The organism is Pseudomonas vranovensis, assembly GCF_040438935.1.
Classification (GTDB): domain Bacteria; phylum Pseudomonadota; class Gammaproteobacteria; order Pseudomonadales; family Pseudomonadaceae; genus Aquipseudomonas; species Aquipseudomonas vranovensis.
The window spans coordinates 1,771,214-1,828,884 of the sequence record NZ_CP159259.1 but is presented as its reverse complement, the minus strand read 5'-3'; the positions used below and the strand labels follow the sequence as shown (position 1 = coordinate 1,828,884).

Below are 57,671 nucleotides of genomic sequence, written 5' to 3'. Positions count from 1 at the left end.
GTCACCAGCGCCGATGGCAACGCGGTGGTGTTCGATTTCGGCAGTTTCGTCACCGCCGATACCGCCGGTAGCCGTATCGTGGTGCGCTTTACCCTGCGCGTGGGCGACCAGCCGTTTGCCGACCAGCGCTCTCTGGACGTACTGGCCCAGTCCAGCCAGCAGACCACCCTCACCGACCGCACGCTGATCTCCTCGGACATCGCGGTGATCGTCTCGGTTGCCGAACCTGTGCTCAATATCAAGCACGGCGTGGTCTCCGGCTCCAACGGTACGGTCACCAACACCACCGGCAGCTGGAACCCGCCGGGCAGCACCGGCGTGCCCTTCAACGGCACCATCACCGACCTTGCCGCCGTGGATGGCAATATCAGTGGCATCGACGGTGCCGACCGCCTGCGCCTGGTCACGGCCATCGAAAACAGCGGCGGTGGCGGCGCCTTCGATGTCACCACCAGCATCACGCTGCCCACGGGCCTGAGCTTTGTCGGCGGTAGCCTGGCCACTGCCAACCTGCAGATTTATCGCGGCGACGGCAGCCAGATGGTTGCCGGCACCGACTACATCGTCAGCGGCAACCAGATCATTTTCCAGGACGCCGGTGGCGTCGCCAGCCTGCAGGCCGGGCGCAGCGGCACGGCCGCCGACACCAGCGGCGCCAACATTGTGGTCATCAGCTACGATGTCGAAGTCAGCGCCAGCATCGAAGCCAGTCGCAGCCTGCAAAGCACTGCCACCCTGAGCAACTATGCCAGTGTCGATGGCGGCAGCGACTTCACCCCCACCGACCTGCAAGACCTCGCCAACCAGCAGGTCGCCGCCCCCGAGATACGCAAGAACTTTGCCGACGGCAGCCTCGACGACGGCGATTCCAGCGCCAGCCACACCACCGGCAGTGACTTGGTGGTGGGTGAATCCATGCGCTACGACATCATTGTCACGCTGCCCGAAGGCGGCACCCAGAACCTGCGCATCGACGACCTGATTCCACCGGGCATGCGCCTGGATACCAGCTTCAACGGCGGCCTGGGCTACCAGATCATTACCACCACTGCCGGTAGCGGCGCCCTGGGCGCTGACTTTGTCGGCAGTGTGGTGGTCAGCGGCATTGGCGGCCAGGGCGGCACCCTGGGCGACGACGGCGTGGATGCCCGCCTGACCTTCAGCGTGTCCGGCGCCAGCGCCGACAACCAGACGGGCAACAACAGCTTTGTGATCCGCTTGCAACTGGTGGCCAACAACGTCATCGGCAACCAGGCCAACAAGTCGCTGCAGAACAGTGCCCAGGTGCTCTACAGCGACCCGGACGCCGACACCCCCAACGGCACGACCCCGGTCGACCGCCCGGTTGCGCTCACCGGCGGCCAGCCCACCATCACCGTGCGCGAGCCGACCTTGCAGGTGACCCAGGAGCTGACCTCCACCACCGGCGCTGCCGGCTATGACGAAGGCGACCCCGTCGAGTTCACCATCACCATCAGCAATGGCACCAGCAGCAGCGACTTCAACGCCTTCGACATTAGCCTGCTGGACAACCTGCCCACCGAAATCGACAACCTGACCCTGGTCGGCGTGCTGTACCAGAATGGCGCCACCAACAATGGCGGCGTCGACTTCGAGCTGGTCGACGGCCAGTTGCGCACGGTCAGCGGCGCCAATATCGACATCGCCAAGGGCGGCAGCATCGTCTTGCGCATCAGTGGAGTGATCAACGCCACCGCCGCTGCCGAGGCCTCGTTCGACAACCAGGCCATGGTGCAGTGGACCAGCCTGGACGGCACCCAGGCCGGGGAACGTACCGGGGTCGACGGCACCCTCAACAGCGGCGTGCTCAACGACTACCAGCTCATTTCCAGCTTGATCGTGCCAGTGGCCCAGGCCATCAGCATTTCGCGGGTCGGTGGCTTGCCGGACACCCCGCCTTCCTCGCCCACCGATGGTCCGGTGGAGCAGGTCACGGTCGGCGAAGTGATTCGCTACCGCGTGGTGGTGCTGGTGCCCGAAGGCGACAACCCCAACTACCAGATCCAGATCACCCTGGCCAACGGCCTGGAATTCATCGCCCCGGATGAGCTGGCCAATGCCCTGCGCATTGCCTTTATCTCCAATGGCGGCCTGACCAGCGACGCCAACCTGATCATTGGCGGCACCCTGGATATCGATGGCAACGAGAACAGCGCCGAGGCCCTGCCCATCACCCCGGACCTCTCCGGCGCGGCACCCACGGGGATATTCGACCCTTCCCGTCTGGTCATCGTCACCAACCCCGACGGCAGCCAGACCATCACCTTCAACCTGGGCAATGTGACCAACGGCAACGGCAACGACGACGACCTCGAAGGGATCTCCCTGGAGTTCAACGTGCGCGTCAGCAACGAGGCTAGCAACATTGCCGGCGCCCAGCTCGGCGTAAGCGCGCAGGAAATCGTCAACGGCAACGCCCGGGCCAGCAGCGATACCTTGTTCGAGCAGGTGGTGGAGCCCAGTTTCACCGGCCTGGACAAACACATCAGCAGCTTCGACCCCAACCCCGGCGGCAGCACCGGCACCGCCACGGTGCAGATCAACTTCACCCAGAACGGCGGCCTGCCCGCCTTCGATACCCAGCTCACCGACAGCTTTGCCGGCGGCAGCGGCTATACCCTGCTCAGCGTGCAGATCAACGGCATCACCTACGGCCCGGGCAACCTGCCGGCCGGCGTGAGCGTCAGCACCAGCGGCGGCTTGAGCGTGAACTTCGACCAGCTGGATGTCGGCGCCCAGGTCAGCGTGGTGTACCAGGTAACCCTGCCCAACGCGCAGATCATCGCCAGCAGCGATGCGACCCTGACCTGGAGCAGCCTGCCTGAAGATTTCAGCAGCTTCGCCGGCTCCAGCGTCGGTGTCGATGGCCAGGTCGATGGCGAGCGTACCGGCAGCGGCACCGGCCCCAACCAGTACATCCTGCGCGACAACGCAGGGCTTGGCGTGATCAGCGGCACCCTGTGGGACGACACCAGCTCCGCCGACACCAGCATTGCTCCCGACGGCCCTGGCCTTGCCGGGCAAACCGTGATCCTGACCTGGGCCGGCGTGGACGGCCTGCTCGACACCACCGCCGACAACCTGCAGTTCAGCACCGTGACCGATGCCACCGGCCAGTACCGCTTCGGCGTACTGCCGGCGGGCGTGTTCCGCATCGATGTACCCACCGGCCTGATCAACTACCCGCAGCCTGTGGGTGATTTGCGCGTACGCATCGACAGTGACGCCGATACCGCGGTAGGTCAGATCAACGTCACCCTGGCCGATGCCGGCACCGGCATCGCCGACGCAGGCTTCGTGGAGCAGAACGATGCGCCGGTCAACAACCTGCCGGGCACCCAGAACGGCCAGGAAGACATCCCCCTGGCGATCACCGGCATCAGCGTCAGCGATGCCGACGCCGACCGCGATCCCGCTATCAACGACCGCACCCTGACCATCACCTTGAACGTGCTGCACGGCACCCTGTCGCTGAGCACCACGCCGTCGGGTGTGACGGTCACCGGCAGCAACAGTGCCAGCATGACCCTGACCGGCAACCTCGCCGACCTCAACCTGGCCCTGGCCAACCTGATGTACCTGGGCAATGCCAACTTCAACGGCACCGACACGCTGACCGTGCTCAGCAACGACCAGGGCAACTTTGGCGACGCCGATGGCGACGGCATCCCTGGCACCGCTGGCGATGCGCTCACTGACCAGGACAGCCTGCAGATCATCCTTGCTGCCGTGAACGACACACCGGTGGCGGTACCCGACACCATCACCGCCGTGGAGGCCGGCGGTACCAACAACGCGGTGGCCGGTATCGACCCGCGGGGCAACGTGCTGACCAATGACACCGATGTCGATATCGCCACCAACGCCGACCAGCTGCGGGTGCTTTCGGCTGGCCGCACGCCATTGACCCAACAGACACTGCCGGTCAACGGCACCGTCGTGGTGATCGGCCAGTACGGCCAATTGCTGATCGGGACCAACGGCTCCTACCAGTACTTTGTCGACAACAACAATGCCGACGTCCAGGCCCTGCGCCTGGCCGGCCAGACCCTGACGGAAAACTTCACCTATGTGATCTCCGACATCATCGGCGCTACCAGCACCACGACCCTGGTCGTCACCATCAATGGCGCCAACGACACGCCGGTGGGCGTGGATGATGAAGGTATCGCCATCGAGGCCGGCGGAGTCGGCAACACGCTCGGTGGCCAGAATGCCGAAGGCAATGTGCTCGACAACGACACCGACGTCGACAGCGACGCCAACGGCGAGACCCGGACCGTTATCGGCATACGCCATTTGCGTGAGTCTGCCGCCGGGGACTTCGATCTCGTGGCAGCGGGTGCAGAAACCGAAATCAACGGCACCTACGGCACCCTTTTCATCAACGCCGACGGCAGCTACCGCTACGAAGTCAACAACGACAACACCGCCGTGCAGCGCCTGGTGGCGGGTGATCAGTTGATCGAATTCTTCAGCTACCGGCTCGACGACACGGCCGGGCTGGACGATGTCGCCCAACTGCGCATCGTGATCCAGGGCGCCAACGACAACCCCGTGGCCAGCGACGACCAGGCTGCGGCCCAGGCGGCCTCCACCAACGGCAACGCCCAGGAGAGCAACCCCAGCGGCAATGTCATCCTGTTTCCCAGCCTGCCAGGCACCATCGATCAGCCGGGCGGCAACGGCGTTGACCTGGACGTCGACCGCACCGACCGGCCCAGCAGCGAGCTGGTAGTCACCGGCGTGATCGCCAAAACCGAGAACGACTACGATCCGCTGGTCGACATCCTCACGGATGTCGATGCCGACACCACCCAGGCCAATGGCACGGTGATCAACGGGCTCTACGGTACCTTGCGCATTGGCGCCGACGGCTCGTTTTTCTATGACGTGGACAGCGATAACCTCACCGTACAGGGCCTGCCCCCAGGCGATACGCTGACCGAAGTGTTCACCTACCAGATCACCGACAACGCCGGCCTCACCGACGTGGCGCAGTTGGTCATTACCGTGCGCGGGGTCAACGACCCGCCCGTGGCGCAGAACGTCGTCGCGCTGGCGACCGAAGCCGGTGGTGTCGATAACCAAACGCTTGGGGTCAACCCGTCAGGCGATGCCACCGCCAATGCCTTCGACCCGGACGGCGACCCACTGACCGTGACCGAGATCCGTGCCGGCGCTGAGGACCAGACCGGCACGACAGTGGCGGTGCTGCCGGGCGGCACCCAGGTGGTCGGCCTGTACGGCACCCTGACCATCAACCCGGATGGCACCTACACCTATGTGCTGGACAACTCCAATGCTGCGGTCCAGGCACTGCGCTTGAACAGCGACCTGTTGCTCGAGCGCTTTACCTACACCATCAGCGACGGCGTCGGGGCTACCCCCGAGACCGACAGCGCCGAAATCATCGTGCTCATCCGTGGCCAGAACGACAACCCGGTGGCCAACGACGATACGGCGACCGCTGTCGAAGCCGGAGGCCTGAACAACAATCTGCCGGGCCAGGACCCCAGCGGCAATGTCCTGCACCAGAATCCGCCGGCCAGCGAGCTGGGCAACGACACCGATGTCGACGGCGGAGAGGATCCCACCGACCCGATCGACTATGGCGAAACCCAGGCCGTCAGCTCGGTGCGCACCGGCAGCGAAGGCCAGGGCGGTACCGCTGGAACGTTGGGTACCGAACTGCGTGGCGCCTATGGCTGGCTGACCCTCAACGCCGACGGCAGCTACAGCTACCGCCTCGACAATGCCATGACCGAGGTGCAACAGCTGCGTGCCGGCAACAGCCTGCAAGACCTGTTCAGCTACACCGTGATCGACGCCAGCGGCGCCGAAGACCGCGCCACCCTGACCATCAACATCAATGGCGCCAACGACACCCCGGTCGCGCGCAACGACATCGCCACGGCCATCGAGGCCGGTGGCCAGGGCAACGACATCCCGGGCACCAACCCCAGTGGCAACGTGCTGGGCAACGACACCGACGTCGACGCTTTCGGCGAAGCCTTGAGCGTCACCGGGGTCACCCAGGGAAGCAACGTCGGTACCCTCGGCAGAGCTTTCGTCGGCACTTACGGCACCCTCACCCTGGGCGCCGATGGCAGCTACACCTATGTGCTGGACAACAACAATCCGCAGGTCCAGGCCCTGCGCGGCGCCACCAATACCCTGACCGAAGCGTTCACCTATAGCATTCGCGACCTGGCCGGTGCTACCAGCTCGGCACAGCTGATCATCATCATCCAGGGCCGTGACGACACGCCGGTGGCGGTCAACGATATCGCCCTTGCAGTGGAAGCCGGAGGCACCTTCAACGCCACCCCCGGGGTCAACCCCAGCGGCAACGTGCTGGCCAACGACACTGACGTCGATGTCAACGACACCAAGACTGTCAACGGCATCCGCACCGGCAACGAGGCAGCGGGCGGCATTCTCAACGTCGTCACTGGCAGTCAAGTGATCAATGGCCTGTATGGCACCCTGACCATCGCCACCGATGGCAGCTTCACCTATGTCGTGAACAACAGCCTCGCAGCGGTCCAGGGCCTGAAACAGGGCGAATCGCTGATCGAGCAGTTCACCTACAGCATGGGCGACACGGCCGGGCGTCTCGACACCGCGCAGTTGACCATCACCGTCCAGGGTGCCTGGGATGCCCCGGTGGCCAGCAATGACCTGGCCCTGGCGGTGGCCGACAATGGTAACGGCAACAGCGTCAACCCCACGGGTAACGTGCTGCCCAACGACACCGATGTCGACCAGGGCGACCAGAAGCACGTCAGCGGTGTCCGTTTCGGCAACGAAGCCGCGGCCGGCACCCTCGACCTGGTCAACAGCGGCACCAACAACACCAATGGCACCGTGATCACCGGGCTCTACGGCGAGCTGATCATCGGCGCCGATGGCAGCTTCATCTACAACATCGACAGCACCAACCCTACGGTGCTCGCCCTCGGGCCGCTGCAGTTCCTGCGGGATACCTTCACCTATCAGGTCACCGACCAGGGTGGCCTGAACGACCTGGCCGAGATCAATATCATCATCCGCGGGCGCAACGATGCGCCAGTGGCCAACGATGACACCGCCACCGCCGTCGAGGCCGGCGGCCTGGACAACAGCGAGGCCGGCATCAACCCCAGCGGCAATGTCATCACCGACAACGACACCGACGCGGAAGGCGACGCCCTGCACGTCATCGGCATCAGCACCGGTGCAGGTACCGTGGGCACCGTGGGCAGCACCTTGCGCGGCCTCTACGGTGACCTGACGCTCAATGCCGACGGCACGTGGCAGTATGTGCTCGACAACAACCTGGCCGAGGTCCAGGCCCTGCGCACCAGCGGCCAGACCCTCACTGACGTGTTCAACTACACCCTGGTCGACTTCTGGGGTGCGTTCGACACCGCCCAATTGACCATCACCGTCGATGGCCGCAACGACACCCCCCATGCCCAGGACGATGGCAGCATCGCCGTGGAAGCCGGTGGTGTGGCCAACGGTAGCCCGGGCAGCGACGGCCAGGGCAATGTGCTGGCCAACGATACCGATGTCGACGGCGTCGCCAATGGTGAGAGCAAACAGGTACAAAGCGTCAGCAACGAAGCGGGCCAATCGGTCGGCGCAGGCCAGGTACTGGTCGGTCGCTATGGTCAGCTGACACTCAATGCCGATGGCAGCTACACCTACCTGATCGACAACAGCAACCCCACCGTCCAGGCCTTGCGCACTGCGGGCGAGACACTTTCCGAGACCTTCACCTACCGCATGCGCGATACCGCCGGTGCCACGGCCGATGCACGCCTGACCGTGGTGATCCAGGGCGCCAACGACGCACCCGTGGCGCAGAACGACAGCGCCCTGGCCAGCGACCAGGTGCCGGCACCGCAAACCAGCGGCAATGTGCTGCCCAACGACAGTGATGTGGACGGCAACGACAGCCTGCAGGTGGTGGGTGTGCGCACCGGTGCAGAAAATGCCAGCGGTGCTTCGGGCAGTGTTGGCCAGCCGCTGCAAGGCCTGTACGGCACGCTGGTCCTCAATGCCGACGGCAGCTACACCTACAGCATCGACCTGACCAACCCACAGGTGCTGGCAGCGGCAGGCCTGGGCCAGGTGCTGCAGGATGTGTTCACCTACACCATTGGCGATCTTGCCGGCGGCCAGGACCAGGCCGAACTGGTGATAACCCTGGATATCGCCGCGCCGTTCATTCCAGCGCCGGCAGGTACATTTTTCGACCGACCGGCGGGCGACCCCTTCAACCGCCTGCCGATCCCGGACGTGGTGCCGGCGATCTTCATCTCGCCGGTGGTGGAGCGGGACGCACGCCTCAATGAACTCTCCAGCTGGGAAACCGGCGGCAGCCGCTTGCGCCTTGCAAGCGTGGCCCAGCAGCAAAGTGAATCCATCGGTGCCGGCCTGGGGCTGGTACAAGGCCAGTTTGTCAGCAACAGCGTGCAGCGCAGCCAACGCGAGAGTGAGCTGGACCTTGCCTGGCTGTTGGGCCGCCAGGGCCGTACCAGCCTCAGTGCCGATGGCTTGCTCAGCGACCCCTCGGTATTCACCCTGGACCCCGCACACCTGACCCAGGGCCCGGCGCAAAGCGACCCCCCTGCCGAGCCCCGCAACGCGCGCGGCTTTACCGCGCAACTGCACGCCGCCGCACAGCGTTTGTACCCGCACGGGCGCAACACGCCAGAATAAATTGCCATTGACAAAGGACTGAATATGCCTAGACATGCGACCCGGTTTACGATTACGGCCCTCACTTCAGCCTTGTTGCTCAGTGCCTGTGCGTCGCTGGAACCCCAGGCCATCACCGAAGAGCAGAACCGCCAGCGCATCGTCGACGACCAGGCCCGCATGTACCGTGACCAGGAGCCGGTCACCACGCCTATCACCTTTTACGAAGCGGCGGCCCGGGCGCTGAAATACAACCTGGACTACCGCCTCAAGTTGATGGAAAGCGCCCTGGCCTCGGACCTGCGCGACGTCTCCAGCCACGAGATGTTGCCGCGCCTGGTGGCCTCTGCGGGCTATGCCGGCCGTAACAACGACTCGGGCGGTACCTCCATCGGTATCGAGGACCGCGAAGAGAGTTTGCGCCCTTCGACCTCCGAAGACCGCTACCGCACGCTCTACGGCCTGGGCCTGAGCTGGAGCCTGTTGGACTTTGGCGTGGCCTACTACCGCACCCAGCAGAAGGCCGACCAGATGCTGATGGCCGACGAGCGCCGACGCAAGGTGGCGCAGAACGTCCTGCAGGATGTGCGCAACGCGTATTGGCGCGCACTGGCCGCGCAACGCCTGATGCCTGAAGTGGACCAGTTGCTGGCCCGCACCCACCGCGCCCTGACCCAGGCCCGCGAAGCCGAGAACAAGGGCTTGCTGCCCCGCCAGGAGATCCTCGCCTACCAGCGCGCCCTGCTCGACTCGGTGTACCTGCTCACCGTCCGCCGCCAGGACCTGGAGTTCGCCCAGGCCGAGCTGTCGGCATTGATGTCGCTGCCGCCCAAGACCCGCATGGTCCTGGCCGACATGCCCGAGCCGCAATTGCCGCAGATCGGTGCCGGTATCGACCAGCTGGAGCTGCTGTCGCTGCAGAACCGCCCGGAGATCATGGAAGAGTGGTACCGCAAGCGGGTCAACGAGAAGGACCTGAAAATTGCCAAGGCGCAACTGTGGCCCAACGTCACGTTCGACTACGGCTACCGCTATGACTCCAACTCCCTGGCCTACAACAGCCACTGGAATGCCACCGGCCTGCAGGTGTCGATGAACCTGCTCAAGCTGCTGCAACTGCCCTCGCTCAACGCTGCCCAGGCGTCACAAGGCAACACCGACGACATGCGTCGGATCGCCCTGTCGATGGCCATTCTCACCCAGGTTCGGGTAGGCGCCCTGCGCTATCAGCTGGCACGCCAGGAGGTGACGTTCTCCGATGAAAGCCTGCGCGTCGACCAGAGTCTGCTCAACTACGCCCAGGCCGCGCAGCGCAACAACCTGGGATCGGAGCTCGAGCTGATCCGCGCCGAAGGTCGCTACCTGCTCTCGCGCTACCAGCGCGAGGCGGCGTTCTCCAGTGCCCAGGCGGCCTGGGGCCGGTTGTACAACTCCATCGGCCTGGACATCCTGCCGGCCGAGATCGACAAGCACGACGTAAAGACCCTGGCCAACGAGATTCACCGCACCCTCAATGAACAGGAACAAAAACGCCTGCTCGTCACCCAGCAAGGAACGCCTTATGCCCAACCGAGCTTGTGAATCTGCCGTGATGATTCTGTTGTCGCTCGCCACTGCCCTGCCCGCCTGGGCCGAAGACGCCCCCCAGGCCACCCATGTGCCGCCGCCCCTGGACGAGGCCGCGACCATTCGCGTGTTGCTGGCCCCGGAGCTGGAAACCACCCTGTCGAGCCAGATGGCCGGGACCCTGACCGAGCTCCGCGGCAGCTTTGGCCAGCGCGTGGCCAAGTCTGCCCCGCTGGCGCGGTTCAATTGCAGCGAAGCCCAGGCCCGGGCCAAGGTGGCCGCCGCCGAACTGGCCATGGCCCGGCAGAACCTGGACGCCAAGAAAAGCCTGCGCAAACTCGATGCGGTGGGCGATCTTGAAGTGTCGATGGCCAATACCGAAGTACAGAAGGCCGACGGCGCCCAGGCCATGGCCGCCGCGCAAAGCAGCTATTGTCAGGTGTTGGCGCCGTTTGCCGGGCGAGTCGCCAAGGTCCATGTAAAGCCCTACCAGACCGTGAGTGCCGGCACGCCGTTGTTCGACCTGGTCAGCGATGGCGACCTCAAGGTGCGCCTGAACGTGCCCTCCACCCGTTTGAAGCACCTCAAGCCCGGCATGCCCCTGGAGGTGAACATCGTTGAAACCGGCAAGCAGTACCCGGCACATATCAGCGTCATCAACGCCCGGGTCGATGCCGTGGCGCAGACCGTCGAGCTCGAAGCCCAGCTCGATAACAAGTACCCCGAATTGATTGCCGGCATGAGCGGCACGGCGCGGTTCCCCGATGACCATGAGTGAATCGCCCCCGCCGCTGAACCTGCTGCTGCAGCTGGGGGCCTTGCGAGACCGTGCCTTGCAGGCCGACTCGCTCAATGCCCTGAGCTTCTCCATGGCCAACGACCTGTACCCGCTGTTGGCGTTCCACCAGGCCCTGGTGTTCGCCCAGCGCGGCAAGCGCCTTGAGCTGCTGCAGGTCTCGGGCCTGACTCGCCCCAGCGAAGATTCGCCCTACCTGGTCTGGTTGCAGCGGGCCAGTCGCTGGGTTGCAAGCCAGGTGCCCGATGCCGCGCCTGTGTGGCTGACTCGCAACAGCGTGCCACCGCCCGCAGACATCGCCGACGGCTGGGATGAATGGTGGCCCGAAGGGTTGTGGTGCCTGCCGGTACACGCTCGCGACGGTGAGCGCCTGGGTATCTTGCTGCTGTTGCTGGAGCAGGCGCCGCCTGCACCAATGCAACAGGCCCTGCCTACACTGCTCGACACCTGGGGTTACTGCTGGACGGCGCTGAGCCGTCAACGCCGGCTGTTTCGCTGGGGCCTGAGCCGGCGCCAGGGCCTGCTGCTAGTGGCGGCGCTGGGGCTGTTGTTGCTGTTGCCGGTGCGCCAGAGCGCATTGGCACCGGCCGAAATCGTCTCGCGCCAGGCACAGATCATCAGTTCCCCCATTGATGGCGTGATCGACCAGATCCAGGTACGACCCAACCAGGTGGTCGAAGTGGGGACACCCTTGTTCTCCCTCGATGAGACCACCCTGCGCAGCCGCGCCGAAGTACTTGGCAAGGAGGTCGCGGTGGCCGATGCCGAACTTTCGGCAGCCAGCCAGCGCGCCTTCGACAACCCGCAAAGCAAAGGCGAGCTGACCCTGCTCGAAGGCCGCGCTCGCCAGCGCCGGGCCGAACTGGCAGCGGTCCAGGCCCAGCTCAAGCGCACCCGGGTGCTGGCGCCACGCAATGGCGTCGCGGTGTTCAGCGACCCCAACGACTGGCTGGGCAAACCGGTAGTCACCGGCGAGCGCATCATGCAGGTGGCCGACCCTGCGCAACCGGCGATGCTCATCCAACTGCCGGTGGCCGACGCCATCGCCCTGGAACCCGGGGCCGAGGTGACGTTGTTTCTGACCGCCTACCCCCTGACACCGCTCAAGGGCAAGATCCTCGAGACCAGCTACCAGGCCCGTAGTACCGACGACAATGTGGTCGCCTATCGGCTGCTGGCGAGCATCGACGACGCTTCGGAGCATGCTCGCCTGGGCCTGCATGGCACCGCCAAGCTGTATGGCGGCCGGGTCATGCTCGGCTACTACCTGCTGCGCCGCCCGATCGCAGCGGTACGTGCCTGGAGTGGCCTGTAATGCGCGAGCCCGCCGACCTGCCGTTGCCGCCCCTGCGTGAAGACCTGCGCCTGAGCGAGGCGTCCGAGGGCAGCAACGGCGAGCCGGCCTGGGTGATCCAGGACACGGTGATCAACCGCTTTTACCGGATTGGCTGGCTGGAGTTCGAGTGCCTGCTGCGCTGGGGCCAGACACCACGCCAGGTCAGCACCCAGATTGCCGAGCAGACGGCCCTCAAACCCGACGTCGATCAGGTGCTGGGGTTCCAGGCCTTCCTTGAACAGCACCAACTGCTGCGCGCGGGCCCCGAGGCGCTGGAACGGCTCAAGGCACGCGGCGAAGAGCGTACCTGGCTGAGCTGGCGCTGGTGGCTGCATCACTATTTGTTCTTCCGTATCCCGCTGGTGCGCCCGCAACACCACCTGCAGCACCTGGCCCAGTCACTGGGCTGGCTGTTCAGCCCGCTCACGGCACTGGTGGTCATTGCCTTGAGCGTGCTGGGGATCATTTTGGTGCTGCACCAGTGGGACACCTTCGTCCACGACGTGGTCGAGTCATTCTCGGTCGAAGGGCTGCTCAGCTTTGCCCTGGCCCTGATGGTCGCCAAGACCTTGCACGAGCTTGGTCATGCCCTGGTGGCAACCCGCCTTGGGCTGAAAGTGGGTCACATGGGCATTGCCTTCGTGGTGCTCTGGCCCATGCTCTACACCGACACCGGTGAAAGCTGGAAATTGCGCAAGTCGCAGCAACGCCTGGCCATCGCCGCCGCGGGGATCATCACCGAGCTGTCACTGGCAGGCCTGAGCACCTTGGGCTGGGCCCTGTGCGACCCAGGCCCGCTGCGCAATGCCCTGCTGTACCTGGCGACCACCAGTTGGGTGCTGTCTCTGGCCCTCAATGCCAGCCCATTCATGCGTTTTGACGGCTACTTCATCCTCTCCGACCTGCTGGATTTTCCCAACCTGCACGAACGCGCCTCGGCACTGGCCCGGGTCAGCCTGCGCCGCAACCTGCTGGGCCTGGACGAACCCTGGCCGGAACACTTTCCGGCCAGCAAGCGCCGCCTGCTGGTGACCTTTGCCTTTCTCACCTGGGCCTACCGGCTGGTGCTGTTCCTGGGGATTGCCCTGGCGGTGTACCTGTTCTTTTTCAAATTGCTGGGGATCGTACTGTTGGTAGTGGAACTGTCCTGGTTTATCGCCATGCCGATCTGGCGTGAACTCAAGCATTGGTACGCCCAGCGCAGCGCCGTGCCGCAGCGCCGGCGGTGGGTATTCTATGGCCTGCTGGCAGCGCTGTTGCTGCTGCTGGCAGTGCCTTGGCGCAGCCAGATCGACGCCGTGGGCGTGGCCCGTGCAGAACATCAGCTGCGGGTATATGCGCCCTATCCTGCCCGCCTGCAGTCGGTGCGTGGCGAGGGTACAGTCAAGGCCGGGGAAACCCTGGTGGTACTGGACGAGCCCGACATCGCCTCGCGCCTGCAGAGCAGCGAAGCCAATGCGCGCAGCTACCAGGCGCGCCTGGGCGGCCTGCTGGCCGAGCCGGGCGGGCTTGCCGAACAGGCAGCGACCCGTGAGCGTTTGCGCGTGCAATACGAAGAAGCGCGTTCGGCGCGTTCGGAAATCGCCCGCCTCAACCTGCAGGCACCGTTTGAAGGGCAATGGCTGGACGTCAACCCTGATTGGCGGCCAGGGCAGTGGGTGGGTCGCCAGGAAGCCCTGGGGGTATTGATCGACCCGCGCCACTGGCAGGTCGATGCCTATGTCGACCAGGACAAAGTGCATCGCCTGGTGCAGGGTGGCCGGGTGCGTTTTTATGCCGATGGGCAGCCCGCGCCGGTAAGCGGACAGGTGCTGGCCATCGCCAGCACCCGTACCAGCCAGCTCAGCCATCGGCTGTTGGCGTCACGCTATGGCGGGCCGTTGGCGGTGGCGGCGCATGAAAGCGCGCTGATACCGACGACTGCGGTGTTCCAGGTCTTGGTTCAGCTGGATGCGCCCTTGCCCTCGTTGCGCGAAACCCGGGGGCATCTGAAAATCGAGGGCGAGCGCCGCAGCTTGCTGGCCGATGGGGTGACGCACCTGATGGCCGTGTTCCTGCGCGAGAGCGGGTTTTGAACCCGACCAGTGGGGGAAACTGTGTTGAACCACGACCGCTGTGCGGTCGATCGCAGGCTGTCGCCAGCGGCAACACCGGTACTCTGTAGCCGCTGCCGAGGAACGAGACTGCGATCGGCCGCGTAGCGGCCGTTTTCCAGGCAACTCCAGATGTGCTGGCTATAGCGCCTACAGTTGTCAGCCCAGTAAGGCGCTGAGGTCCAGGCCGGCTTCGCACATCGGCGGGCACCAGTAGTAGCCGCCGGTGAGTGGTCGGCTGAAGCGGTACAACGCATCGACCACGCCATCTTCCAGACCGCTCATGCGCCGCAACTGCACTTCAAACGCATCGAACGAATGACCAAAAGCCAGAAAGGCCAGCCCGGCCCCGCGCTCGTCCGCCCAAGGCATCGACCGACGCACGATGAACGCCTCAGGCTCGAAGCTTTCCTGGGCAGTGCGTTTGACATGCGCCGACACCGGCGCATCATCCAGCTCCTCATTGTCGGACTTGCGTCGGCCAATGATGTCGTCCTGCTCAGCCTGCGGCAGTGCCTTGAAGCAGTCCAGGTCATGACGCCACAGCTGGAACGCAGCAAAGCTCGAACCACTCACCCCACGCACATCGCCAGCAACGATTGCAGCATCAATCGCGGCGTCTTCCACCGGGTTCTCGGTGCCATCTTCATAGCCGGTCAGGTCATGGCCACTCTTGTGGCGAAAGGCGTCGGTGGCCTCGACCAGCACAAACGCCGGCGCCAGCAGCTTTTCCAGGGCCTGGCTGAGCAACCACAGTTCACCGCGGTCATCGCCGCGCACCCACAACCACAGGTCGTGCTGGGTGCAAGGATTGTCGACGGCGGCGGTCAACTGCGGGAAGGCACGCAGGCCATCAATGCTACGCCCCAGCGCCTGTACCAGCGGCGCGCCGAAACCGGCCACCACACGGCTGCCATCTACCGCTTGCAGCAGTGCATCGAGCACGCCAGCGAGCACAGCCGGTGTGTGCAGGGCGAAAAACAGGTGACGGGCTTGAGCAGGAACGGGAGCGTCGAGAATGCCTGGCTGGAACTGCATCGGGTATCGGATCCTTGAGTAAAGCCGCGAATGCTACTGCCTGGGGCCAGGGTCTACAAGCGCGGCGCCTTGACGCAGGCGTGGCCAACAATGGCCAACAAAGATAACAACCTGGCGCCCGGAGCGATTGGGCACACGGCACGCGGCTTCTTATGCTCGGCCCAGCCACAACGGCATTGAACCTGGAGCCCAGCATGAACGCACGCGCGCGCTTTACCCACATGGACGACGGTACCGCCGAGGACTGGGCAATCATCGCTCGTCACTTTCCCGACTTCGCCGCCGGTTTGCCCGAGCGCATTCTCGCTCACCTGAAATTGCTCGAAGGCGATTTCGGCGGCTTTCCGGTAGACCGACTGACCCATTCCCTGCAGACCGCCACCCTGGCCTATCGCGCCGGTGAAGACGAAGAGTACGTGGTCTGCGCCCTGCTCCACGATATCGGCGACACCCTGGGCAGCTACAATCACGCCGATATCGGCGCAGCGATGCTCAAGCCCTTTGTCAGCGCCGAAAACCACTGGATGATCGAACACCACGGCATCTTCCAGGGCTACTACTTTTTCCATCACCTGGGCATGGATCGCTTTTTGCGCGAGCAATTCAAGCAGCACCCGCAGTACCTGCGCACCATCGAGTTCTGCGCCCGCTACGACGCGGCCGCCTTCGACCCGGCGGGCGAGACCCTGCCCCTGGCGTTCTTCGAGCCGATGCTGCACCGGGTATTTGCCCGTCCCCGGCAATCGCTGTACCTGGCCGCCTGCTAAGGCGCGCGGCTGGCACGGTAGTCGTTGGGGGTGGTGGCAAACCAGCGCCGGAAGGCGCGAAAGAAATTGCTCGGCGCAGAGAACCCCAGCAAATAGGAGATCTCCTGAAGGCTCAGCCCCGGCTGGGCCAGGTACTGTTCGGCCAAGGTACGGCGCGTGTCGTCGAGCAATTGGTGAAAACTGCTGCCCTCCTCCTGCAAGCGCCGCTGCAAGGTGCGCTCGGACAACAACAGGGCCTGGGCCATGGCTTCTCGACGAGGCTCACCCTGAGGCAGCAGGCGACACAGCAGCAAGCGCACCTGGTGCGTCACCTGGCCATCGGCGAAACGTGTCAGGTAGTCATCGGCAAAACGCTGGTGCAACTTGGCCAGGCCAGCATTGGCCGTAGGCAGCGGCGCCTGCAGGTCGGCGCGCTCAAAGCACAGGGCGTAGCGCTCGGCCTCGAACTGCAAGGGTGCCTGGAATACCTCGGCGTAGGGCCCGGGGTCCTGGGGCGCTTCACTGCGAAAACACACCCGCCGAAGCTGCAATGGCCGATTGGCCAACCAGCGACAGAACGCAAGAAAGTACGCCAGCGACCCTTCGGCACTTTGCCGGGTCGAGGGCAGACGGTCGCCATGAATGGCCAGCGTCAAGTCATAGCCTTCGTCCGTGGCCTGCAGGGCCAGGTCTGCCCCCTCGCCGATGATTCGCTGGTAGCGCACCAGGCTCTCGATACCCTCCAGCAATGTATGGCTGGACATCACCGCATAGCCCACCACATGAAAGGCCGATGGCCGGACGGCGCGGGCCATGCCAAGGCCAATGGCCGGGTTGCCGGTGCTCAGTGTCGCCTCCTGCCACAAGCGGGTCATGCCATCCTGGGGAAAGCGTGCATCGGCGTCGTTCAGGGCGGCGTAGTTCATGCCCAGGATCTGGAACAGTCGGCGGCAGTCCACTCCCTGGTGCTCAAGGGACTGGACGATAGTGCTGGCCCAATGGGAAGAGGTGGTGCGCTCGGTCATCAACGGACTCTTGTTCAAAACGTGCGCAGCATTTCTACACCACTGCCCGCACGCGAACAACCTCACCTGCCGGTTGACCCGCAAGGCTATCAGCTTGGCTGCCAAGGCGAGTTCCGCCCGGGTGCCGTGTGGCTAGACTCAGGGCCATACCCACAAGAACAAGGAAAGCACCGATGCACAGCCTGAAAACACCGGGTGATGTCCAGCAGCTAGTCTCGGCCCAGGAGTGGCAGACCCGCGTGGACCTGGCCGCCTGCTACCGCCTGATCGCCCTGCATGGCTGGGATGACCTGGTGTTCACCCATATCTCGGCCAAGGTACCGGGCACCGAAGATTTCCTGATCAACCCCTATGGGTTGATGTTCCATGAGATCACCGCCTCCAGCCTGGTGAAGGTCGATCTTGAGGGTACCAAGCAGATGGACAGCCCCTTTGAGATCAACCCCGCCGGCTACACCATTCACAGCGCCGTGCATGAGGTGCGCCACGACGTCAATTGCGTGCTGCATACCCACACCGCCGCGGGCGTTGCCGTGTCGGCGCAGCAGGTGGGGATCCTGCCGCTGTCCCAGCAGTCGATGTTCGTGCTCGCAAGCCTGAGCTACCACGACTACGAAGGCGTTGCCCTGCACGCCGATGAGAAGGCCCGGCTGCAGGCCGACCTGGGCCTGAGCCACTACATGATGCTGCGCAACCACGGTCTGATGACCTGCGCCGCCAGCGTGGCCGACGCTTTCCTGATGATGTTCATTTTCCAGCGTACCTGCGAGATCCAACTGATGGCCCAAGGCAGCGGCACGGCGCTGAGCGAAATCCCCAAGAGCATCCTCGCCGGTACCCAGGCCATGCTCGCTGGCGTGCTGCGCAGCAGCACCGGCATGGGCGGCGCCCTGCCCTGGCCGGCGTTGCTGCGCAAGCTCGATGAGCAGATGCCGGGCTACGCGAGCTGAGATCCTCGCCTACACTGGCGCACATCCCTTTGCGTGAGACCCGGACATGACTGCATCGCCTTTGCTAAGCGCCTTTCTGCCCATTGCCCTGGGCTTCATCATGTTGGGGTTGGGCCTGACCCTGACCCTGGCCGACTTTGCCCGGGTAGTGAAATTCCCCCGGCCAGTGCTCATCGGCCTGGCCTGCCAGATCCTGCTGCTGCCGTTCATTTGCTTCCTGATTGCCAAGGGCTTCGGCCTGGCCCCGGCACTCGCGGTGGGCCTGATGCTGCTGGCCGCCTCCCCTGGCGGCACCACGGCCAACCTGTTCAGCCACCTGGCCCACGGCGATGTGGCCTTGAACGTGACCCTGACCGCCGTCAACTCGCTGATCGCGATCCTGACCATGCCGTTGCTGGTCAACCTGTCGCTGGCCTACTTCATGACCGCTGACCAGGCCATCCCGCTGCAGTTCACCAAAGTGCTGCAAGTGTTCGCCATTGTGCTGGTGCCGGTGGCATTGGGCATGTTGATCCGCCGCCTGGCACCAGGCTTTGCGCAGCGCTCGGAACGGCCGATGAAACTGGTGGCGGCGCTGTTTCTGGTGTTCACCGTGGTGCTGGCCCTGGTCAAGGACTGGCAGACCGTCGTGGAGTACGCCCCGGTGGTCGGCGGAGCGGCGTTGCTGTTCAACCTGCTGAGCCTGGGCATCGGCTACTGGCTGCCGCGCCTGCTGAAGATCCCAAAACGCCAGGCGATTGCCATCGGCATGGAGATCGGCATCCACAACGGCACCCTGGCCATTGCCCTGGCATTGGCCCCGAGCCTGCTCAACAACTCGACCATGGCGATCCCGGCGGCGATCTACAGCCTGATCATGTTCTTCACCGCCGCAGCGTTCGGCTGGTGGGTTAGCCGCGAACCGATCCCGGTAGGAGCGGGCGTGCCCCGTGATGCGGACTGACTGTGTAAGTTGGCCTAGTGGCAAGCAAGTCAGCTCCCTGAGGCTTTGTGTATACCTGCGCCTCCGAGGGCACGAGGAGGCGCACCGTAGGTGCGGCGAAACAATCGGCTGAAATGCGCCTGGTCGTAAAAGCCCAGGTCCAGGGCAATTGCACTCAACGGCTGGCCGGCCAGCACCCGCGGCAAAGCGCGTTCAAGGCGCAGTTGGGTCAGCCATTGTTGCGGCGGCAGCCCGCAGTGATTACGAAAGCGGCGCAGCAATTGCCAGGGGCTCAGGTCAACGAACGCGGCCATTGCTTCCAGGCTCGGCGGCTGGTCCAGGCGAGACTCCAGCCACTCGCGCAACTGCTGCCAGCGCCTGGCATCGAAGCCATTGCCGTGGTCACTGACCGTAAGGGTGGAGCCCATCCCCAGCAACAGGGCCAGGGTTTCGTAAAGTTGGCTCTGGAACGCCAGCGGATCGTGTTGCTGGTGCAGGCCATTGAGCAACTGCTGCAAACGCGGGTGGCGCAGTTGCCTGGCATTGAGGGTGGGCAAGCCTTGGCGGCCATTGCTCAGGTCACGGCTGGCCTCGGCCAGCCAGATCGGGTCCAGGGTCAGGATGCGAATGCCATAGCCCTGGTCACTGGCACTGGCACCGTCGTGTACATGCTCCGGGGCCATCAGCAGGATGTCCCCGGCCCCGGCCAGCAGGCGTTCGCCACCGGCAGCGTAGCGTTGCTGGCCGGCGACGATCAGGCCGATGTGGTACTCCAGGTGGAAATGCCGGGGGAAGGCGAATTGCTGGTAACGGGCATCGATCAGGCGAACGCCTGGATGGCCCGGAGCCTGATGAACGACGCTTTCCAAATCAGCAGGTCGCCCGCCACTGGCGGATCTGGTCAACGGTCGCGGTCACCCCACCACAGACGATCACCAGCACCTTGGCATGGCGCTTGAGCGCCTCGCTGGGTGAATAGGCCAGCGCCAGCGCAGCGCCGCAGGCTGGCTCGACCAGCACGCGCTGGTCCGAGAGGAAGCGCTCGCACGCCTCCAGTGCAGCCTGATCGCTGACCACATGGCTGAACACAGGACGTTCCTGGCTCCACTCGAAGGCACGCTGGCACACCTGCCTGGTAGCCAGCGACGTGGCCACGGTGTTGACGCTGTCCAGTGCAACCCATTGCTTTTGCGCCATGGCCGCGGCCAGCGAGGCGGCGCCGGTGGTTTCTGCGGCAAATACGGGTACCTGCCCCAGGCCATTGCGCGCCAGGCCTTCGCACACACCACTGAACAGACCGCCCCCACCCACCGAAAGCACCACCGCATCGGGGGTGAAACCGCTGGCGGCGACTTCATCGATCATCGTTGCGTGGCCTTGCCACAGCAACGGGTCATCGAAGGGGTGGATATAGGCGTCATCATCGCCCAGCAGCGACAACGCCAGGGCGTTGGCTTCGTGCCAGGCCTTGCCATGAACGATCACCTCGGCCTGTTCCTGACGGATCAACTGCTTGGCCCGTTCGGTGGTGGTCTCGGGCACCACCACGGTGACGGCCAGGCCCAGGCTGCGGCCGGCATAGGCCACGGCGATACCGGCGTTGCCACCTGAAGAGGAAATGAAACGACGCTTGCCCTGCCTGGCATAGGTTTCACAGGCAGCGCCAATGCCGCGCAACTTGAACGAGCCCGACGGCTGCAGGGCGTCGAGCTTCAGCCAGATGTCCAGGCCGCTGGCCAGGCTCAGCGGGCGGGATGCCAGCAACGGGGTTTCGATATGCAGGCTCATGCGCTTACTCCATGTAGGGACCAGCTCCAGCGTACGCTTAACGAAGCGGGCAATCTTGTACGAAATTGCGCTCCTACTGGTGCTTGCGGCGCTCGCGCAGTTGGCGCTTCAAACGGTGCAAGGGCGGGGCATACAAAAAGCCGAACGATACACTGTTGTCCCGCCCCTTCAAGGCATGATGCAGCAAGTGCGCCTGGTACAAGCGCTTGAGGTAGCGATTGCGCGGCCGCGGCTTGAAGGGCCAGTGCCGGTGCACGATGCCGTCGTGCACGATCACATAGATGACCCCGAATGCTGCCACCCCTGCCCCCACCCATTGCAACGGCGCATGACCGGCGCGGCCCAACGCCACCAGGGCAAAGGCGATCAGGGCCAGGGCTGCCAGGTAGACATCATTGGTTTCCAGCGCGCCCAGGTGCGGCTCATGGTGCGAGCGGTGCAGGAACCAGCCCCAGCCGTGCATGATGTAGCGATGCGCCAGGTAGCCGACGCCCTCCATGGCCGTCAGGGTGCAGAGAAATACCGCGAGGTTGAAGATCATCGAAGGGTGTGCGGGTCGACAGAGACAGAAAGGGCGAAAAGCCTACCACCAAGGTGCCATCGGGCACACCCTGCTGTCGGTTAAAAACGACTGAACGTCGCGTGTTCAGTGACCTTGGGCAGGTAGAGACTGGTGATGGACAGCTGTTGCGGGGCCGGGGCGGGCGCGGTGGAAGCGGTGGCGGCACCCACCAGCACAATGACAACCAGGGAAAAGACATAGTGGCGCATAACGGAGCTCCTGCACCCGGGCGCAGCCTGGGTGGTGAGTTTTATTGTTGTTACGCACCACCTTGAACCCTTGTGCGGGCAGCGTCTTGTCTTTGTGCGCCAACGCTTTATCTTTTCAGACCAAGCCGATGAACTGCCGCGGCCTATCAATCGCGCACGGTAACGGTCGCGGTGGTACCGGCGCGCAAGCTGGCTTTGCCGGCATAGGCCGGGTCGATCTCGATCCGCACCGGCACCCGCTGGGCCAGCTTGACCCAGGTGTAGCTGGGGTTGACGTTGGCCAGCAGGCGGTTGCCCAACTCGTTCTCGCGGTCGGTGATGGCATAGGCAATGCTCTGCACCTTGCCCTCGAAGCGCTCTCCGCTCATCAGCGCGATGTCCACCCGGCTACCGGGGTGAATGCGAGGCAACTTGGTTTCCTCAAAATAGCCACTGACATAGAACGAGGCGCTATCGACCAGCGCCAGCAAGGCAACACCACTGCTGGCATAGTCGCCCTGGCGGGTCTGCAGGTTGGTGACGAAGCCTGTGACCGGCGAAACGATGCGCGTGCGTTCAAGGTCCAGTTCGGCCTGGGTCAGCGCCGCGCTGGCCAGGCGGCTGTTGGCCAGGGCCAGGCTCAGGTCCGACTGCCCACGCATCAGTTCGGCCTGGGCCACGGCGACATCGGTGCTGGATTTTTCCCATTCTTCCCCTGAGATCGCAAAGCCTTGCTTCAAGGTGCGCCGACGCTGCTCCTCGCTTTGCCGTTGTTTGAGCAAGGCCTGGCTCGAGACGATCTGCGCCCGCGCCTGGCCTTCGCTGGCCTGGGCCACTTCGACGGCGCGCCGGGCATGTTCCACGGCCAGGGTGTAGCGCGCCGGGTCGATTTCCAGCAGTAGATCGCCCTGGTTCACATGCTGGTTGTCTTGCACGTGCAGCGCAGTGATGCGCCCGGACACATCGGCCGACAACGTCACCACATCTGCCCGCACCCGCGCATCGCGGGTCCAGGGTGCGCGGGTGTAGTGCTCCCAGGCGAACCAGCCAAGCACCAATGCCAGTGCCACGATTGCCAGGGTCGAGGCCTGGGCCAAAAACGTCTTCAAGGTTCAACTCCCCATGAACAGGATGATCAAGGCACAAAGGCAGGTGTAGAGCGCGCCTTCGAACAACGCCGGGTGCCACACCCGTTGCATCACACCCAGGCGCTGCAACAACCACAGCAGCACAAACAACAAGGGCACGGCCAGCAACAAGGCCTGGGCAATCGGTGGCAGGTAGACGCCACCGATCTCGAAATCAATGGGCAAGGGCCGGCTCTCCTTCGGCAGCGGGATCGAGGTAGGTGCTGTAGTGACGCAGGAACCCGGCAATCACCAGCAGCGCAACGCGAATCCTGAACAGCGAGCGCAGTTGTTCAGCAGGCGCGTCAAACTGTTCGCTGTGCAGCGTATCGAGGTCCTCACCCAACACCTGCAGGGTTTCGAGCAATGCGGGTAATTGGCCCCGAGTGCGCCCGGCCACATAGCGACCGGTGTTGCGTAGCACCTGTTCAAGACGTTCGCGGGTCGCCTCGGCCAACAGCAGGTTGCTGCGGCCCTGCTCCTGCAACTGGCGCAGGGCCACGCCAAGGGCCATGCATGCCAGGTTGACCTCGAACAGCGCCTTGGAGCGCGCATCCTGGGTGGCCGGCAGCAAACCCAGGATCAGGGTCAGGCGGTCGACCATGCGGCTTTCGAAGGCAAACTGCCGCTCATCGCTGGCGGGCCCCTTGAGCAAGGCGTAGACCTGCTCGCGGGTCTCGCGGAACAACCGCTCAATGCGCAATTGCGGGTTGAACGGAAACAGCCAGGCGTACACCAGCAGCGACAGTACCCCACCACAGATATAGGCGCCGGCGAACTCGAACCACTGGATCGCGGTGTTCTGCCAGGCACCGATGTTCTGCGGCCCGAACAGCAGGAAGCTGGACAGGCCCAGGCCCATGCCGATGCCGGCGGTCATCGGGGTAGAAAGCCCCACGGCGACCACATACAGCAACGGCAGCAGCAACAATGCGAGCATCTCGAAGTCCACCACTTGGGGAATCAGCCAGAACTGGTACAACGCCGACACCAGCAAGGCCATGCCCAACCCGCGCATGTAGTTTTGAGCCGCCATCAAGGGGCGTGGGAAGGTCGCCATCAGCGAACACAGGATGCCGACCAGGATCACGCCGGCGCGGGCGCCGTCCCAAGCCGTTTCGATCCAGATCAAGCCGGCGACCAGCAAGGCGATGAAGGCACGGCTGGCGTTCATCGCCGCCAGGCGAAAATCCAGGTGCAGCGGGTTGGTCAGCGGCTGGCGGTAGACACAGTCGCCTGCACGCCCTTCCTGGATGGCGTCGCTCAGCTCGAGCATTTCGCCCAGTTGCTCCAGCAAGCGCGCCTGTTCCCAGCGCAGGGCCCAGGCGAGCGAGCGCAGGGTCGGCGGCAGGTCGTGCTGCAGTTGTTCTGCCTGCAGGGCGGCCTGGTCGAAACGACGTTGCAAGGCGCTGAAGTGTTCGCGGGCGCTGGCCGGCATGGCCCTGCCCTGTTGCGCCAATTGATCGAGAAAGGCCAGTTCGTCAGTGAGCAGGCGACTGATGAAATCGGGGTACGCGCCCTGCCAGCGCTCGGCAATCATCAGCTTTTGATTGCGCAGTACAGTCAGGCGCGAACTGAGCAGCACCAACTGGTTGCCCAGCAACTGCACCAGCCCGTTGGCACCACGCAAGTGCGGAGCGTCGAAGTACAGGTGGCGGCGCAATCCTTCCAGGGCGCTGATCTCACCGAGAATCTGCATTTGTCGCTGACTGAACGCGGCGCTGGTTTCTTCACCGCGAATGGCCGCTGCCGCGTGGGCGGCCATCAGTTTGATCAGGTTGTCGACTTTGGCGAAATACCCCGTGGCCACCGCCTGGGGCCGGGCGCCGAGCAGGCTGACGGCGCACACGCAAGCCACCGCAAGCAAGGTTTCGGTGAGCCGGGTAATGGCCAGCATGAGGGTGTTGCCCTGTTCGGGAATTGCCAGCATGGCCACCACCACGGCGGTGAATCCGCTGAGTACAAAGGCATGGGAACTGGTGTAGCGCAGCAGGGTGCCCCCGGCAGTACACAGTGCCAGCCATAGTGCCAGGGTGACGATAAAAGGCACGGGCGCCTGGGGAAACAGCACCATGATCAGCACCGCCACCGCAGCCCCCACGGTCGTACCGACCACTTGGGCGAAACTGCGCTGCAGGGTCATGCCACCCAGCGGCTGGCTGACGATGAACACGGCCATGATCGACCACTTGGGTTGGTCGAGGTCGAAGACAAACGCCAGGTACAACGTCAGCAAGCAGGCGACGATGGTTCGCAGGGCGAAACGAAACGTGTCCGGCCCTGGGTGCAGGACCATCCGGAAATAGTTGATCAGTGGTTGCATACCGCTCCCTCGACACACCGTGTTACTTACCTTAGTCACAGTGATGGGCGGGCGGAAGCGGCAGCAGCATTTCAGAGCGTTGCATGGATGGAACGGTGGGTGGATTTTCGCAGGGCAAGCCCGCTTCCACGCGGGCTACCCGGGGGATTGCGGGAGCGGGCTTGCCCCACGATCAACGGCGATCATCCGACAACGGCGTTGGTTGATCCGGTTCAGGCAGCCGGTCGTCAAGATCCGGATCATCCGGCACACGCTCGACATCCTGCGGATGCTCGCGCCGTTGCGGATCACCGTCGACATTGGGGTCGGTGACCGGGTCATGTTCGCGTTGCGGATTGTTCAGTGGATCCTTCCAGAGCGGATCATCTTCAGGACGTGGAGTGCTCATGGCAGATACCTCGAGAATCCGGCCGGGTGAAATCCTGGCCGTATGCGTTGGAACGGCACCACCACACCGCGTGCCGTCGAGGCGATCAATGGTTGCCCAGCGAAAATATGCTCAGTGCCCAGCAAAATCCGCTGTAGGACACAGCGCCCGGCGGGGTATCGTGTAGCAAAACAATCAGCCAGAGGTACGCTGTGGCGTCCTATACCTTGCGTCAGTTGAAGTACTTCGTCACCACCGTCGAATGCGGCAGCGTGGCCGAAGCATCGCGCAAGCTGTACATCGCGCAACCGTCGATTTCCACCGCGATCAAGGGCCTTGAGGACAGCTTCGGCGTGCAGCTGTTCATCCGCCATCATGCCCAGGGTGTCTCGCTCACACCCAGTGGCGCCCGCTTCTACCGCAAGGCCCAGGAACTGCTGCGCATGGCCCGGGAGTTCGAGCAGAACGCACTGGCCGACAATGATGTGGTGTGCGGGCAGATCGACATCGGCTGCTTCGAGACCGTCGCCCCACTCTACCTGCCGCGCCTGATCAAGGGCTTTCATGAACGCTTCCCGGGGGTGGAGATCCGCCTCCAGGACGGCGAGCAGCAGGAACTGGTGCAAGGCCTGACCGGTGGGCGTTTCGACCTGGCGATTTTCTACGACCATGACCTGGACAGCACCATCGAAACCGAAGCGCTCATGGCGCCGCAACGTCCCTATGCCCTGGTGCCGGTCGGACACCGCTTTGCCGGCCAAGCCCAGGTGTCGCTGCGTGACCTGGCCCTGGAGCCGATGATCCTGCTGGACGTACAGCCCAGCCGTACCTACTTCGTGAGTATCTTCGAAGAACTGCAACTGACCCCCAACATCGTCTTCAGCTCGCCTTCGATCGAGATGGTCCGCGGCATGGTCGGCCAGGGCTTCGGCTTTGCCTTGCTGGTGACCCGCCCGAACCTGACCTGCACCTACGACGGCCAGGAGGTGGTGTGCGTGGAGCTGGCCGAAGATGTCACTGGCTCCGGGCTGGTGGCCGGATGGTTGAAGCGAGCCCAACTGACCAAGCCTGCGCAATTGTTCGTCGAATACTGCAAGGAACAATTCACCGCCTGGCTCAAGTGATCGCGCCCGCGCCCGCGCCTGCACGCTGCCCGGGCAACAGGATTTCCGAGCACAGCATTGGCCATGGGATTAGACTGGGCGCCTTTTTCACCTTGAACACGAGGTTCTCATGGCCAACCACGACATCACCTACGTCCCGGACCCTGACGCAGACTCCATTTCCAGCGACGTGACCGGCTTCGGCGGCCTGCTGGTCTCCACCCAGATCCCGACCCGTGCCGACGGTAGCCTGGAGCTGGGCGACATCACCGCCCAGAGCGAATGCACCCTTGAGGCGCTCAAGGTGGCACTGGAACGTGCCGGCAGCTCCATGGACCGCGTACTGCACCTGACCATCTACCTCACCGACATGGCCGACCGCCCGGCCTTCAATGAGGTATACAAGCGCTACTTCGCCAAGCCCTGGCCAGTGCGCGCCGCCGTCGGCGTGGCAGCCCTGGCCGCCGAAGGCATGCGTGTGGAAGTGACGGCCATGGCCGCCAAGGCCTGAAGCACTGCCCCTTGTAGCCGCTGCCGCCAGGCTGCGATTGGTCGCGCAGCGGCCGTTACTCTGCAATGGCGACTGCTTTGCAGTCGAACGCAGCCTGGCGGCAGCAGCTCCGGCAAGAAGCCCCCCTGCACCACCGGGCAGCATTCGAGTGCCCTCCCCACGTTTCGCCGCTACAATGCGCGCCTTGACCGTGACAGCCTGACTAAAAAAACCATGTCCCTGCCCAAACATCATCTTGAACTGCTCAGCCCTGCCCGCGATGTGGCCATCGCCCGCGAGGCCATCCTGCATGGCGCCGACGCCGTGTACATCGGTGGCCCAAGCTTTGGTGCGCGCCACAACGCCTGCAACGAGGTGAGCGAAATCGCCCAGCTGGTGGAGTTCGCCCGGCGCTACCACGCCCGCATCTTCACCACCATCAACACCATCCTGCACGACAACGAGCTGGAACCGGCCCGCAAGCTGATCCACCAGCTCTACGATGCCGGCGTCGACGCGCTGATCGTCCAGGACCTGGGTGTGATGGAACTGGACATTCCGCCGATCGAACTGCACGCCAGCACCCAGACCGATATCCGTACCCTTGGCCGGGCCAAGTTCCTCGACCAGGCCGGTTTCTCGCAACTGGTACTGGCCCGCGAGCTCAACCTCAAGGAAATCCGCGCCATTGCCGATGAAACCGATGCCGCCATCGAGTTCTTCATCCACGGCGCGCTGTGCGTGGCCTTCTCCGGCCAGTGCAACATTTCCCACGCCCAGACCGGCCGCAGTGCCAACCGTGGCGATTGCTCCCAGGCCTGCCGCCTGCCGTACACCCTCAAGGACGAAAAAGGCGGCGTGATCGCCTACGAAAAGCACCTGCTGTCGATGAAGGACAACAACCAGAGCGCCAACCTGCGCGCCCTGGTCGAGGCCGGCGTGCGCTCGTTCAAGATCGAAGGCCGCTACAAGGACATGGGCTATGTGAAGAACATCACCGCCTACTACCGCCAGCGCCTGGACGAAATCCTCGAAGACCGCCCGGACCTGGCCCGCGCCTCCAGCGGCCGCACCGCGCATTTCTTCCTGCCCGACCCGGACAAGACCTTCCACCGCGGCAGCACCGACTACTTTGTCAGCGAGCGCAAGATCGACATCGGCGCCTTCGACTCGCCAACCTTCACCGGCCTGCCGGTGGGCGTGGTAGAGAAAGTCGGCAAGTGCGACCTGATGGTCGTCACCCATGAGCCGCTGTCCAATGGCGACGGTCTCAACGTGCTGGTCAAACGTGAAGTGGTGGGCTTTCGCGCCAATATCGCCGAGCCCAAGGGCGAGTTCGATGAAGACGGCGAGAAACGCTACCGCTATCGCGTAGAGCCCAACGAGATGCCCAAGGGCCTGCAACTGCGCCCCAACCATCCGCTGAGCCGCAACCTGGACCACAATTGGCAGCAAGCCCTGCAGAAGACCTCTGCCGAGCGCCGTGTGGGCCTGACCTGGGTGGCGCAGCTGCGCGAAGACCGCCTGCAGTTGACCGCCACCAGCGAGGAAGGCGTCAACGCCAGTGTCTCGCTGGACGGCCCGTTCGGCGCGGCCAACAAGCCGGAGCAGGCGCTTGAGCAACTGCACGACCTGCTCGGCCAGTTGGGTACCACCCAATACCACGCCACCGACATCAAGCTCGATGCACCGCAGGCGTACTTCATCCCCAACTCGCAACTCAAGGCCTTGCGCCGCGAAGTGATCGAGGCCCTCACTACCGCCCGCGTTGCCGCCCACCCACGCGGCGCGCGCAAGGCCGAGACCGATCCTGCGCCGGTATACCCCGAGTCGCACCTGTCGTTCCTGGCCAACGTGTACAACCAGAAGGCCCGCGACTTCTACCACCGCCACGGCGTCAAGCTGATCGATGCGGCCTACGAGGCACACGAGGAAACCGGCGAAGTACCGGTGATGATCACCAAGCACTGCCTGCGCTTCTCCTTCAACCTGTGCCCCAAGCAGGCCAAGGGCGTGACCGGCGTGCGTACCAAGGTTGCGCCGATGCAGCTGGTACATGGCGATGAGGTGCTGACGCTGAAGTTCGACTGCAAGCCGTGCGAGATGCACGTGATCGGCAAGATGAAAGGCCACATCCTCGACCTGCCGCAACCCGGCAGCGTGCAACAAGTGGTAGGCCACATCAGCCCTGAAGACCTGCTCAAGACCATCCCGCGCGCGCCTCACTAAGCGACGGGCCAGCACGGCGCTGTGAGGGCGCCGTGCTGGTCTGCACGGGTCAAGAACGAGAGAGGCAGAAACAGGAACACCCCGGCGTTCTGGCAGCTGTTGCTGCTGAACGACCGGGGTGCTCTTGAGAATATGGCAGGGGCGGCTGGATTCGAACCAACGCATGGCAGGATCAAAACCTGCTGCCTTACCGCTTGGCGACGCCCCTGTAGCCCTTGCAGTCGGCTACGTGATGGCCTGTGCAAGAATGCGCGTAAATTTACCAACATTAATGCGCCTTGGGAAGCCCCCTCTGCAAAAAATATCAGTGTAAACAGCTGCTTACTGCCAACAAGGGCGGGTTTATCGCACCACATGCAAGTAATGCAGGTGCCGTTCGTACTGATCGAGGATGTCACCGATCACATCTTCACGGCTCCAACCCATGATGTCGTAGTCCTGCCCGCCCTCACGCAGATGCACTTCGGCACGGAAGTACTTGCGCCCATCCGATCCTTCATCCAGGTCGCGCAGGATAAAGCCCGGCGTAGAAAACGCGCGGGTGCGCACCTCATACAAAAAGCGGCCTTCGCCGGCGTGCTCCAGGTCCAGCGCTATCACACCCTCCTTCTCCGCATTCACCGACACCTCGTAACCCTGCTTGCGCAACTCCGCAGCCACCTCATCGAACGCTGGCTTCACCACCTCGTCAATGAAGCGGCTCACATGGGCCCTGCGCGGCATCATCGCGATGCTGCGCAAGCGTCGCTGCCAACTGCCATGGGACTGCTTGGCGTGGCGGGCCGACGGCAGCGCCTGATGGCGCAGGCCACGGCGAGTGGCATCCAGGTTCAGGGCCTTGAACAAGCCCCAGATCGACGCCAGCAAGATCATCGAGAACGGCAAGGCGGTGGCAATGGTGGCGGTCTGCAGGGCCTCAAGGCCCTTGGCCAGCAACAGCGTAATGGCCACCACGCCAATGCTCACCGACCAGAAAATCCGCTGCCACAGCGGCGAAGCCTGCTGCCCCGACGACGCCAGCATGTCGACCACCAATGCCCCCGAGTCGGCCGAGGTGACGAAGAACACCACCACCATCAGCACCGCGACAAATGACACCACCCCTGAAAACGGGAAGTGCTTGAGAAACTCGAACAACGCCAGTGATGTGTCCTTGTCGATGGCAGCGGCCAACTCCTTCACTCCGTCGTTGAAGATCATATGGATGGCCGAATCACCAAACACAGTCATCCACAACAAGGTGAAGCCGGCCGGCACGAACAATACGCCGCAGACGAACTCGCGAATGGTCCTGCCGCGCGAGATACGCGCGATGAACAACCCCACGAACGGCGACCACGACAGCCACCAGCCCCAGTACAGCAAGGTCCAGCCACCGATCCAGTCGGTCGGCTGATAGGCATAGAGGTTGAAGGTCTTGTTGACGATGTCCGACAGGTAAGCACCGGTGTTCTGCACGTAGGTCTGCAGCAGGAACACGGTGGGCCCCAGCAGCAGCACGAACAGCATCAGCACAATGGCCAGGCCCAGGTTGAGCTCCGAGAGGATGCGAATGCCCTTGTCCAGGCCGCTGGCCACCGACAGTGTGGCCAGGGCGCAGGTCACGGCGATCAGCGCCACTTGCACCGTGACGTTGACCGGAAGACCGAACAGCAGGTGAAAGCCGCTGTTGATCTGCAGCACGCCATAGCCCAGCGATGTCGCGACACCGAACACCGTGCCCAGAATGGCGAAAATATCGACCATATGGCCGATCGGCCCGTAGATCCGCTCACCGATCAGCGGATAGAGCGCCGAGCGCAGGGTCAGCGGCAGCCCGTGGCGAAAGCTGAAGTACGCCAGGATCAACGCGACAATCGCGTAGATCGCCCAGGCGTGCAGGCCCCAATGGAAAAAGGTGATCTTCATCGCCTCGCGCGCCGCTTCCACCGTACCGCCCTCGCCCACGGGCGGAGAAGTGAAGTGCATTACCGGCTCCGCCACACCGAAGAACATCAGGCCAATGCCCATGCCGGCAGAAAACAGCATCGCAAACCAACTGCTGTTGCGGTAGGTCGGTTCGCTGTGGTCCGGGCCCAGCTTGATATCGCCATAACGACTGACTGCCAGAAACACCACGCTGATCAGGATCAATGCCACGGCCAGGATGTAGAACCAGCTGGCGTTGATCAGGATCCACTGCTGGACCTGGCCGAACACCGCCTGCGCCTGGTCCTGGAAGATCACCGTGTACAGCACGATCAACGCGATCAGCAGCGCACTGGTGTAGAAAACCGGTGGATTGAGTGTGGATTTCGGCTTGGAAGGGACATCCATTTGGCGGGGCACTCCGATGACTCGCTGCGGGTAAGGCGGCTGGAGTATAGACCAGCACTTATTGCCTATTCAGGACCATGAAAAGCCAGTGAATCATAATTGTTATTATTATCGCTTGCTGTCGGCGCTTAGTTATCTTCTCCATTAATGATCTGGGTCAACGGGCCGTCGGTCGCCCTGCGCTTTTATCCGCAAACCCTATCCACCTGTTGATCTACGCTCAATCAACAGTTCGGCTGGAGAACATTCCATGTCATTGGCTGAAGAACAAAAAACCACGCGCCGCAAGGAAGCCAAGTTGTTCATCTTTCTTGTCGCCTTCCTCTTTCCCTTGCTGTCGGTGGCCATCGTCGGCGGCTACGGCTTCATCATCTGGTTTTTGCAAATGCTCTACGGCCCGCCTGGGCCGCCCAACGGATAGACCTCCCCCTAGCGCGTCTATTGGAGCCAGCCCATGGACGAAATGTTGCATATCGCCAGTCTTGTCGTACTTGCCCGCCCTGAATTGCTTGAAGCGGTAAAAGCCAACTTGCGCCTGCTCGAAGGGCTTGAACTGCATCAACAAAGTGCCGTGGGAAAGTTAGTGGTGGTACTTGAAGCCCGTGATGAAACACAGATTCTTCACTGCATCGAACAGATCAACAACTTGCCCGGCGTACTGAATGCGGCGTTGATCTATCACGAACTCCTCGACCCTGCAGGAGCGTCCCAATGAGCATGACCCGCCGTGAATTCGCCAAGGCCCAGGCAGCCGCCATTGCCGCCGCTGCGGCCGGCCTGCCGATCTACACCACCGCCAGCAACCTGATCACCGAAGCCGACATGGTCACCCTGGACTGGAACAAGGCGCCCTGCCGCTTCTGCGGCACCGGCTGCAGTGTGATGGTCGCCACCCGCGACAACAAGGTCGTGGCCACCCACGGCGACGTCAAGGCCGAGGTCAACCGCGGGCTCAACTGCGTGAAGGGCTACTTTCTGTCCAAGATCATGTACGGCAACGATCGCCTGACCCAGCCACTGCTGCGCATGAAAAACGGCCAGTACGACAAACAGGGCGAGTTCCAGCCCATCAGTTGGGAAAAGGCCTTCGACATCATGGAGGCCAAGTTCAAAGAGGCGTTGAAGAACAAAGGCCCGGAAGCGGTGGGCATGTTCGGCTCCGGGCAATGGACGGTGTGGGAAGGCTACGCCGCCAACAAACTGATGAAGGCCGGTTTTCGCAGCAACAACATCGATCCCAACGCCCGCCATTGCATGGCCTCGGCGGTCATGGGCTTCATGCGCACCTTCGGCATGGACGAGCCGATGGGCTGCTACGACGACATCGAAGCCACCGACGCCTTCGTGCTCTGGGGCTCGAACATGGCCGAAATGCACCCGATACTCTGGAGCCGGGTCACCGACCGGCGCCTCAGCCAGCCCCAGGTCAAGGTCGCGGTACTGTCGACCTTCGAGCACCGCAGCTTCGAGCTGGCCGACATCCCCATGGTGTTCAAGCCGCAGACCGACTTGTTGATCCTCAACTACATCGCCAATCACATCATCGAGAGTGGTGCGGTCAACAAGGATTTCGTCAGCAAGCACACCCGCTTTGCCAAGGGTGCCGATGACATCGGCTATGGCCTGCGGCCGGACAACCCGCTGGAGGCCAAAGCCAAGAACGCCGACAAGGCCAACACCTGGAGCGACATCGACTTCGAACAATTCGCCGCGTTCGTCAGGCCCTACACCCTGGAGCGCACCGCCCAGGAAACCGGGGTGCCCGCCGAACGGCTCAAGGCCCTGGCCGAACTGTATGCCGACCCCAAGCGCAAGGTGGTGTCGTTCTGGACCATGGGCTTCAACCAGCACACCCGTGGGGTGTGGGCCAACAACCTGATCTACAACATCCACTTGCTCACCGGCAAGATCAGCGAACCTGGCAACAGCCCCTTCTCCCTCACCGGCCAGCCTTCGGCCTGTGGCACCGCGCGAGAGGTCGGGACGTTCTCCCACCGCCTGCCGGCGGACCTGGTGGTGACCAACCCCAAGCACCGCGCCACCGCCGAGAAGATCTGGAAGCTGCCGGCCGGCACTATCCAGGAAAAGGTCGGGTTCCATGCCGTGCAACAGAGCCGCATGCTCAAGGATGGCGTGCTCAACGTGTATTGGACACAGGCCAGCAACAACATGCATGCCGGCCCCAACATCATGCAGGAGGTATTGCCCGGCTGGCGCAAGCCGGAAAACTTCGTGATTGTCTCCGACGTCTACCCCACGGTCTCGGCCCAGGCCGCCGACCTGATCCTGCCCAGCGCAATGTGGGTGGAAAAGGAAGGTGCCTTCGGCAATGCCGAGCGCCGTACACAGTTCTGGCACCAATTGGTGAGCGCGCCGGGTGATGCCAAGTCGGACCTGTGGCAATTGGTGGAGTTCTCCAAACGCTTTACTACTGATGAAGTCTGGCCTGCCGAGTTGCTGGCCAAGGCGCCTGAACTCAAAGGCAAGACCCTGTTCGAGGTGCTGTACAAGAACGGCCAGGTCGACCAGTTTCCCGTCGAGCAACTGGAGGCCGGCTTCAAGAACGATGAGGCCAAGGCGTTTGGCTTCTACCTGCAAAAGGGCCTGTTCGAGGAATACGCCCAGTTCGGTCGCGGCCACGGTCATGACCTGGCCACTTTCGACCGCTACCACAGCGAACGCGGGCTGCGCTGGCCAGTGGTCGACGGCAAGGAAACCCGCTGGCGCTATCGCGAAGGACTCGACCCCTATGTCCAGGCCGGTTCTGGCGTGCAGTTCTATGGCTACCCGGACAAGAAGGCGATCATCTTCGCCCTGCCCTACGAGCCGCCAGCCGAGGCGCCCGACAAGGACTACCCGTTCTGGCTGAGCACCGGGCGGGTGCTGGAGCACTGGCACACCGGCAGCATGACCCAGCGCGTCGAGGAGCTGTACAAGGCCGTACCCGACGCCCTGGTGTACATGCACCCGGACGACGCCAAGGCTTTGAATGCCCGGCGTGGCAGCGAAGTGAAGGTCATCAGCCGCCGTGGCGAGATCCGTGCGCGCATCGAAACCCGCGGGCGCAACAAGCCACCGCGCGGGCTGGTGTTCGTGCCGTTCTTCGATGCCAACAAGCTGATCAACAAGGTCACGCTCGATGCCACCGACCCGATCTCCAAGCAGACCGACTACAAGAAATGCGCCATACGAATCGAGTTGATCAGCGTGGCCTGAGGAGCACCGTCATGAATCTACGCATCCTGCCGTTGTGCCTGCTCGCTGCCATTGGCGTGGTGATCGCCGCCGAAGTCGACTACCCGCTCGACGCACCCGGGCCGGACGGGCGCCGCCCCGGCGGCACCCTGACCCAGAACATGCCAGCGCCGGTCATTGCCAACGATGAAAACAAGGACCTCAAGCGCGAGCGCAACTACCCCGACCAACCGCCGACCATTCCCCACAGCATTCGCGGCTACCAGATCGACATCAACGGCAACAAGTGCCTGTCGTGTCACAGTCGGGCCAACAGCGCCCGCAGCCAGGCCACCATGATCAGTATCACTCACTACATGGACCGCGACGGCCAGGCACTGGCGGCGGTGTCGCCGCGCCGCTACTTCTGCAACCAGTGCCATGTCCCGCAAAAAGAAGTGAAACCGCTGGTGGGCAACACGTTTGAAACCATCGACAAGATCCTGCAAGACGACGCCAACGCCAAACCTTGAGGAGTCGCCATGAAAGCACTGTTCGCCCTGCTCAAGGAGTACTGGGGCATCCTCTGTCGACCCAGCGTGTACTTCAGCCTGGGCTTCCTGACCCTGGGTGGCTTCATCGCCGGGATCATCTTCTGGGGTGGCTTCAACACGGCGCTTGAAGCGACCAACACGGAAAAGTTCTGTGTGTCGTGCCACGAGATGCGCGACAACGTCTTTGTCGAACTCAAGGAAACCATCCACTACACCAACCGCTCCGGCGTGCGCGCCAGTTGCCCGGATTGCCATGTGCCCCACGAGTGGACCCACAAGATCGCACGCAAGATGCAAGCATCCAAGGAAGTGTGGGGCAAGCTATTCGGCACCATCGACACACGCGACAAATTCGTTGCCTTGCGCCGGGAGCTGGCCGAGCACGAGTGGGCGCGGCTCAAGGCCAATGACTCACGGGAGTGTCGCAACTGTCACAACTTCGAATTCATGGACTTCACCCGCCAGAGCAAACGCGCGGCGGCCATGCACTCCACCTCGCTGGCCAAGGGTGAAGCCACGTGCATCGATTGCCACAAGGGCATCGCTCACAAACTACCGGACATGCATGGGGTCAAGGGCTGGTAGCCACTGGGTTACGGGCAGCCGGCTCGAAATCGCGACCCCAGGGTCGGAGCGGGCTTGCCCCCCCGAGAGGCCGGTATAGCCAGCGAAATGGGTGTTGCCTGAACCATTGATCGCGGGGTAAGCCCGCTCCTACCGGTCCAATCGGCGGGTGCGCTGAAATCGGGCCAACCGTACGACCCGAAACAGACCTCGTAGCCGCTAACGACCCTGCGCCCGCTCTACCAGGCCAAACACCCCCATCCCCAGCAGCATCGCCGCGACAAAGAACAGCACCTGCCAGTTCCCGCTCAACACCAGGGCCAAAGAAGGCCCGGGGCAGATCCCGGCGATCCCCCAGCCCACGCCGAACACCAGGCTACCGATGATCAAGCGCCGATCCAGTTCCCGGGCAACCGGCATGCGCATCGGCAGGCCAAGCACCGAGCGGGTGTGGCGCTTGCTCCACTGCATCGGCACCAGCGCAGCCCCGGTCGCCCCCACCATCACCAGCCCGAGGGACGGATCCCACCGCCCCGCCAGGTCAAGAAATCCCAGCACCTTGGCAGGATCAGCCATGCCGGCCAGCAACAGGCCAAGACCAAACAACAACCCTGCCACCACCGCCATCACGCCGCGCATGTTCAAGCCCCCCACACATGACGAACCATGAACACCACGGCAAAACCGCTGGCCATGAAGCACAGCGTCGCCAGCAATGAGCGTGGGGACAACCGTGCAAGGCCGCACACGCCATGACCACTGGTGCAACCGGCTGCATAACGGGTGCCCAGACCAACCAGCAGCCCGGCCACGACCAGCCCCCACACAGGGGTCTCGAATTCCACCTGCACCGGCCCTGCCCACAACCACCACAGCAAGGGCGAAAGCAGCACGCCGAGAACAAACAGCGCCTTCTCCCCTCGCCCTTCGCTCCCTGGCTGCAACACGCTGCCCAGCAATCCGCTGATGCCAGCGACACGGCCATTGACCAGCGCAAACAGGCTGACGGCCACGCCAATCAACACGCCGCCCATCAAGGCTGTCCAGGGGGTGAAGTGGCTCCAGTCGATTGTCATGTGTGCTCCTGCCGGTCTTGGCAACTACAATAGGTCCGGCCATTGTACAGCGCGCCTGTGTAGGCGCTGCCGACCCGCTGATCAAAAGGATACGGACCATGCCTAAGGCGCTAATGACATTCGCCGCCTGCTTCGCCGCAGCGCTCGTTGGCGGCTGCTCCACGCAACTGACCGAAGCCGGGGCCAAAGTCGACCTGGTGACGGCCGCTTCATCGCAGCACTGCAACCTCCTTTCGATGTTCACCGTACAAGGTAGCGATCCCGACGAGACCTTGCGCATGGCCTTCAATCGAGCGGCAGTGCTGGGGGCCGACAGCATGGCGGTAGCGGACGGCAAAGAAACGACGGACGGCGCCGAAATCAACGGCGCCGCCCTGGTTTGTCACCCCCAGGGTTGAGCCCTCCCAGGGCCCCTGGTGGGGCGAGCCTTTGGTGTCCGTTTGGGCTGGGCCGGCACACCGGCGACTGCCAAAGGGACCCGCCGTAAAGTCGGACAGGTGATTCAGCGCCACCAGCGCAAATGGATATGCTTACTATCGCGGGGCAAGCCCGCTCCTACCGGGTGGCGTTTTACATCAGCTCGGCGAACACCTGCAGGTGATGGTCATCATCACCAAACTGCCGCGCCACCATCAACAAATGCTTGGCATGGTGCGAGAGCATGTACTCCCAGGTCAGGCCGATTCCCCCATGCAGCTGAATACCCTGGTCCGCCACAAATCGACTGGCCCGACTGACGATGAACTTGGCCGCCGCAAGCGTCCGGCTGCGCGCTTCGCTGTCAGGCTGGTCCGCCACGCAGGCCGCAAGCAGCGCCATTGAAGTGGCCTGGTCCAACTCGATGCGCATATCCACCATGCGATGCTGCAACACCTGGAACTTGCCGATCGGCTGGCCGAACTGCTGGCGCGTCTTCAGGTAGTCGAGGGTAAGCGCACAAGCCGCTTCCATACTGCCCACCGCTTCGGCGCACTGCGCCGCAATCGCCCGCCCTTGCTGATAGCGCAGTGCCGCTAGGCCGCCGCCCGGCTCGCCCAGCAGCGCATCTGCCTCGACAAACACCCCGTCCAGATAAAGCTCACACGCCCTACGCCCATCAAAGGTTGCAAACGACCGACGGCGTACACCTGCCGCCTGCGGATCAAGCAAAAACAGACTGATCCCATCACTGCTGCGCGCCGACACCACGATCAGCCCGGCACTCTGGCCCCCAACCACCACCGACTTGCGCCCCTCAAGCCTCCAGCCGCCGTCAACGGGCGTCGCCACGGTTTGTACATCGTCCAGCTGGTAATGGCTCTGCGGTTCCTCAAGGGCAACGGCCAACTGCAGGCTTGCGCTGCCCACCTGTGGCAACAACGCCTGTTTTTGCGCCTCGGTTCCGAGGTGGGCCACCAGGCCACCGGCGTAAATCACCGATTGTAAAAAAGGATCAAGACAAAGCCCCCGCCCCAGCTCGGTCATGACCACCTGGTTATCGACGCCGCTGCCGCCGAAACCACCATAGACCTCGGCGAATGGCACTGCGCACAGGCCAAGCTCGCCCAGCTGCTGCATGAACGAGGCACTGAAGCCACACGCACTGTTGCGTGCCTGTTCGCGCTGTTCGAAACCATAAGCGTCACGCACCAGACGCGCAGTGGTGTCCTGCAGCATCAGCTGCTCTTGTGTCAGTTTGAAATCCATGAGCAAGGCGCCTTAGAGTTCGAGGATCATTTTCGCGATGATGTTTTTCTGGATCTCGTTGGCGCCACCGTAGATCGAGGCCTTGCGCGCATCCAGGTACTGGTAGGTGGCTGCGCTGCTGTACTCGGTATACAGCAACGGCTCATCGCCGTAGCCCAGCTCGTCCTCAATGAACGGCAGCGCATAAGGCCCCACCGCCTTGCTCATCAGGTAGGTGATGGCCTGGCGGATCTCGGTGCCCTTGATCTTCAGGAACGAGCTTTCCGCCCCTGGTGCAGCGCCATCCTGCGCAGCGGCGAGGGTGCGCAGGTTGGTCATTTCGGCGGCCATCAGTTGCATCTCGACTTCGGCGACCTGGGCGCGGAACAACGGCTCCTCGATCAACGGGCGACCGTCGCGCAACTCGTGCGTGGCGATGTGCTTGAGGCGGCCTAGCAGCGCTTTGTTCTGGGCAATCCCGCCGATGCTGGTGCGTTCGTGGGTCAACAGGTACTTGGCGCAGGTCCAGCCTTCGTTCTCCTGCCCGACCAGGTTGGCCACCGGCACGCGCACATTGTCGAAGAACACTTCGTTGACCTCATGCTCACCATCAAGGGTGATGATCGGCCGCACGGTAATGCCCGGGGTCTTCATGTCGATCAGCAAAAACGAAATGCCCCGCTGCTGACGGGCCTCGGCGTCGGTGCGTACCAGGCAGAACATCCAGTCGGCATAGTGGGCCAGGGTGGTCCAGGTTTTCTGGCCGTTGACCAGATAGACGTCGCCGTCCCGGGTTGCCCGGGTTTTCAACGACGACAGGTCCGAGCCCGCACCTGGTTCCGAGTAGCCCTGGCACCACCAGTCTTCGCAGCTGAGGATACGCGGCAAAAAGCGCGCCTTCTGCTCGGCGGTACCGAACTTGATGATCACCGGGGCAACCATTTTCAGCCCGAACGACACCACTTTCGGCGCCCCGGCCGCAAAGCACTCCTCATCGAAAATATGCTTCTGCACTGCGCTCCAGCCGGTGCCGCCCACCTCCACCGGCCAGCCCGGTGCCAACCACCCCTGCTGGTCGAGGATCTGCATCCACTGCACCTGGTGCGCCTTGCTCAGGCGCTTGCCCTGGCTGATCCTATCCGACAGCTCGGTGGGCAGCCGCTCACGCAAAAAGCCCCGCACCTGCTCGCGAAAAGCCTGCTCGGGCACTGTGTATTCAATGTCCATCAATCCACTCCATCAGTCGAACAGAATCACCGAGCGGGCCAGCTCGCCACGGCGCAGTTCATCAAAGGCCTCGTTGATCTGGTCCAGGCGGATACGCTGGGAAATCATCTGGTCGAGCTTGAGTTTGCCGGCCATGTAGAAATCCACCAGGCGCGGCATGTCCACCGGGAAGCGGTTGGAGCCCATCAGCGACCCCTGGAGTCGTCGTTCGTGCAGCAGTTGCAGCGGGTCAACTTCAATTTTCAGGCCCGGCTTGAGCATGCCGATCACCGTGGCGGTGCCGCCACGGGCGAGCATGGCGAAGGCCTGCTCGACGGTTTGCTTGAGGCCGATGCATTCGAAGGCGTGGTGAACGCCACCACGGGTCAGTTCCAGCACCTGCTTGGCGACGTTGCCGTCCTTGGCGTTGATTACATCGGTGGCGCCGAACTGGCGAGCCAGCTCCAGCTTGGCGTCGAGCATGTCGATGGCAATGATCCGCCCTGCCCCCGCCAGCGCGGCGCCATTGATGGCAGCCAGACCGATCCCGCCGCAGCCGATCACGGCCACGGTTTCACCGGGGCGTACCTTGGCGGTGTTGAACACTGCGCCTGTGCCGGTGGTGACCGCGCAACCGAGCAATGCCGCACGGTCCAGCGGCATGTCGCGACGGATCGCCACGCAGGCGTTCTCATGCACCAGCATCTGCTCGGCAAAACCGGACAGGTTGACGAATTGCGGGATCGGCTGTTGCACGTAGGTCAGGCGCGACTCTTCATCTGCGCCGCGTTTGGTCTCCGGGGACACGCAGCGGGCCAGGTGGCCGGTCACGCAATGTTCACAGTGGCCGCAGAACACCGTAAGGCACGTCACCACGTGATCGCCCGGCTTCACCGAACGCACCTCACTGCCGACCTGCTCGACCACGCCGGCCGCTTCATGCCCCAGCACCAGCGGGCCGGGAAACGGGAATGCGCCATCGATCACATGCAGATCCGAATGACACACGCCCACGGCCCGGGTACGGATCAAAACCTCACGAGGGCCCGGTTTGCTGATGCCCACTTCTTCGATTACCAGCGGGGCGCCAACCTGATGGAATACGGCAGCTTTCATGGCAGTTCTCTTGATTGGAAGGTGAAGGTTCAGGCCACAGTCGGCGCGGTACGCAGCACCGCCTTGGCATGGCTGAAGGTTCGGAAACCGTCGATACCGTGATACGCGCCCATACCGCTCTGGCCGACGCCGCCGAACGGCAGGCCTTCGGTGCTGGCATGGCTGAGCACGCCGTTGAGGGTCACACCGCCTGAGCAGGTATGGGTGAGTACCAGGGCTTCTTCCTCGGCGTCATGGCCGAAGTAATAGAGCGCCAGGGGGCGTGGGCGCGCGTTGATGTGGGCAATCACCTCGGTAATGCTGTGATAGGGCTTGATCGGCAGTAGCGGGCCAAAAATCTCATCCTGCATCACCTGCAGCTCATCGCCTGGATTGCGCAACAGGGTCGGTGCAATTTTGTTGAGCGGCGCGTGGCACAGGTCCTCGGCATTGGGGTTGAGTTCGATCAGCTCGACGCCTGCCTCCCGTGCTTCGCTCAGGTAACGCTGCAATCGCTCGACGTGGCGGGCATTGATGATCGAGGTGTATTCGGGATTGTCCTTGAGCGTCGGAAAAAACTTCGCCACCACCGCCTTGGCCACGGCAATAAAGGCGTCCACCGATTCGTGCGGCACAAATACATAGTCAGGCGCCACACACAGCTGGCCGGCGTTGAGCAGCTTGCCCATTACCACCTTGGCCACAGCCTCCTGGAAATGGGCGGAACGGGAGATAATGGTCGGCGATTTTCCACCCAGCTCCAGGGTGACTGGCACCAGGTTTTCGGCGGCGGCGCGCAGTACCTGCTTGCCGATGCTGCCGGCGCCGGTGAACAGCAAATGGTCGAACGGCAGGCTGCAGAATGCCTGGCCAACCTCGGGACCACCGACGACCACGGCGACCTCATCTTCGGCATAGGCCGAGCGGATCAGCCGGGCAAGCAGGGCTGAGGTGCGAGGGGTGTATTCCGAGGGTTTGATCATCACCCGGTTGCCGGCGGCCAGTGCCCCGGCCAGGCCGCTGAAGACCATGTAGCCCGGTACATTCCAGGCGGTGACGATACCCACGACACCCAGCGGCTGATATTGCACCCAGGCCTGGCCGGCCTTGGCCTGGCGTGCTTCAGGTTGCATCCACTGGGCCAGTTCGGCCTTGACCTGGGTGAGTGTGGCCAGAGGTGAGAGCACATCGCTTCCCTTGGAAAAGCTCGGGCTACGGTGACCGAAGTCGGCGGCCAGGGCATCGATGATGTCCTGCTCGTGGTTGACCAGCAGACTGATCGCGCGGTCGATCAGCTCGCAACGCTGTTCGGCGCTGTAGGGTTCACTGGCCAGGAAGGCCGCTCGCTGTTTTTCCAGGGTCGAACGGATGTCGATGGCGGTCATTGCTGCCTCGCTTGTTATTGTCGGGTGCCAATGGCGGCATGGTTGATCATTGGCGAGCCGGTGCCGCCACCCGGATCAGGTGGCGGCTGCAGGATCGGTGGGAGCGGGCTTGTCCCGCGATGCAGCTGTCAACGCACTCCCGCATTGCGCAACGCCGACGGGGTGAAGTCGTTGAGCTTGGCACTGACGCCATAGGTGGTGGCATGCCGGGACTGGTTGGTCATGGCCAGCACGTTGTAGCGACCGGCAATCAGGTCATAGATGCCGAGCATGGCAAAGTTGGGCGAACCTCGTTCGTAGTCGTTCATCGCGTAGCCCTCTGCCACTCGCCATAGCTGGCCACGGCCGTCGTAGTGGTCGACTTCGGCCAGTTGCCAGGTGTCTTCGTCAAAGTACATGTCGCGCTTGGCGTAGATGTGCCGATGACCAGGCTTGAGCGTGGCCTGTACGTGCCAGACCCGGTGCAGTTCATAACGCGTCAGGTCCTGGTTGATATGCCCCGGCTTGATGATCTGGTCGTACTTGAGCTTGGGCGACTGCAGCCGATAGTTGTTGTACGGGATATACAGCTCTTTCTTACCGATCAGCTTCCAGTCGTAGCGGTCCGGGGCGCCATTCATCATGTCGGTGTTGTCGGCGGTACGCATGCCGTCCGAACCGTTGCCCGGGCCGTCGTAAGCCACCTGCGGGGCACGCCGCACACGGCGCTGGCCGGCGTTGTAGACCCAGGCCAGGCGCGGTTCCTTGACCTGGTCGATGGTCTCGTGGATCAGCACCACACTGCCGGCCATGCGCGACGGTGCGGTGATCTCCTGTTTGTAGTAGTAGAGGATGTTGTCACCCTGCCCCGGCTTGACGTCCCCCATCAGTTGCGGAAACGCCAGGGTGTCGTCGTACTCGACAATCGAGTACGAGCCGTTGGTTTGCGGTGCCGCCTGCGCCGCCTCACGGCTCATGTTGCCGCCCCGGTAGCGGTTGGTATGGTTCCAGTACACCTCCACCCCGCTCTTGGGAATCGGGAACGGGTAGTAGCGAGTCTGCGCGAAGTTCACCAGGCCGTTGCCATCGGGGGTGAGCTCGGTGGTCACCGCGCTTTTCCTGGCAATGTCGTAGATGTCCTGCGGCGAGGCAGCCGTACGCTGGGTCTTGTACACCGGGATCTTGTAGCTGTCCGGGTAGCGTTTGAACATCGCCAGTTGGCCGGGGGTGAGTTTGTCTTTGTACTGCTCGGCAGTGGCGGCGGTAATCACCATCAGCGGTTTCTCGCTGGCGAACGGATCACCCAGAAAGCCGTTGTCCAACGGCGCTGCGCCAGGCTTCAGGCCACCCGTCCAGGCCGGGATGCTACCCTCGGCGTTGCCTTCCTTCTGGGCGCCCAGCGGCGTGAGGGTGGTGCCCAGTTGAGCGGCTTCCTGGGGCGAAACGGCGGCCATCACACTGCTTGCCAGCAGCGACAGGCTCAATGCGCCAACGTGCAGAATGAAACGTGCGTTCATGTTGAGGTTCCTCTGGCAGGGTTGCATCAGAAGTTCACGCCCAGGCTCAGGGCGAGGAAGTCACGATCGATGTTGGTGTTGAAGTCGCCACCAAAAAAGTTGGTGTAGCTGAGGCTTGCGGTGTAGGTGTTCTGGTACTCGGCATCCACGCCGACGCTGACAGCCTTGGAGCCTTCGTCGAAGTTGGGGCCATAGCCCTGCACGTCGTGGGACCAGGCCAGGTTGGGCGACAGGTTGATACCGGCGATCACGTTCTGGTAATCGAGCTTGGCGCGCAGTCGATAGCCCCAGCTGTTGCTGGTATAGAAGCCGTCGTCATTGCACTCCTGGGCCGGGTTGCTGGCCGTTGGCGTGCCCACCGCGCTGCCCTGGCAGGTGGCCAGGCCCAGCGCGCCAGGCAGTTCACCGGAGCCGAAGGCCGGGCTGCGACCAAAACGCAGGTCGCTGCCGTCGGCCTTGCCCAGGCCGTTGATGTGGTTGTAGCCAACCTCTCCCACCACAGTCAGGCGGCTGGCACCCAGCACCTGGTCGAAGAACTGTGTGGCCGTTACCTGCGCCTGCGTCACCGGCATGCGCTTGTAGCCATTGACTTCGGCGCCCAGGGTGCGGCCGGCAAAGCCGGTGGTGATCAGGGGCGACGTGGCGCCAAAGGTTGCCGATGACAGCAGGTCGGCAGTATTCAATTGCAGCGGCATGTTGGGCCGGTAACTGACCTCGCCGCCCAGTGCCACGCCGCCGACGTTGGTCTGGAAGCTCAGGCCGTAGAGGCGGATATCCTCGGGGTAGCCGATGAAGTAGCGGGCACTGCGTGCCGATGCCACGCCGCCTGCGGCGCTGCTCATCTGATTGATGCTCAGGTAAGGGTTGCGGCTGTGGTAGTTCATGGCATAGGCACCGAACTCGGTGTCGTTGAACTCCGGCACGAACCAGCGCAAGGCCAGGCCGTACTGGCCGCTGTCGCGGGCGTCGTCGTCCTTGAGCCGCGGGATGTAGGCATCGTCAAGGCCGGCAGCGATGGCCGCCAGGCCCCCGGTGTTCTGCGCAGCGCCCGGCGGCAGGTCGAGACCGGCGATCACCAGGCGATCGTTGCAGCCCTGCGGCACACCGTCATTGCCGAAGAAGGTGCCGCAGTTGTCGACTACCGATTTCTCCCATTCGAGCTGGTAGAACGCTTCGGCGGTAATGTTCTCGGCAAGGCCCTGGGAGACATAGAGCAAGTTAACCGGAATCAGGCCTTCCTTCACTTCCGCCCCCGGACGGCGCAGGGCCGCCACGTCGATGGGGTTGATGCTGTTGATCGAGTTACCGATGAAAGTACTCTCGCCCCAGCTCACCACCTGCTTGCCCAGGCGCACGTTGCCAACCTGATCGCCGATGGAATAGTTGTGGTACACGAAGCTGTCGAGGAACATTGCCCCGGACGACTTGGCCGCACGGTCGCGTCCACTGTCGTCGATGTCATAGAACGGCCGGTGCTCGTCCATCAGCTCGAAGTCATACCAGTACTTGCCGCGCACGAAGGCACCACTGTCACCGTACTTGAGCTCCAGGTCATGCACACCCTTGAAGATTTTGGAGAAAGTCTCGCCCTTCTTGAAGTTCAGGCGGTTGTCGTCCGTGGTGCGCGACGACGACTCACCGGACTTGCCCTGGGCGTTGAAGTTGGAAATGAATTTCGAGTCCGGGTCGGTGGTCGACCAGCTGGCACCGATGGACAGCGCCGAATCGAAACTGCCCTGGATTTCCCCGATATCGAATTCAACAGCGTGGGCTTTTTGACCCGCGCAGGTGGCAACCATTACAGCTACGGCCAGCAGACTTGGCTGGAAGACGCCGCGCATTGTTGTTCTTGTCATGCGGTTTCTCCGGTTAGGGATTGAGGGGTGCGTCCGTGCCGGCACAGCACGGGTGTGTCCTTTCACCCGAAATAGCGAAACAATTACTGGCCGCCGCTGGTGTTCGCGTACAAGGTCACCACGCAGGCACCCCCCAACCCCAGGTTGTGGGCCAAGGCCAGGCGTGCGCCTTCGACCTGACGCTGATCGGCATTGCCGCGCAGTTGCTGGGTCAGCTCGTAGCATTGGGCAAGACCGGTGGCGCCCAACGGGTGCCCTTTTGAAAGCAGGCCACCGGACGGGTTGATGACGATCTGCCCGCCGTAGGTGTTGTCGCCGTCCTTGACGAACTGTTCGGCGCCGCCTTCCGGGCAGAAACCCAGCGACTCGTAGCAGATCACTTCGTTCTGGGCGAAACAGTCATGCAGCTCGCATAGCTGGATATCCTGCGGACCGACACCCGCCTTCTCGTACACCTGGTGCGCCGCAGCACGGGTCATATGGGTGCCGACCCAGTCGAGCATCGACGGCTGGTCGAAATTGAAGGACTCGGGCGTGTCGGTGGTCATTGCCTGGGCCAGGATCTGCACGTCACGGCGCAACCCGTGCTTGCGGGCAAAGCGCTCGGACACCAGAATTGCCGCCGCACCGCCACAGGTCGGTGGGCACGCCATCAGGCGGGTCATCACCCCAGGCCAGAGCACCGGGTCGGCCATGACATCTTCGGTGCTGAGCACCTTGCGAAACAGCGCCAAGGGGTTGTTCGCCGCATGGCGGCTGGCCTTGGCGCGCACGGCGGCGAAGGTTTCCATGCGGGTGCCGTACTTCTGCATGTACTCGCGCCCGGCGCCGCCGAAGGTCCGCAGCGCCTGGGCCATTTCGCTGCCGACGTCGTTGGTGAGGCCGCGCAGGATCGGCAAGAAGCGCTCACGGGTTGGCGGGCGATCATCCCAGTGGGACTTCAACGGACCTGCCTGCATCTGTTCGAAGCCTACCGCCAGCACACAATCGGCGGCGCCCGACTCGATGGCCTTGCGCGCCAGGTACAGGGCGGTAGAACCGGTGGAGCAGTTGTTGTTGACGTTGATCACCGGGATGCCGGTCATGCCCACTTCGTAGAGCACAGTCTGTCCGCAGGTGGAGTCGCCGTAGACATACCCGGCGTAGGCCTCCTGTACCCGTTCATAACCGATGCCGGCATCGGCCAGGGCGCGGCGTACCGCTTCGGCGCCCATTTGTACATAAGTCGGGCTGGTGCCGGGCTTGCTGAAGGGAATCATGCCGACGCCGGCCACCAATACGTTTTCGCTCATGGGCTCACCTGGAAAATAGAGAAAGAATCAAAGCTGGCGGGCGATCAGTTCGCGCAGCACTTCACTGGTACCGCCGAAGATCCGCGTCACACGCATGTCGACGAAGGCCCGGGCAATCGGGTACTCGAGCATGTAGCCGTAGCCGCCATGCAGCTGGACCATGTCGTCCAGGCACTTGCACAGGGTTTCAGTGGCCAGCAGCTTGGCGATGGCCGACTCTTGCACCGTCAGGCGCCGGCGCATGTGCTCGCCGATGTAGTGGTCGATGGTCAGGCGCACCGCGGTGGCCTGGGCCTTGATGTCGGCGAGCTTGAACTTGGTGTTCTGGAAGTCCCACACGGTCTGGTTGAAGGCCTTGCGGTCCTTCACGTACTCGATGGTCTGCTCAAGCATGCGTTCGAGCTTGGCGGCGCTGTACAGCGCAATCACCAGGCGCTCCTGGGGCAGCTCCTCCATCAGGTGCATGAAGCCCTTGTTCTCTTCACCCAGCAGGTTGCCCACCGGCACCCGTACCTCGTCGAAGAACATCTCGGCGGTGTCGGCCGCTGCCTGGCCGACCTTTTCCAGCTTGCGGCCGCGGCGAAAACCCGGGCGATCGCACTCGACCATGATCAGGCTGCAACCCTTGGCACCCGCGCTGGGGTCGGTCTTGCACACCACCACGACCATGTCGCACGACAGGCCGTTGCTGATGAAGGTCTTGCTGCCGTTGATCACCCACTCGTCACCGTCGCGCACGGCGGTGGTGCGGATGGCCTTGAGATCGGAACCAGTGCCCGGCTCGGTCATGGCCACGGCCAGCACGGTTTCGCCGGTGCAGATTTTTGGCAGCCATTGCTGCTTTTGCGCTTCGCTGCCCAGACGCACGATGTAGGGCGCGACAATGTCCGAATGCACCCCCAGGCTCCAACCGGATACACCAGCGCGGTACAGCTCTTCGATCAGCACCGCCGAGTGACCGAAGTCGCCGCCACCGCCGCCGTATTCGGCTGGCACGGTAAGGCACAGGAGGTTGTGGCGACCGGCCTTGAGCCAGGTTTCGCGATCAACCTGCCCGGCTTCGTCCCACTGCGCCTGCTTGGGCAGGCATTCGCGCTCGAAGAAACGCCGTGCGGTTTCACGCAGCATTTCATGGTCTTCTCGGTAGACGGTACGGTTGATGTGCATCGGTATCTCCAGTGGGTTGCCAGGCCTGGTGCGCCTGGTTCGTAACCCCAATGTAGTGAGCCGGGTGGGTGTTTGAGCCACCCGGATCGGGTAGCGCGAATGGGTGGTTTGCGGGTCAGTCCACAGGCCGTGCAGGGCGCGCGGCATAAGCCTCGCGCAGCACCCGCTTGAGCACCTTTCCGGCCGCCGAGAGTGGCAATTGCCGGATGAATTCAACCGATTTCGGGCACTTGTAGCCGGCGATGTACTGGCGGCAATGGGCACGCAACTGTGCCTCGTCCACCTGGGCGCCGGGGCTGCAGACCACCACCGCATGTACCGCCTCGCCCCATTGCGCATGGGGAATGCCGATCACCGCGCACTGGGCTACCGCCGGGTGACGGGCCAGGGCGTTCTCGACTTCGGCCGGGTAGATGTTCTCGCCGCCGCTGACGATCATGTCCTTGAGCCGGTCGACGATGAACAGGTAGCCCTGCTCGTCCATGTAGGCGCCGTCGCCGGTGTGCAACCAGCCATTGCGCAAGGCCCTGGCAGTTTCTTCGGGCTTGTTCCAGTAGCCCTGCATGATGTTCGGCCCACGCACGATGATTTCGCCCACGGTGCCGCGCGGCACCTCCACCCCCTCGGGGTCGACAATCTTCACCTGTACGCCCAACCCGCCACGCCCCACCGAACGTGACAGCCCGCTGGCCCGCGCCTCGGGAGTGTGGTTGCACGGCAGGTTGCTCGACACTACCGGGCACGCCTCGGTCAAGCCGTAGGAATGCGACAGCTCGATGTCCGGCAGCCGCGCCAGCAGTTGCTCGACCATCTCGCCGGCACTTGGGGATGCACCATAGGTCAGGCGCCTGAGCGAGCTGAGGTCATGCCGGTCGAAGTCGGCATGGGCCAGCAGCGCAAGAATCATGCTAGGCACCAGCAACGTTTCGGTAACCTGCTCGCGTTCGATCACCTGCAAGGTGTGCGCGGCGTCGAAGCTGGCCACCAGCACATGGCTTTCACCGGCCATGAACTGGATCAGCGCCCGCGCCATGCCAGCCACGTGGAACAGCGGTGCCACTTGCAGCAGCCGCCCGCCGGCAATCGGCGGCATGTCCACCATGCGTGGCATGCAGGCCGACCACAGGTTCAGGTGCGACTGCATCACCCCCTTTGGAAAGCCGGTGGTGCCGCCGGTGTACAGGATGCAGGCCAGGTCATCGCCGCCGCGTCCGGCATCCTCCACCGGTGGCGTGTCGGCGATCAGTCGCTCGAAGCCGTGCATTCCTGACGGTACCTCGCTGTCGCCTGCGTAGATGAACTGCGGTGGGGTGCGCGCCAGGGCAGAGATCTCTCCGGCCAGGCCGGCAAAATGTTCATCGACAATCAGAATGGTGGTGCCGCAGTCGTCCAGGGAATAGACGATCTCGGCCACGCTCCAGCGACTGTTCACCGGGTTCAGCACGCCACCGCCCCACCAGACGGCGAACAGGTACTCAAGGTAGCGGTCGCTGTTGTGCGCCAGCATGCCGACCCGATCGCCCGGCGCCATTCCCAGGCGTTGCAAGGCACCGGCCAGGCGGGCGACGCGCTCGACGAACTGGCGGTAGGTCTGGCGCCGCTCACCGAAACAGGTGGCGAGGTGTTCGGGGGTTTGCTGCAAGGTGCGGTGCAGGCATTGAGTCATGTACATGGCGTCAGCTCACCCCACGGTCCTTGCCGCCCCAGAACGGCTCGCGCAGGTCGCGCTTGAGCACTTTGCCAGCACCGGAAAGCGGCAAGGTGGCGCGAAATTCGACGGTTTTCGGGGTCTTGTAGCCGGCGATCTGGCGGCGGCAATGCTCGATGATGTCGGCGTCGCGGGCCAAGGTATCCGGCTTGAGCACGATCACCGCATGCACCGCCTCGCCCCATTGGGCACAGGGAATGCCGATCACCGCGCACGCAGCGACTGCCGGATGACTGGCGATGGCGCTTTCCACCTCGCCGGAATAGACGTTTTCGCCACCACTGACAATCATGTCCTTGAAGCGGTCGACAATATAGATAAAGCCGTCCGTGTCCATGTAGGCGCCGTCGCCGGTGTGCATCCAGCCACCGCGCAGTGCCGGGGCGGTTTCTTCAGGCTTGTTCCAGTAGCCGAGCATGATGTTCGGTCCGCGTACTACCACCTCACCCACCGTGCCGCAGGGCACCTCGTTGTCGTGTTCGTCGACAATCCGCACCGTGACCCCGAGCCCGGGCCGCCCGGCCGAGCGCAGGCGGCCATTGGCAATGCCTTCGGGGCCATGGTTTTCCGGACCGTTGGCAGAGATCGGTGGCGCCGCTTCGGTCATGCCGTAGCCCTGGGTGAACCTGACCTGCGGCAGGGCCTTGAGGGCAAGTTCCAACAAGGGCACGGCGATGGGCGATGCGCCATAGGTCAGGTCGCGCAGGCAGCTCAGGTCATGCCGGGAAAACTCGGGGTGCATGATCAAGGCTTGCAGCATGGTCGGTACGATGAGGATGTCGGTGATGCGTTCACGGGCGATGGTGCGCATCACATCCACGGCATCGAAGGCAGGCACGAAGTAGCTCGGCAGGCCGACCAGCGCGATCAGGATCACCCGTGACAATGCCGCCAGGTGGAACATCGGCGCTATATGCAAGCTCAGGGCATCGGCCGGCACCGGCACATCGGCAGCACGCGCCACCGCCGCCGACCACAGGTTCATGTGCGATTGCATCACGCCCTTGGGCCGGCCGGTGGTGCCGCCGGTGTAGAGGATGCTGGCCAGGTCGTCAGCACCGCGAAAGGCGTCGTCCACTGGTACGGCTTCGTGAATCAGTTGCTCATAGCCGAGCATGCCTGCAGGCGCCGGGCCGTCGCCGACATGGATCAACAGCGGTCGCACCTTGGCGCTGGCGGCAATCGCCTCGGCCATTGGCAGAAAGGTGTCATCGATCAGCAGAATGCGGGTATCGCAGTCATCCAGCGAGTAGACAATCTCGGCCACGCTCCAGCGGATGTTCACCGGATTGACCACACCGCCGGCCCACCAGGTGGCCAGGTAGTACTCCAGAAAGCGGTCGCTGTTCAAACCCAGCATGCCGACGCGGTCACCGGTGTGCATGCCCAGTTGCTGCAAGGCGCCCGCCAGGCGGGCCACCCGCGCGGCCAACTGGGCGTAGGTGTGGCGGCGCTCGCGAAACACCGTGGCCAGGGCATCGGGGTTTTGCTGCAGCATGCGGTGCAGCCCTTGGGTGAGGTACATGGAACTCTCCTGGGAATTATTGTTGTCAGGTTTGAACAGCAGTAGCGAAGGAGCGCGGGTCAGTTGCCGGTGTAGCGCGGGGGGCGCTGCTCGACGTTGGCCAGGCGGCTTTCGGCCTGGTCCTGGCTGTCGCGCAGCAAGCCCCAGTGCAGGTGGGCCTGGGTGGCGAAATCCCGGGGGTTGAGGTGGGCGCTGTGCAGTGCCAGGCGCTTGATCGACTGCACCGCCAACGGGCCATTGGCGGCAATGCGCTCGGCCAAGTCCAAGGCCATCGGCATCAAGTGCTCCCCCGCCACCAGGTCGCTGACAAGGCCGATACGCGCGGCTTCCTGGGCGCTGATGGGCTCACCGGTCAGAAGGACCTTCATGGCATGGGCTGCGGGAATGACACGCAGCAGGTGCTGCACGCCACCGGCAGCGCAAATGGTGGCCTCGCGCACTTGGGGCAAACCAAAACTGGCGTGGGCGACGCCAATGCGCAGGTCGCACTGCAGCGCCAGTTCCAACCCGGCCCCCAGGCAGGCGCCATTGATTGCCGCGATGATCGGCTTCCAGATCTCCAGGTCGGTCAGGTCCGGCAGCCGTGCATGACCGCCCTCCTCGGCCTCAGTGTCGCGGCTTTTGAGTGCGCCAGCGATGCCACCTGGCGACGTTCGCAGCACCTCCCTCGGGGTAACGCCACAGCAGAAGGCCCGCTCGCCGACGCCGGTGAGCACGATCACGCGTACCTGCTCATCGTCCTGGCAGGCGCTGAGGGTCTTGCGCAAGTGCATCAGGTCGCTGACGCTCAGGGTGTTGCCCGGCAATTGCCCATCGAGCGTAATGACCGCCACGTGCTCGTTGATCTTGAACTGTATGGCCATGGGCGAGCTCCTGCGCTGCGGGGGCATGGTGTTCTTGTTGTTTTCAGTAGAACAACGCAGCCCCGCACCATCGCCACCCGGATCGGGTGGCGATGGCGCTCCCCGGGGTATCGGGCTTCAAGCACCGGGTTACATTGAGATAGATTCAGTGCATGCTTGAAAAAAAAACCAAGCGGGACGCCCATGGACAACAACCGCAAGTCCGCCGCAGCCGATAGCCAGGTCTTTGATCGGTCACAGTCGCCCATCGTCAGCACCAAGCTGATACCGCCTCGCAGCAGCAGCCGGCTGATTTCCCGCCCGCGCTTGCAGGAGCAAATGCTCAAGGCACGGCGCCAGCGCTGCATTGTGCTCCAGGGCCCGGCCGGCTGCGGCAAGACCTCGACCTTGATCGCCTGGCGCCAGGCCCTGTTGCCGCTGGGCTTCGAGGTAGCCTGGCTGACGCTGTCGGCCGACGACAATGAGCTGACGCGCTTTCTCGACTACCTGCTGGCAAGCCTGGGCCAGATCGACCCAGACCTTGTGCGCGAGGCCACTCGGCTGGAAGGCCGCGGTATCGACAGCGAGGCCGTGGAGCGCACGGTCATCACCCTGGTGCGCAGCATCGCCCGCCGCCCCGGCGAGCTGGTGCTGGTGCTCGACGACCTGCACCACCTGACCGACGTGGGTATCCACCAGGCCCTGCAATGGTTGCTCGACTATGCCCCGGCCAACCTGCACCTGGTGCTGGTGTCGCGCAGTACCGTGCCGTTGTCGCTGGCACGCTTGCGCAGCCAGGACCTTGTGCAGGAACTGAACCTGCGGGACCTGCGCTTCACCCCGGCCGAATCGGAGCAATTCCTGACAGCGCAACTGGGCTCGATCAGCGCGCGCGATGCCACGTTGATGCACGATTTGACCGATGGCTGGGCGGCCGGCTTGCAGTTGCTGGCCGTGAGCCGCAAGAAGAACCGCCCAGCATCTTCGGCCACGTCCTTGCAGCCCCAGGTACGTGACAATCAGGCGTTTGCGCGATTTTTCGAAGTCGAGGTGCTGTCCCACCTGTCGCCCACCGATCTTGACCTGCTGTTGCTCATGGCTGTCTGCAACCGCTTTTGCGCCTCGTTGTGCGCCACCCTCAGCGGCCATCACGAAGCTATCGGCGAAGCCAGCGCACTGTTGGCACGCCTGGAGCGGGACAACCTGTTCCTGATTCCGATAGACCATGCCGGGCGGGAAACCTGGTATCGCCTGCACCCGCTGCTGCGTGAAACCCTGCTCACGTACTTCGACTCGCGCAGCGAGATCGAGCAGCACGCCGTGCATGTGCGCGCCTGGACGTGGTTTCGTGACCACAACCACCTGGACGAAGCGGTCCACCATGCTGTCCTGGGTGGTGATCCCACTGCCGCGGCGCTGCTGGTGGAGCAACACGCTCCAAGCCTGTATGCCCATGGCGATCTGCGCATGCTGATCGAACTGGTGCGCCTGTTGCCGGCGGAGCAGGTACAGTCGCGGGTCAAGCTGCGCCTGATCAAGGTAAGGATGCAGCTCTACGCGCGCAATTTTACAGGCTGCGCCGAAAGCCTGGAGCAGTTGACTCGCGATATCCCCTGGCAGGATGTACACGACCGCTTCATGCTGGCGTTGCTGCGTGCTTCCCTGGCCCTGCAGCGCGATGACACCGAAGCGGCCATGACCGTCCTGCCGCAACTGCTCGACCCGCCGGCGGGCAGCGACAGCGTTGCCATCGGCTCCTGCGCCAATATCCTGTCCTGGCTGTACATGCACCGTGGCGACTACGAAATGGCCCGCCAGGTACAGGTTGAGCGACCGGTGTTGCTGGTCAACGGCATGCCCCTGCTCGGCACCACCGCCGGCAGCCTGCAAGGACGGTGCATGGTGGGGTTGAGCCTGGCGCTGGAGGGCCAGATGCCCCAGGCCGAACGGGTCTATCGCGAGGTGCTGCATGAGTCCGGCCAGTGCGGCAAGGCCGGCGCCGATGCCACTTACCTGTCTGCCGCCCTGCTCGGCGAAGTACTTTACGAAACCAATCAGGTGGATGAGGCGTTCACCTTGCTCTCGGGGTGGGTCGACATCCTCGAAAGGGTGTCGATTCCCGATTCGGTGTTGCGCGTGCTTCAGGTGCTGTGGAACGTGCAATGGCTGGCGGGCAACCAGCAGGAGGCCTTTGCCTTCGTCGAGCGCCTGGATGAGTACGCGACCAAGCTGGGCCTGGACCGCTTGCAGGCTTATTGCCTGACCTGGCAGGTGCGCTGGCTGCTGATCCTCGGCGAAACCGCGGCGGCACGAACCAAGCTCACCCGCCTCGAAGCCCTCGACGCCCGCCACCCGGATGCAGGGCAAACGGCGCTCAAGGAAATTCATATCCTCAGTGAAAATGCCCGGGTGCGCTGGCAACTCGCCCAGGGAGACCTGGAGGGTGCGGCGGTGCGTCTTGATCAACTGATCAGCACCTGCGAACGGCACCGCCGCCAGTTGGGCACCGTACGCTTGCTCGTGCTTGCCGCGGTGGTCGAGGCCGAGCGCGGCAACCAGGACCTCGCACGGGACAAAATCCTCGAAGCGCTGCGCCGCGGCCAACGCTTCGGCCTGCTGCGCAGCCTGCTGGACGCCCACCCCAAGGGCATGGCACTGATCGACGCCGTTGCCAGTCGGGAAAGCCTTGACCCGGTGCTGGCGTTCTATGTCGAGCGCCTGCAGGCCGCGCAAGACGCCGCCCCTGCAGTTGCCACCGACAAGCCCTCCAGCGCAGCGCCGAGCAAGCCCGCTGCGCTCGGCATCGATCCGCTGAGCGAGCGTGAGCTCGAAGTGGTGCATCTGCTTGCACAAGCGTTGCCCAACAAGAAAATCGCCCGCGCCCTGGGGCTGTCGCCTGAGACCGTGAAATGGCACCTGAGCCATATCTACAGCAAGCTGGGTGTCAGCAGCCGTGATGAAGCCGTCGCCCGTATGCGTGACCTGCAAGCCAGCGACAGCAACTCGCCCCCCGCCTGAGCGACACCCCCTCGTCCACACCGTGTTTCTGGCCCCGCCACCCGCCTCGGGTGGCGTTTGGCCTAAGCCCCACGCCTATCGTAATCCTCACGCCCGGCCCAAGGGGCCTGCCATGTTGAGGAGACCTGCGTGCACATTGCCCGAACCGTTCTGCGCGAAGACCATGAAATGTTCCGCACCACCGTGCGCCGCTTTTTCGAGCGCGAATGCCTGCCGCGCCAGGCCGCCTGGGACAAGGCCGGCCAGGTCGACCGCGAGACCTGGCTCAAGGCTGGGCGTGAAGGCTTGCTGGGCATCAGCCTGCCTACCGAATACGGTGGTGGTGGCGGCGACTTCGGCCACTGCGCGGTGTTCAACGAAGAGTTCGCCCGTTGCGGTGTGAGCGGCCCGTACTTTGGCATGCACTCCGACGTCATCGCCCCCTACATCAACCGCTGCGGCACGGAAGAACAAAAGCGCAAATGGCTGCCCGGCGTGTGCGCTGGCGAAATCATCCTGGCCATTGCCATGACCGAACCTGGCACCGGCTCCGACCTCAAGGCGGTACGCACCACCGCTGTGCGCGAGGGCGACGACTATGTGATCAACGGCAGCAAGACCTTCATCAGCAACGGCCTGACTGCCGACCTGGTCGTGGTGGTGTGCAAGACCGACCCGGACGCCGGCGCCAAGGGCATCAGCCTGATCGCAGTGGAAACCGACCGCCCTGGGTTTGTGCGCGGCCGCAAGTTGGAGAAAGTCGGCCAGCACGCCCAGGACACCGCCGAGCTGTACTTCGACAACGTGCGTGTACCGGTTGCCAACCGGTTGGGCGAAGAAGGCCAGGGCTTCAGCTACCTGATGGCTGAGCTGCCCCAGGAGCGCTTCTCCATTGCTGTGTCGGCGGCGGCCAAGCTCGAGCGCCTGCTCGAGCAGACCCTGGACTACGTGAAGGAGCGCAAGGCCTTCAATCAGACCGTGTGGGACTTTCAGAACAGCAAATTCAAGCTCGCCGACATCAAGGTCCAGGCCACCGCCCTGCGGGTGATGGTCGACTACTACCTGGGCGAGCACATGCGCCGGCGCCTGACCCTCGAAGAGGCAGCGATTGCCAAGCTGCACACCACCGAAACCCTGTCGCGCTGCATCGACGACATGGTCCAGCTGCATGGCGGCTACGGCTACATGCTCGAGTACCCGATTGCCCGGGCCTTTGTCGACATGCGCGTCAACCGCATCTACGGCGGCACCAGTGAAGTAATGCGCGAACTGATCGCGCGCAAGCTCTGACCCTCGGAAAAACAACAAGGAACATACGATGAGCAGCAAGGTATTCGTGGCTGGCGTGGGCATGATCCCGTTCAAAAAGCCTGGCACCAATGAACCCTACGATGTGATGGGCGAGCAGGCCATCCGCCTGGCCCTGGCCGACTGCGGCCTGGACTTCAAGCACCTCCAGCAAGCCTACGCCGGTTATGTCTACGGCGACTCCACCTGCGGACAGAAAGCCCTGTACCGGGTAGGCATGAGCGGCATTGCCCTGGTCAACGTCAACAACAACTGCGCCACTGGCTCCAGTGCCCTGTTCCTGGCCCGCCAGGCCGTGCAGAGCGGTGCGGTGGACTGCGCCCTGGCGTTTGGCTTCGAGCAGATGAACCCCGGCGCGCTGAAGTCGGCCTGGACCGACCGCGCCCCGGCCACCGAGCGTGCCTTGAAACTGACCAATGCGCTGGTGGGCATGCCCGAGCTGCCCACAGCCATTCGTCAGTTCGCCGGTGCCGGCCATGCCCACATGCAGAAGTACGGCACTCAACTGGCCACCTTCGCCAAGATCCGCGCCAAGGCCAGTCGCCATGCGGCCAACAACCCGCTGGCGGTGTTTCGCAATGTGGTCTGCGCCGAAGACGTGCTGGCCGCCCCAATGCTCTGGGAGGGTGTGCTGACCCGCTTGATGGCCTGCCCGCCCACCTGCGGCGCGGCGGCCGCCATCGTGGTCTCCGAGGCCTTCGCGAAAAAGCACGGCTTGCGCACCGACGTGCTGATCGCCGGCCAGGCCCTGACCACTGACCTGCCCAGCACCTATGACGCCAACGACATGATCCGCGTGGTGGGTTTCGACATGACCCGCATGGCCGCCGACATTGCCTACAACCAGGCCGGCATCGGCCCCAAGGACGTCGACGTGATCGAACTGCACGACTGCTTTGCCCAGAACGAACTGCTGACCTACGAAGGCCTGGGCCTGTGCGCCGAAGGCGCCGGCGAGCAATTGGTCAACGATGGCGACAACACCTACGGCGGGCGCTGGGTCACCAACCCATCCGGCGGCCTGCTCTCCAAGGGCCACCCTCTGGGCGCCACCGGCCTTGCGCAATGCTACGAGCTGACCCAT

At 63.5% G+C, this 57,671-nt stretch carries 44 protein-coding genes and 1 tRNA gene (2 of these 45 running past the window's edge); 20 read left to right on the top strand and 25 right to left on the bottom strand.

The window, feature by feature from the left end; all coding sequences use genetic code 11:
* The 5 genes in view from ABVN19_RS08540 to ABVN19_RS08520 are tightly spaced (at most 24 nt apart) and all read left to right on the top strand, a layout consistent with a single transcriptional unit that may run on beyond the window.
* A protein-coding gene (locus tag ABVN19_RS08540) for a VCBS domain-containing protein (RefSeq protein WP_353632799.1) crosses the window boundary here: on the top strand, positions 1-8,733 show its 3' portion. 2,556 nt of this gene lie to the left of the window's left edge; the window shows 8,733 of its 11,289 coding nt (coding positions 2,557-11,289); its start codon lies beyond the left edge, outside the window; its stop codon occupies positions 8,731-8,733.
* Between the two features lie 24 nt (positions 8,734-8,757).
* Positions 8,758-10,293: a TolC family protein gene (locus ABVN19_RS08535; protein WP_028945083.1), complete on the top strand. Its 1,536-nt coding sequence runs from the start codon at positions 8,758-8,760 to the stop codon at positions 10,291-10,293.
* Positions 10,274-11,056 carry an efflux RND transporter periplasmic adaptor subunit gene (locus ABVN19_RS08530; protein ID WP_051270638.1) on the top strand — a complete coding sequence of 261 codons (783 nt, stop codon included), beginning with the start codon at positions 10,274-10,276 and terminating at the stop codon, positions 11,054-11,056. Before ABVN19_RS08535 ends, ABVN19_RS08530 begins: the two co-directional genes overlap by 20 nt.
* Positions 11,043-12,389 carry an HlyD family secretion protein gene (locus ABVN19_RS08525; protein WP_028945081.1) on the top strand — a complete coding sequence of 449 codons (1,347 nt, stop codon included), beginning with the start codon at positions 11,043-11,045 and terminating at the stop codon, positions 12,387-12,389. The genes ABVN19_RS08530 and ABVN19_RS08525 overlap by 14 nt, the downstream gene beginning before the upstream one ends.
* Positions 12,389-14,485 (top strand): HlyD family efflux transporter periplasmic adaptor subunit, encoded by a 2,097-nt coding sequence (locus ABVN19_RS08520; protein ID WP_028945080.1) that lies wholly within the window; start codon positions 12,389-12,391, stop codon positions 14,483-14,485. The genes ABVN19_RS08525 and ABVN19_RS08520 overlap by 1 nt, the downstream gene beginning before the upstream one ends.
* A gap of 177 nt (positions 14,486-14,662) precedes the next feature.
* Here the strand turns inward: ABVN19_RS08520 and ABVN19_RS08515 are convergent, their stop codons facing one another.
* Positions 14,663-15,541, bottom strand: coding sequence for a Dyp-type peroxidase (locus tag ABVN19_RS08515; RefSeq protein WP_028945079.1), 879 nt, complete (start codon positions 15,539-15,541; stop codon positions 14,663-14,665).
* 194 nt (positions 15,542-15,735) lie between these two features.
* On the opposite strand from ABVN19_RS08515, the gene ABVN19_RS08510 reads away from it, so the two are divergent.
* The gene (locus ABVN19_RS08510) at positions 15,736-16,308 is read left to right on the top strand and encodes an HD domain-containing protein (RefSeq protein WP_105641345.1); all 573 of its coding nucleotides are present in this window, start codon (positions 15,736-15,738) and stop codon (positions 16,306-16,308) included.
* Here ABVN19_RS08510 and ABVN19_RS08505 read toward each other — a convergent pair.
* Positions 16,305-17,312: an AraC family transcriptional regulator gene (locus ABVN19_RS08505; RefSeq protein ID WP_105641346.1), complete on the bottom strand. Its 1,008-nt coding sequence runs from the start codon at positions 17,310-17,312 to the stop codon at positions 16,305-16,307. The genes ABVN19_RS08510 and ABVN19_RS08505 overlap by 4 nt on opposite strands.
* A 173-nt stretch (positions 17,313-17,485) precedes the next feature.
* Here ABVN19_RS08505 and ABVN19_RS08500 point away from each other — a divergent pair, with 173 nt between their 5' ends.
* Complete coding sequence (locus tag ABVN19_RS08500; protein WP_105641347.1) at positions 17,486-18,262, top strand: class II aldolase/adducin family protein; 777 nt, start codon at positions 17,486-17,488, stop codon at positions 18,260-18,262.
* A gap of 46 nt (positions 18,263-18,308) precedes the next feature.
* On the top strand, positions 18,309-19,205 hold the full coding sequence (locus tag ABVN19_RS08495) for a bile acid:sodium symporter family protein (RefSeq protein WP_105641348.1): 897 nt from the start codon (positions 18,309-18,311) through the stop codon (positions 19,203-19,205).
* Between the two features lie 29 nt (positions 19,206-19,234).
* On the opposite strand, the gene ABVN19_RS08490 is transcribed toward ABVN19_RS08495, so the two are convergent.
* From ABVN19_RS08490 to ABVN19_RS08455, 8 genes are all read right to left on the bottom strand, one after another.
* The gene (locus ABVN19_RS08490) at positions 19,235-20,053 is read right to left on the bottom strand and encodes an AraC family transcriptional regulator (protein WP_105641349.1); all 819 of its coding nucleotides are present in this window, start codon (positions 20,051-20,053) and stop codon (positions 19,235-19,237) included.
* A gap of 1 nt (position 20,054) precedes the next feature.
* Positions 20,055-20,972: a pyridoxal-phosphate dependent enzyme gene (locus tag ABVN19_RS08485; protein ID WP_105641350.1), complete on the bottom strand. Its 918-nt coding sequence runs from the start codon at positions 20,970-20,972 to the stop codon at positions 20,055-20,057.
* Between the two features lie 73 nt (positions 20,973-21,045).
* A complete protein-coding gene (locus tag ABVN19_RS08480) occupies positions 21,046-21,513 on the bottom strand; it encodes a sterol desaturase family protein (protein ID WP_028945074.1) in 468 nt (155 codons plus the stop codon).
* 80 nt (positions 21,514-21,593) lie between these two features.
* Positions 21,594-21,743: a hypothetical protein gene (locus tag ABVN19_RS08475; RefSeq protein ID WP_158259218.1), complete on the bottom strand. Its 150-nt coding sequence runs from the start codon at positions 21,741-21,743 to the stop codon at positions 21,594-21,596.
* Positions 21,744-21,889: 146 nt separating this feature from the next.
* A complete protein-coding gene (locus ABVN19_RS08470; RefSeq protein WP_028945073.1) occupies positions 21,890-22,831 on the bottom strand; it encodes an HlyD family secretion protein in 942 nt (313 codons plus the stop codon).
* A gap of 3 nt (positions 22,832-22,834) precedes the next feature.
* Positions 22,835-23,035: a DUF1656 domain-containing protein gene (locus ABVN19_RS08465; protein WP_028945072.1), complete on the bottom strand. Its 201-nt coding sequence runs from the start codon at positions 23,033-23,035 to the stop codon at positions 22,835-22,837.
* Positions 23,025-25,172 (bottom strand): FUSC family protein, encoded by a 2,148-nt coding sequence (locus ABVN19_RS08460; protein WP_028945071.1) that lies wholly within the window; start codon positions 25,170-25,172, stop codon positions 23,025-23,027. Before ABVN19_RS08460 ends, ABVN19_RS08465 begins: the two co-directional genes overlap by 11 nt.
* A 172-nt stretch (positions 25,173-25,344) precedes the next feature.
* The gene (locus ABVN19_RS08455; RefSeq protein WP_084168007.1) at positions 25,345-25,560 is read right to left on the bottom strand and encodes a hypothetical protein; all 216 of its coding nucleotides are present in this window, start codon (positions 25,558-25,560) and stop codon (positions 25,345-25,347) included.
* A gap of 191 nt (positions 25,561-25,751) precedes the next feature.
* Here ABVN19_RS08455 and ABVN19_RS08450 point away from each other — a divergent pair, with 191 nt between their 5' ends.
* From ABVN19_RS08450 to ABVN19_RS08440, 3 genes are all read left to right on the top strand, one after another.
* Positions 25,752-26,663 (top strand): LysR family transcriptional regulator, encoded by a 912-nt coding sequence (locus tag ABVN19_RS08450; RefSeq protein ID WP_028945069.1) that lies wholly within the window; start codon positions 25,752-25,754, stop codon positions 26,661-26,663.
* Between the two features lie 109 nt (positions 26,664-26,772).
* On the top strand, positions 26,773-27,153 hold the full coding sequence (locus ABVN19_RS08445) for a RidA family protein (RefSeq protein WP_028945068.1): 381 nt from the start codon (positions 26,773-26,775) through the stop codon (positions 27,151-27,153).
* A gap of 213 nt (positions 27,154-27,366) precedes the next feature.
* Positions 27,367-29,361, top strand: coding sequence for a U32 family peptidase (locus tag ABVN19_RS08440; RefSeq protein WP_105641351.1), 1,995 nt, complete (start codon positions 27,367-27,369; stop codon positions 29,359-29,361).
* Between the two features lie 133 nt (positions 29,362-29,494).
* On the opposite strand, the gene ABVN19_RS08435 is transcribed toward ABVN19_RS08440, so the two are convergent.
* A tRNA-Gln gene (locus ABVN19_RS08435) sits at positions 29,495-29,569 on the bottom strand.
* Positions 29,570-29,703: 134 nt separating this feature from the next.
* Complete coding sequence (gene betT, locus ABVN19_RS08430; RefSeq protein WP_028945066.1) at positions 29,704-31,677, bottom strand: choline BCCT transporter BetT; 1,974 nt, start codon at positions 31,675-31,677, stop codon at positions 29,704-29,706.
* 250 nt (positions 31,678-31,927) lie between these two features.
* Here betT and napE point away from each other — a divergent pair, with 250 nt between their 5' ends.
* The 5 genes from napE to ABVN19_RS08405 are packed head-to-tail and all read left to right on the top strand — an operon-like array spanning position 31,928 to position 35,990.
* Entirely contained in the window at positions 31,928-32,098 is a 171-nt protein-coding gene (napE, locus tag ABVN19_RS08425) for a periplasmic nitrate reductase, NapE protein (protein WP_028945065.1), read from the top strand.
* A 33-nt stretch (positions 32,099-32,131) separates the two neighbouring features.
* Positions 32,132-32,392, top strand: coding sequence for a chaperone NapD (locus ABVN19_RS08420; protein ID WP_028945064.1), 261 nt, complete (start codon positions 32,132-32,134; stop codon positions 32,390-32,392).
* Positions 32,389-34,893 (top strand): nitrate reductase catalytic subunit NapA, encoded by a 2,505-nt coding sequence (napA, locus tag ABVN19_RS08415; RefSeq protein WP_028945063.1) that lies wholly within the window; start codon positions 32,389-32,391, stop codon positions 34,891-34,893. Before ABVN19_RS08420 ends, napA begins: the two co-directional genes overlap by 4 nt.
* A gap of 11 nt (positions 34,894-34,904) precedes the next feature.
* A complete protein-coding gene (locus ABVN19_RS08410; RefSeq protein ID WP_028945062.1) occupies positions 34,905-35,384 on the top strand; it encodes a nitrate reductase cytochrome c-type subunit in 480 nt (159 codons plus the stop codon).
* Between the two features lie 9 nt (positions 35,385-35,393).
* Entirely contained in the window at positions 35,394-35,990 is a 597-nt protein-coding gene (locus ABVN19_RS08405; RefSeq protein ID WP_028945061.1) for a cytochrome c3 family protein, read from the top strand.
* Positions 35,991-36,188: 198 nt separating this feature from the next.
* On the opposite strand, the gene ABVN19_RS08400 is transcribed toward ABVN19_RS08405, so the two are convergent.
* Together ABVN19_RS08400 and ABVN19_RS08395 are read right to left on the bottom strand one after the other, a co-directional pair.
* Complete coding sequence (locus ABVN19_RS08400) at positions 36,189-36,608, bottom strand: DUF6691 family protein (protein ID WP_105641352.1); 420 nt, start codon at positions 36,606-36,608, stop codon at positions 36,189-36,191.
* A 2-nt stretch (positions 36,609-36,610) separates the two neighbouring features.
* Positions 36,611-37,045, bottom strand: a complete 435-nt coding sequence (locus ABVN19_RS08395) for a YeeE/YedE family protein (RefSeq protein ID WP_028945059.1) — start codon at positions 37,043-37,045, stop codon at positions 36,611-36,613.
* A 98-nt stretch (positions 37,046-37,143) separates the two neighbouring features.
* Here ABVN19_RS08395 and ABVN19_RS08390 point away from each other — a divergent pair, with 98 nt between their 5' ends.
* A complete protein-coding gene (locus ABVN19_RS08390; RefSeq protein ID WP_051270636.1) occupies positions 37,144-37,443 on the top strand; it encodes a hypothetical protein in 300 nt (99 codons plus the stop codon).
* Between the two features lie 172 nt (positions 37,444-37,615).
* On the opposite strand, the gene ABVN19_RS08385 is transcribed toward ABVN19_RS08390, so the two are convergent.
* The 11 genes from ABVN19_RS08385 to ABVN19_RS08335 form a co-directional block, all read right to left on the bottom strand.
* Positions 37,616-38,731: an acyl-CoA dehydrogenase gene (locus ABVN19_RS08385; protein ID WP_105641353.1), complete on the bottom strand. Its 1,116-nt coding sequence runs from the start codon at positions 38,729-38,731 to the stop codon at positions 37,616-37,618.
* Between the two features lie 12 nt (positions 38,732-38,743).
* Positions 38,744-39,937 (bottom strand): acyl-CoA dehydrogenase family protein, encoded by a 1,194-nt coding sequence (locus ABVN19_RS08380; RefSeq protein WP_028945056.1) that lies wholly within the window; start codon positions 39,935-39,937, stop codon positions 38,744-38,746.
* Between the two features lie 12 nt (positions 39,938-39,949).
* Positions 39,950-41,032: a Zn-dependent alcohol dehydrogenase gene (locus ABVN19_RS08375; protein ID WP_028945055.1), complete on the bottom strand. Its 1,083-nt coding sequence runs from the start codon at positions 41,030-41,032 to the stop codon at positions 39,950-39,952.
* Positions 41,033-41,061: 29 nt separating this feature from the next.
* On the bottom strand, positions 41,062-42,414 hold the full coding sequence (locus ABVN19_RS08370; protein ID WP_028945054.1) for a coniferyl aldehyde dehydrogenase: 1,353 nt from the start codon (positions 42,412-42,414) through the stop codon (positions 41,062-41,064).
* 110 nt (positions 42,415-42,524) lie between these two features.
* Positions 42,525-43,892: a DUF1329 domain-containing protein gene (locus ABVN19_RS08365; RefSeq protein WP_105641354.1), complete on the bottom strand. Its 1,368-nt coding sequence runs from the start codon at positions 43,890-43,892 to the stop codon at positions 42,525-42,527.
* Positions 43,893-43,918: 26 nt separating this feature from the next.
* Positions 43,919-45,748: a DUF1302 domain-containing protein gene (locus ABVN19_RS08360; RefSeq protein WP_105641355.1), complete on the bottom strand. Its 1,830-nt coding sequence runs from the start codon at positions 45,746-45,748 to the stop codon at positions 43,919-43,921.
* An 83-nt stretch (positions 45,749-45,831) separates the two neighbouring features.
* Positions 45,832-47,040 (bottom strand): lipid-transfer protein, encoded by a 1,209-nt coding sequence (locus ABVN19_RS08355; RefSeq protein ID WP_028945051.1) that lies wholly within the window; start codon positions 47,038-47,040, stop codon positions 45,832-45,834.
* A 27-nt stretch (positions 47,041-47,067) separates the two neighbouring features.
* On the bottom strand, positions 47,068-48,207 hold the full coding sequence (locus tag ABVN19_RS08350; RefSeq protein ID WP_028945050.1) for an acyl-CoA dehydrogenase family protein: 1,140 nt from the start codon (positions 48,205-48,207) through the stop codon (positions 47,068-47,070).
* A gap of 115 nt (positions 48,208-48,322) precedes the next feature.
* A complete protein-coding gene (locus tag ABVN19_RS08345) occupies positions 48,323-49,879 on the bottom strand; it encodes a long-chain fatty acid--CoA ligase (RefSeq protein ID WP_028945049.1) in 1,557 nt (518 codons plus the stop codon).
* 4 nt (positions 49,880-49,883) lie between these two features.
* On the bottom strand, positions 49,884-51,440 hold the full coding sequence (locus ABVN19_RS08340) for a long-chain fatty acid--CoA ligase (RefSeq protein WP_105641356.1): 1,557 nt from the start codon (positions 51,438-51,440) through the stop codon (positions 49,884-49,886).
* A 59-nt stretch (positions 51,441-51,499) separates the two neighbouring features.
* Positions 51,500-52,303 (bottom strand): enoyl-CoA hydratase-related protein, encoded by an 804-nt coding sequence (locus ABVN19_RS08335; protein WP_028945047.1) that lies wholly within the window; start codon positions 52,301-52,303, stop codon positions 51,500-51,502.
* A gap of 183 nt (positions 52,304-52,486) precedes the next feature.
* Between ABVN19_RS08335 and ABVN19_RS08330 the strand changes: the two genes are divergently transcribed.
* From ABVN19_RS08330 to ABVN19_RS08320, 3 genes are all read left to right on the top strand, one after another.
* The gene (locus ABVN19_RS08330; RefSeq protein WP_105641357.1) at positions 52,487-55,300 is read left to right on the top strand and encodes a LuxR C-terminal-related transcriptional regulator; all 2,814 of its coding nucleotides are present in this window, start codon (positions 52,487-52,489) and stop codon (positions 55,298-55,300) included.
* A 168-nt stretch (positions 55,301-55,468) separates the two neighbouring features.
* Positions 55,469-56,569, top strand: a complete 1,101-nt coding sequence (locus ABVN19_RS08325; protein ID WP_245219113.1) for an acyl-CoA dehydrogenase family protein — start codon at positions 55,469-55,471, stop codon at positions 56,567-56,569.
* Between the two features lie 28 nt (positions 56,570-56,597).
* A protein-coding gene (locus ABVN19_RS08320; RefSeq protein WP_028945045.1) for a lipid-transfer protein crosses the window boundary here: on the top strand, positions 56,598-57,671 show its 5' portion. It continues 111 nt past the right edge of the window; 1,074 of the gene's 1,185 nt are visible here — the first part of the coding sequence; it begins with the start codon at positions 56,598-56,600; its stop codon lies off the right edge, out of view.

What these genes read in the sequence shown, in the direction of transcription:
- ABVN19_RS08535 (WP_028945083.1), top strand. Translation starts at nt 8,758, where the DNA reads ATGCCTAGACATGCGACCCGGTTTACGATTACGGCCCTCACTTCAGCC.
- ABVN19_RS08530 (WP_051270638.1), top strand. Translation starts at nt 10,274, where the DNA reads ATGCCCAACCGAGCTTGTGAATCTGCCGTGATGATTCTGTTGTCGCTC.
- ABVN19_RS08525 (WP_028945081.1), top strand. Translation starts at nt 11,043, where the DNA reads ATGACCATGAGTGAATCGCCCCCGCCGCTGAACCTGCTGCTGCAGCTG.
- ABVN19_RS08520 (WP_028945080.1), top strand. Translation starts at nt 12,389, where the DNA reads ATGCGCGAGCCCGCCGACCTGCCGTTGCCGCCCCTGCGTGAAGACCTG.
- ABVN19_RS08515 (WP_028945079.1), bottom strand. Translation starts at nt 15,541, where the DNA reads ATGCAGTTCCAGCCAGGCATTCTCGACGCTCCCGTTCCTGCTCAAGCC.
- ABVN19_RS08510 (WP_105641345.1), top strand. Translation starts at nt 15,736, where the DNA reads ATGAACGCACGCGCGCGCTTTACCCACATGGACGACGGTACCGCCGAG.
- ABVN19_RS08505 (WP_105641346.1), bottom strand. Translation starts at nt 17,312, where the DNA reads ATGACCGAGCGCACCACCTCTTCCCATTGGGCCAGCACTATCGTCCAG.
- ABVN19_RS08500 (WP_105641347.1), top strand. Translation starts at nt 17,486, where the DNA reads ATGCACAGCCTGAAAACACCGGGTGATGTCCAGCAGCTAGTCTCGGCC.
- ABVN19_RS08495 (WP_105641348.1), top strand. Translation starts at nt 18,309, where the DNA reads ATGACTGCATCGCCTTTGCTAAGCGCCTTTCTGCCCATTGCCCTGGGC.
- ABVN19_RS08485 (WP_105641350.1), bottom strand. Translation starts at nt 20,972, where the DNA reads ATGAGCCTGCATATCGAAACCCCGTTGCTGGCATCCCGCCCGCTGAGC.
- ABVN19_RS08480 (WP_028945074.1), bottom strand. Translation starts at nt 21,513, where the DNA reads ATGATCTTCAACCTCGCGGTATTTCTCTGCACCCTGACGGCCATGGAG.
- ABVN19_RS08475 (WP_158259218.1), bottom strand. Translation starts at nt 21,743, where the DNA reads ATGCGCCACTATGTCTTTTCCCTGGTTGTCATTGTGCTGGTGGGTGCC.
- ABVN19_RS08460 (WP_028945071.1), bottom strand. Translation starts at nt 25,172, where the DNA reads ATGCAACCACTGATCAACTATTTCCGGATGGTCCTGCACCCAGGGCCG.
- ABVN19_RS08455 (WP_084168007.1), bottom strand. Translation starts at nt 25,560, where the DNA reads ATGAGCACTCCACGTCCTGAAGATGATCCGCTCTGGAAGGATCCACTG.
- ABVN19_RS08445 (WP_028945068.1), top strand. Translation starts at nt 26,773, where the DNA reads ATGGCCAACCACGACATCACCTACGTCCCGGACCCTGACGCAGACTCC.
- ABVN19_RS08440 (WP_105641351.1), top strand. Translation starts at nt 27,367, where the DNA reads ATGTCCCTGCCCAAACATCATCTTGAACTGCTCAGCCCTGCCCGCGAT.
- betT (WP_028945066.1), bottom strand. Translation starts at nt 31,677, where the DNA reads ATGGATGTCCCTTCCAAGCCGAAATCCACACTCAATCCACCGGTTTTC.
- napE (WP_028945065.1), top strand. Translation starts at nt 31,928, where the DNA reads ATGTCATTGGCTGAAGAACAAAAAACCACGCGCCGCAAGGAAGCCAAG.
- ABVN19_RS08420 (WP_028945064.1), top strand. Translation starts at nt 32,132, where the DNA reads ATGGACGAAATGTTGCATATCGCCAGTCTTGTCGTACTTGCCCGCCCT.
- napA (WP_028945063.1), top strand. Translation starts at nt 32,389, where the DNA reads ATGAGCATGACCCGCCGTGAATTCGCCAAGGCCCAGGCAGCCGCCATT.
- ABVN19_RS08410 (WP_028945062.1), top strand. Translation starts at nt 34,905, where the DNA reads ATGAATCTACGCATCCTGCCGTTGTGCCTGCTCGCTGCCATTGGCGTG.
- ABVN19_RS08405 (WP_028945061.1), top strand. Translation starts at nt 35,394, where the DNA reads ATGAAAGCACTGTTCGCCCTGCTCAAGGAGTACTGGGGCATCCTCTGT.
- ABVN19_RS08400 (WP_105641352.1), bottom strand. Translation starts at nt 36,608, where the DNA reads ATGCGCGGCGTGATGGCGGTGGTGGCAGGGTTGTTGTTTGGTCTTGGC.
- ABVN19_RS08395 (WP_028945059.1), bottom strand. Translation starts at nt 37,045, where the DNA reads ATGACAATCGACTGGAGCCACTTCACCCCCTGGACAGCCTTGATGGGC.
- ABVN19_RS08390 (WP_051270636.1), top strand. Translation starts at nt 37,144, where the DNA reads ATGCCTAAGGCGCTAATGACATTCGCCGCCTGCTTCGCCGCAGCGCTC.
- ABVN19_RS08385 (WP_105641353.1), bottom strand. Translation starts at nt 38,731, where the DNA reads ATGGATTTCAAACTGACACAAGAGCAGCTGATGCTGCAGGACACCACT.
- ABVN19_RS08380 (WP_028945056.1), bottom strand. Translation starts at nt 39,937, where the DNA reads ATGGACATTGAATACACAGTGCCCGAGCAGGCTTTTCGCGAGCAGGTG.
- ABVN19_RS08375 (WP_028945055.1), bottom strand. Translation starts at nt 41,032, where the DNA reads ATGAAAGCTGCCGTATTCCATCAGGTTGGCGCCCCGCTGGTAATCGAA.
- ABVN19_RS08365 (WP_105641354.1), bottom strand. Translation starts at nt 43,892, where the DNA reads ATGAACGCACGTTTCATTCTGCACGTTGGCGCATTGAGCCTGTCGCTG.
- ABVN19_RS08360 (WP_105641355.1), bottom strand. Translation starts at nt 45,748, where the DNA reads ATGACAAGAACAACAATGCGCGGCGTCTTCCAGCCAAGTCTGCTGGCC.
- ABVN19_RS08355 (WP_028945051.1), bottom strand. Translation starts at nt 47,040, where the DNA reads ATGAGCGAAAACGTATTGGTGGCCGGCGTCGGCATGATTCCCTTCAGC.
- ABVN19_RS08350 (WP_028945050.1), bottom strand. Translation starts at nt 48,207, where the DNA reads ATGCACATCAACCGTACCGTCTACCGAGAAGACCATGAAATGCTGCGT.
- ABVN19_RS08345 (WP_028945049.1), bottom strand. Translation starts at nt 49,879, where the DNA reads ATGTACATGACTCAATGCCTGCACCGCACCTTGCAGCAAACCCCCGAA.
- ABVN19_RS08340 (WP_105641356.1), bottom strand. Translation starts at nt 51,440, where the DNA reads ATGTACCTCACCCAAGGGCTGCACCGCATGCTGCAGCAAAACCCCGAT.
- ABVN19_RS08335 (WP_028945047.1), bottom strand. Translation starts at nt 52,303, where the DNA reads ATGGCCATACAGTTCAAGATCAACGAGCACGTGGCGGTCATTACGCTC.
- ABVN19_RS08330 (WP_105641357.1), top strand. Translation starts at nt 52,487, where the DNA reads ATGGACAACAACCGCAAGTCCGCCGCAGCCGATAGCCAGGTCTTTGAT.
- ABVN19_RS08325 (WP_245219113.1), top strand. Translation starts at nt 55,469, where the DNA reads ATGTTCCGCACCACCGTGCGCCGCTTTTTCGAGCGCGAATGCCTGCCG.